Raw genomic sequence first — 57,671 nt, 5'->3', positions numbered from 1 at the left:
CGTCGACGCCTCCATGCCGGCCATGATCCGCACCTCCGGCCACATGTGGGGCCCGGACGGCCAGGAGGCCGACACCCTCGCGGTGCTGCCGGACAGCAGCTACTCCGGTGTCTACCAGGCCGTCATCGAGGACTGCCGCGCCCACGGCGCCTACGACCCGGCCACCATGGGCTCCGTCGCGAACGTCGGCCTCATGGCGCAGAAGGCCGAGGAGTACGGCAGCCACGACAAGACCTTCGAGATCCCGGTCACCGGCACCGTCCGCCTGGTCGACCAGGCCGGCAACGCCGTCCTGGAGCAGGTCGTCTCGGCCGGCGACATCTTCCGCGCCTGCCAGGCCAAGGACGCCCCGATCAAGGACTGGGTCAAGCTGGCCGTCACCCGCGCCCGCGCCACCGGCTCCCCGGCGGTGTTCTGGCTGGACGCCACCCGCGCCCACGACGCCAACCTGATCGCCAAGGTCGAGCAGTACCTGGCCGAGCACGACACCGAGGGCCTGGACATCCGTATCCTGTCCCCGGTCGAGGCCACCAAGCTCTCCATCGAGCGCATCCGCCGCGGCGAGGACACGATCTCCGTCACCGGCAACGTGCTCCGCGACTACCTGACCGACCTGTTCCCGATCCTGGAGCTGGGCACCAGCGCCAAGATGCTGTCGGTCGTCCCGCTGATGGCGGGCGGCGGCCTGTTCGAGACGGGCGCCGGCGGTTCCGCGCCGAAGCACGTCCAGCAGCTGCTCAAGGAGAACTACCTGCGCTGGGACTCGCTGGGCGAGTTCTTCGCGCTGGTGCCGTCCTTCGAGCAGCTCGCGAAGACCACGGGCAACCAGCGTGCCCAGGTCCTCGCCGACACCCTCGACCGCGCCACGGCGACCTTCCTCAACGAGGACAAGTCCCCGACCCGTCGCGTCGGCGGCATCGACAACCGCGGCAGCCACTTCTACCTGGCCATGTACTGGGCCCAGGAGCTGGCGAAGCAGACCGACGACGCGGAGCTGGCCAAGGCCTTCGCCCCGCTCGCCGAGACGCTCACCGCCAACGAGCAGAAGATCGTGGACGAGCTGAACGCCGTCCAGGGCAAGCCCGCCGAGATCGGCGGCTACTACCAGCCCGACCCGGCCAAGGCCGCGGCCGTGATGCGTCCGTCCGAGACGTTCAACCAGGCTGTCGCCTCGCTGGTCTGACGTTCCGTCAGTCCAGCCGCAGTACCCCGTACCGCCCCGACCGGCATTCCGCCGGTCGGGGCGGTTCCGTTTTTCCGGCCGTTTTCCGGCCGGTTCTTTTCGGCGCGGCCGAAAAGCGTCCCTGAGTATTCGATTCCGCTTCATTTCAAGATTTATTCACTCGGCAAAACCTTGAATGGTCTCGGACAAGTGCGATACACATGTGACTCGTGTGCCACTTGTGGCGCCTGAGACTTTGCTGGGGAAAGGGAAGTGATGCCGAGTACTCCATTGCCGGAGACGCTCCACGTCCTGCGCACGCGGAGCGTGCTGCGGAATTACGCCGACGAGCCCGTCGACGACGCGACCGTCGAGCAGCTGCTGGAATGCATGCTGGCTGCACCCACTGCCTCCAACAAGCAGGCGTGGTCGTTCGTCGTGGTGCGCGAGCCGGAAAACGTGCGGCGGCTCAGGGCGTTCTCGCCGGGAATGATCGGAACGCCCGCATTCATTGTCGTGGCCTGTGTCGACCGGCGTATGGCGGCAGGCTTTTCCGGCGACATTTCACGGAAGATCTACGACACGTCGAAGCTCTGCGTCGCCATGGCGGTGGAGAACCTGCTGCTCTCCGCGCACGCCATGGGACTGGGCGGCTGCCCGGTCAGCAGCTTCCGGGAAGAGGTGATCCGGCTGCTGCTGGACCTGCCGGAGTACCTGGAGCCGCTGCTGCTGGTGCCCGTCGGCCGTCCCGCGCAGGGGCCCACGCCGTCCGACCGTCGTGACAAGAACGAGGTGATCAGCTATGAATCCTGGGGAAACGGTGCTGTCGCAGAACCGACTGCATGAGGAAATAGCCCTCCTGGCCGCCTATCTCCTGAGCAGCGGCCGCGGGCTCCTCGAAGAGCCCGCGGACTACGGCGCGTTCCGCTGCGCGGACGCCGCCCGCCGCACGCTGGAGATCCTGGAGCGGGCCGGGGCGAGCACACCCGAGCTCACCGCGGTGCGGGAGCGCCTGGACGGGGTCATGTTCTCGCCCATGGGCGGCGACATCGATCTCGCCGGAATTCTCGACGAATTGTGCCTGCAGACCGCCACCGCACTGCAGGAGCCCACGTCATGACGGAGGGCGTCTTTACACAGTCCCCGGCCCTGGTGATGGACGCGGAGCCGCTCAGCGAACGGTGCCGCACCTTGTGGCAGCGCGGCGAGCACGCCCTCATCGGCATCAGCGCGGGCAACAGCTATTTCAACCAGGACCGGCTCACCGCCCTCCTGGACTGGGCGGGCAGCGCCTTCGAACAGGTCGACGTCGTGTACGTCGACACCCATATCGACTCGATGCTCGTCGCGGACGGCCGCACTCCGGAGAACGCCGCAAAATCGGTGCGGACCACGCTCAAGGACGTCCGGCGAAGAATCCGGCGGGCGTTGGAGCGGCTGGGGCCGGACGCCGCGCGCTTCCGGGTACGGGCCCTGTCCGAGCTCATGGACCTGCCCGTCTACCGGGCCGTGACGGAGCGGACCGACCGGGCCATCGACGAGGATGCGCAATTCGCCCCGATCTGCGAGGCGATGGTGCAGCAGATCGTCGAGCACCGCCCCGGCGCCGACGGCACCGTCACCGCCGCCCACATCCAGGCCGGGCTCGACTACCTCAAGGCCGAGGCCCCGCTCTTCGTGGACTCGCCCGCCATCTTCGGAGTCTCCTCCTCGGTGGTCCTGTACCACATGAGGACGCCCATCTCCGAGCATCTCGCCCGGCACACCGAGGGGTTCGCCGCCGCGCCGGGACAGGGGTTCGTCGTCGTGAGGCCGTCCGAGGCGGCGCTCGCCACGGCGACCGCGGCGTGAAACCCGGCATCGAGCCCGGTATCGAGCCCAGCATCGGACGCAGCGTGAAACAAAGCCGCCCGGCCGTGCGTTGACACACCGGCGTCACAGGTTCCACCGGGACACTCTTCCGCCGCCCGGACCGTAGGGTCGAACTTGTCGTTGTTCGAACCTTACGTAAAGAGTGCGCACGCTCCCTGCCGTGCGGCCACAGAAGGGCGGTCCTGCGGTGGAGCTTCCGCGCGTCGAGTTCAAGGTGCTGGGGCCCCTGGCGGCGCTTGCCGACGGCCGTGCCCTGCCGCTCGGCGGCCCCAAACAGCGGACCCTGCTCGCGATGCTGCTCGTCAACGCCGGGACCCCGGTCTCCGTGGACCGGCTGAGCGACGCGGTCTGGGGCGTGGCCCCGCCCGCGTCGGCCCAGGCCAACGTCCGCAGCTACGTAGCCGTCCTGCGCCGAGTGCTCAACCCGGCCTCCGGAGAGGACAGGTTGAGCCTCGGCCACGGCGGCTACCGGCTGCAGCTGCGCAACGGCGAACTGGACCTGCACCGGTTCGACGAGCTCGCCGCGCGGGGCCGCGCCGCCCTGGCCGGCGGGGAACACCGGGCCGCGGCCCAGGCCCTGCAGGAGGCGCTGGCGCTGTGGCGCGGCGCCCCGTACGAAGGCGTCGTGCACCACGACGCCCTGCACATCGAGGCCGCCCGCATCGAGGAGGCGCGGCTGGCCGCACTCGAGGACTACGCCGAGGCCCGGCTGGCGCTCGGCGAACCCCGCGAGCTGACCGGCCTGTTGCGCACGGAAGTGGCCCGCTACCCGCTGCGCGAGTCCCTGTGGGCCCGGCTGATGGTTGCTCAGTACCGCTGGCACGGCCCGGGCGACGCCCTGAAGTCCTACGCCCGCGCCCGCGCCGTCCTGCGCGACGAACTCGGCCTCGAACCCGGCTCCGAACTCCGCCGCCTGCACCGCGCCGTGCTCGCCCGCGACCCCGCACTGGGCGCCCCGCCCGACCCCGCCCCGCCCGTGCACGCCGGGGTCGTCTGGCAGTTCAGAAGCCAACTCCCCGCCGACGAGACCGACTTCGTCGGCCGGGACCGGGTGCTGGCGCGAGCCCGCGGGCTGCTCGACCCGTCGCCCGGTGCGCCCTTCCGGACGGGCTCGCCCTGCGCCGTGCCCGTCGTCGTCCTCACCGGCCTGCCCGGCGTCGGCAAGACGACCCTCGCGACCCGGCTCGCCCACCGGATGCGGGACGCCTTCCCCGACGGCCGGCTCTTCCTGCACCTGGACGGCGCCCGCGGCCCCCACCGCGACGCCGGCGCGATCCTCGCCGACCTGCTGCTCAGTCTGGGCGTCTCCGGCTCGTCCATCCCCGAGGCGACCGAGGACCGCGCGGCGATGTTCCGTTCGCTGCTGTCCGGCCGCAAGGTGCTGGTGCTGCTCGACGACGCCCGCGACGAGGCCCAGATCCGTCCGCTGCTGCCCGGCACCCCGGGCTCCGCGGCCCTGGTCACCAGCCGGGCCCGGCTGACCGGACTGACCGGCGCGGAACTCGTCGACATCGACCCGTTCGACGACGCGGAGGCGCAGGACCTGCTGCAGCGCATCGTCGGCCCCCGGCGGCTCGCCGCCGAACCGGCCGAGACCGAGCGGATCCTGGCCAGCTGCGCCGGACTGCCGCTGGCCCTGCGGGTCACCGCGGCACGACTCGCGAGCCGCCCGCACTGGCGGATCGGGCGCCTGGCCGACCGGCTCGCCGACGAACAGACCCTGCTGGCGGAGCTCACCGTCGGCGACCTCGCCGTCCGCACCAGCGTCGCCGCCAGCTACCACGGCCTGGCGCCCGACGCCGCCCGCGCGTTCCGCGCCGTCGGCATGCTCCCCTCGCCGGAGTTCCCCGGCTGGGCCCTCGCCGCCCTGCTCGGCGCCCCCGACCCGGACGACGCGACGGACGTCCTGCTCGACGCGAACCTGCTCCAGGTCGAGGGCATCGACGTCCAGGGCCAGCCGCGCTTCCGGATGCACGACCTGCTCCACGTCTACGCCGCCGAACGCGCCCTCGCCGAGGAACCGGAGGCCGGCCGGCAGGCCGCGGTGGCCCGGGTCCTGGACGGCTGGCTCTCCCGGGTCCGCGCGGCCGGCCACCAGCTCATCCGCGGCGGCACCGGCGACCAACTCCCGCAGGTCGAGGGAGACCTGGTCGGATGGCTGGAGGGGGAGCGCACCAACCTCGTCACCGCGGCCCAGTTCGCATCGGAGTCCGGATACTGCACGCACGCCGCCGCGCTCGCCTCCGCCATGGAGGACGTCTGCCACGTACGGAACTGGTGGGACGAGTGGGAACACGTGGCACGGGCCGCACTCGCCTGCGCCGAAGCGGTCGGCGACACCGTCGCCGCCGCGGTCGCCCAGGGCTCCCTCGCCCGCGTCTCGGGCGTCCGCGGCCGCGTGGACGACGCCATGACCCGGTACGCCACCGCCATCGCGCAGTTGGACGAACTGGGGGAGGCGCACCACGCCGCCCGGCTGCGCATCCACCGCAGCATCGCCGTCGCCGACCGGGGCATGGCGGACCTCGCCCACGACGACGCGGCCTCCGCCGTCGCCGTGATGAGCCGGCTCGGCGACGAGCACGGCCGCGTCATCGCCCTGCGCAGCCTCGCCTTCGCGCTCGTCTGCCAGGGGCGCGGGGCCGAGGCCGTCGACACCCTGGCACCCGCCCTGGAGACGGCCGAGCGCCTCGGACACCCGCTCGCCCTCGCCGACATCCTGCAACTGCTCGCCTGGGCCGAACTCTCCGCCGGCCGCACCGACCGGGCCGCCGGCCACCTCGACCGCGCCCTCGTCCTCTTCCGCAAGGTGCGGCACCGCCCCGGCGAGGCCTACGCGCTGATGACCCTCGGCCGTGCACACGCCGAGCACGGCCCCGGACCGGCCGCCGCCGCCCGGGCACTGGGCCCGCTCCGCGCGGCGGCCGCCGTCTTCACCGAGCTCGGCGAACGCCGCGGCACCGCCTTCACCGACTACTGGCTCGGCCGCGCCCACACCGCACTCGGCGACCTCGGCGCCGCGGCCGACCACCTCAACCGGGCCCTGACCGGGTTCCGCAGCCTGCGCATGCCGTACTGGGCGGGGCTCGCCCAGCGGGAGCTCGGGGGGCCGCCGGCGCGTGCCTGAGCGCTCTGCGGGAAGGCGGTGCGTCGTCGGCTGCGGGCCGTGCGTGGTTGCTCGCGCAGTTCCCCGCGCCCCTGACGGGGCGCGATCACGCACCGGACAACTGCGCAGGCCTTGTGCGTTTCTCATGCGCACGCCGAGCACGGTGGGAGCCAGTCCACGAAGGGAGGCGCGGTGTCCGATCTCGCCGCACCCGATATCGAGCTGGTTTCCATAGAAGTCATCCGGGAGGTCCTGGCGCACCAGCGCAGAATGCGCGACGGAGGCTGCACCGGAAGGGTCTGCCTGCGGTGCGCCAGGCACCACCTGGACACGGTCCGCAGCGCCATGGAGAGCGGGCGGCGCATCGACTTCGTGCTGCCCGCCTTCCCCACGAAGTCCCCCAACCCGGCCAAGGTCCTGGGCCCGCTGCCCGACCTCGCCGAGGAACTCGCCCTGCGCTTCCTGAACGAACTGTGCGAGCGCATCGGCGAGATCTACCCGCCCGGAGCGGCCATCACCATCTGCTCCGACGGACGCGTGTTCAACGACCTCCTCGGCGTGAGCGACGAGAACGTCACCGCCTACGCCCGCGAACTCGACCGCATGATCACCAGGATCGGCGCCGGTCACCTCGAACAGTTCACCCTCGACGACGTCTACAGCGGCGCCGGGCACGAGGAGATGCGCACCATGCTCTCCACCGCCTACGCCCCGACGCTCGACGAACTGCGCGCCGAAGTCCGCGCGGGCGGCGCCCCGCTCGCCATGTACCGCGGCATCACCCGGTTCATGCTGGAGGACCTGTCCGGTCCGGATTACACGGGGACGCGGTCCGCGCTGCAGCGGCGGTGCCGGGATCTGGCCTACCGGGTCATCCAGCGCAGCAGGGCCTGGGGAGACCTGCTGGGCCGACTCTTCCCGTCGGCCATCCGTTTGTCGATCCATCCGCAGCCCTGCAGCACGGAGAAGATCGGCATTCTGCTCGGCGATACGCCGGACGCGTGGCTTACGCCGTGGCACTCCGTTGCCGTCGAGCAGGACGGGCGGCACACGCTCATGAAGCGTGCGGAGGCCGAACGGGCCGGCGCACGGGCTGTGTTCGTCGGCGGGCGCGCCACCCACTACGTGCTCTAGTTCTGCGTCTGCGGGTCGGCTTGGGCTGGTCGCGCAGTTCCCCGCGCCCCTTACGGGGCGCAGCCCCATGTACACCACTGGAGAACACCCATGAACACCACCCCCATCACGCCCTTCGGGCGCGCCATCCACGCGCCCGAAGCCGGCACGCCCGTCACCTCCCTCGACGTGCCCGCGCTGCGTGCGCTCGTCCGGGAGCACCATCTCGTGCTCCTCCGCGGGTTCGACGTCTTCGCCACGCCCGGCGAACTGTCCGCGTACTGCGAGGGCTTCGGCGAGCTCAGCGTCTGGCCCTTCGGGACCGTGCTCGAGCTCGTCGAGCAGGAGAAGCCCGAGGACCACATCTTCGACCACAGCCACATGCCCATGCACTGGGACGGCATGTACCGCGAACAGATCCCCGAGTTCCAGGTGTTCCAGTGCGTCCACGCCCCCGGCCCCGGCAACGGCGGTGAGACGACGTTCTCCCAGACCGCCGCCGTGCTGGAGAACACCGACCCGGAGACGGCCGCCCGCTGGTCCCAGGTGACCGGCACCTATCAGCGCACGATGGAGTACTACGACAGCGTCACCGTCTCGCCCGTCGTGGACGCCCACCCCGTCACCGGCACCCCGGTCATCCGCTACAACGAGCCCACCGCGGCCGACGACGCCGGCTTCGTCAATCACCCGGACCTGGCCTTCACCGGCCTCCCGGAGGACCAACTCGCCGAGTTCCACACCGGCCTGCGCGCCGCGCTGTACGATCCCGCGCACCTGTACGCCCACACCTGGCAGACCGGCGACGTCGTCATCACCGACAACTACACGCTCCTGCACGGCCGTAACGCCTTCACCAGCGGCGCCCCCCGGCACCTGCGCCGCGTCCAGGTGCTCGGCACCCCCGCCCTCGACAACCCTGGACTGGTGCGATGACTGCCACCCATGCCACCCCTGGCACCAATGACCTCATGACCGGTGACGCCTACCTGGAGAGCCTGCGCGACGGCCGTCAGGTGTATCTCAACGGCGAGCGCGTCAAGGACGTCACCACCCACCCCGCCTTCCGCAACTCCGCGCTGTCCGTGGCCCGGCTGTACGACGCCCTGCACGACCCGGCCACCGCCGACGTGCTCACCGGCGTCGACGCGGACACCGGCATCCGCACCCACAAGTTCTTCAAGCCCAGCCGCTCGGCGGCCGAGCTCGTCGAGGCCCGCGAGGCGATCGCCACCTGGGCGCGGATGGGCTACGGGTTCCTCGGACGCACCCCCGAGTACAAGGCGTCGTTCATGGCGGGCCTCGGCGTCAATGCCGACTACTACGGCCCGTTCGCCGACAACGCCACCGCGTGGTACCGCGAGTTCGCGAGCAAGGCGCTCTATCTCAACCACGTCATCATCAACCCGCCGGTCGACCGCAAGCAGCCGATCCACGACATGGAGGACGTCTTCGTGCACGCCGTGCGCGAGACGGACGCCGGAGTCGTGGTCAGCGGGGCCAAGATGCTGGCCACCGGCTCCGCGATCACCAACGCGGGCTTCGTCGCCCCCGTCGGCTCGGCCGCCCTCGTACCCGGCAAGGCGGAGGCCTTCGCGCTCGTCTTCTTCGTCCGCATGGACAACCCCGGCGTGAAGCTGGTCTGCCGCACCCCCTACGGGCAGGGCGATCCGTTCGACTACCCGCTGAGCAGCCGGTTCGACGAGAACGACGCCGTGCTGCTGCTCGACGAGGCCCTGATCCCCTGGGAGGACGTCCTCGTCCACCGCGACATCCCGCGCGCCACCGGCTTCTACGCCACCTCCGGCTTCCCCAACCTCTACAACTTCCAGTCCGGCACCCGGCTGAGCGTCAAACTGGAGCTGATGGCCGGGCTGCTCTCCCGCGGCACCAAGGCCAACGGCACCGACGAGTTCCGCGGCGTGCAGGCCGCCGTCGGCGAGCTGATCACCATGCGGGACATGGTGTGGGCGCTCACCTCGGCCATGGCGTACGACCCCGAGCCCGGCAGCGGCGGCACCGTCGTGCCGCGCCTGGAGCACGCCTCCGCGATGCGGATGTACAACGCGCAGGTGTGGGAACGGGTCCACGAGCTGTTCGAGACCACCCTCGGCGGCGCGCCCCTCGCCGTGCCCTCCAGCGGCCGCGACCTGGCCAACCCCGAACTGCGGCCGCTCATCGACCGCTTCTACCGCGGATCCGACTCCAGTGCCGTCGACCGCATCAAGCTGCTCAAGCTGGTCTGGGACGCCATCGGCACCGAGTTCGGCGGCCGGCACGAACTGTACGAGCGCAACTACTCGGGCAACGGCGAGCAGATCCGCCTCGACGCCCTGCGCTGGGCGACCCGCCGCGGCAGCCTCGCCCGCTACGAGGCCATGGTGCAGGACTGCCTCGACGACTACGACATCGACGGCTGGCGCCGCGGCCCCTGGCTCGACCGGACCGGCCTGCCCGGAAACGAGGTCACCTGACATGTGCGGCATCACCGGATGGGTGGACTTCACCCGCGACCTCACCCGCCAGACCCTGGCCGTCGAGGCCATGACCCGGACCCTGATCGCGAGAGGGCCCGACGCGGGCGGCACCTGGCTCGACACCCACGCCGCCCTCGGCCACCGGCGCCTCGCCATCATCGACCTCGAACACGGCACGCAGCCGATGCGCACCCCCGAGCCCGGCCCCCGCGACGGCACGCCCCGGGCCGTGATCTCCTACGGCGGCGAGATCTACAACTTCCGGGAACTGCGCGAGGAACTCGCCCTGCTGGGCCACCGGTTCACCACCCGCAGCGACACCGAGGTCGCCCTGCGCGCCTACCTCCAGTGGGGCACGGACTTCGTCCACCGCCTCAACGGCATGTACGCCATCGCAATCTGGGACACCGCCCGCGAGGAACTCCTCCTCGTACGGGACCGGCTGGGCGTCAAGCCCCTCTTCTACTACCCCACATCCGACGGCGTGCTGTTCGGCTCCGAGCCCAAGGCGATCCTCGCCAACCCGCTGGCGCAGGCCACCGCGGGAGCGGAGGAGCTGTGCGACGCGCTGCTGTTCCTGCGCACCCCCGGACGCGTCCCCTTCCGCGGCATGCACGAGGTCAAGCCCGGCCACCTGCTGCGCGTCGGCCGCGACGGCATCCGCGAGGAGCGCTACTGGGCCCTGGAGTCCCGGCCGCACACCGACGACCTGCGCACCACCATCGCCACCGTCCGCGACCTGCTCGACGACATCGTGCCGCGCCAGATGGTCGCGGACGTGCCGCTGGTCTCGCTGCTGTCCGGCGGCCTGGACTCCAGCACCGTCACGGCGCTCGCGGCACGCGCCCGTGCCGCGGACGGCGGGCAACTGTCCACGTTCTCCGTCGACTTCACCGGCCACACCGAGAACTTCCAGGCCGACCCCATCCGGCCGACGCCGGACGGCCCGTACGCGCTGGAAGTCGCCCGGCACGTGGGCAGCGACCACCACGCCATCGTCCTCGACCGGGGCCGGCTGCTGGACCCCGCCGTCCGCCGCACCGTCCTCGGTGCCTGGGACCTGCCGTTCAACTTCGCCGACCTGGACGTCTCGCTGTACCTGCTGTTCGCCGCCGTGCGCGAGCACGCCACCGTGGCACTGTCCGGCGAGGGCGCCGACGAGGTCTTCGGAGGCTACCTGTGGTTCTCCGACCCGGGGGCGCGCAGCGCCGACACCTTCCCCTGGCTCAAGCTGGGCGCCCACCGCGGCCTCGACCCGCGCAACCTGTTCCACCCCTGGTTCGTCGACGGGATCGACCTGGAGGAGTACCAGGCCGACCTGTACCGCACGGCCCTCGCCGAAGTCCCGCAGTTGGAGGGGGAGAACGCGGAGGAGCGCCGCACGCGCGAACTCGGCTACGTCACCCTCACACGGTGGCTGCCCATCCTGCTGGACAAGAAGGACCGCATGGGAATGGCCAGCAGCCTGGAGGGGCGGGTCCCGTTCTGCGACCACCGCCTCGTCGAGTACGTCTTCAACGTCCCCTGGGAGATGAAGACCTTCAGCGGCGAGGAGAAGGCGCTGCTGCGCGCGGCGGCCGCCGACCTGCTGCCCGAGTCGGTGCTGCGCCGCAAGAAGGCCGCCTACCCCTCGATCCAGGACCCCGCCTACGACCGCGCCCTCATCACCGGCCTCGCCACGGCGACCGGCGAGGGCGAGGCGCCGCTGAGCCCGTTCCTCGACGGTGACGCCGTACGCCGTCTCACCGCCAAGACCGCCACCGGCAGCCTGTCCGAGTTCGAGCGGATCCTCGTGGAGTCCACCGTCCGTCTCGACGACTGGCTGCGCACGTACCAGGTCGAGTTGACCGATGTGAAGGGAAGCACCCACTGATGCACGCGATCGAGATCCGCGAGACGGGCGGGCCCGAGGTCCAGCTGTACGTCGAGAAGCCGGACCCGGAGGCCCCCGGCGAGGGCCAGATCCTCGTCGAACTCGCCGCGGCCGGCGTCAACTTCATCGACCTGTACCGACGGGAAGGCCGCTACCCGCTGCCCGTGCCGTGCATACCGGGCGAGGAGGGCTCGGGCACCGTCCTGGCCGTCGGCCTCGGGGTGACCCGCTTCGAGCCCGGCGACCGGGTCGCCTGGACGACCGTCCTCGGCAGCTACGCGGAGCGCCTCCTCGTCCCGGAGGACAAGGCGATCGTCGTGCCCGACGGCCTCGACCTGCGCACCGCGGGCGGCGTGCTCGTCCACGGCATGACCGCCCACTTCCTCGCTCATGACTCCTACCCGGCGCGCGAGGGCGAGACGGTGCTCGTGCACGCAGCGGCGGGTGGAGTGGGGCTGCTGCTCACGCAGTTGCTCAAGCGGCGCGGCGTGCGCGTCATCGGCACGGTGTCGACGGAGGAGAAGGAGAAGCTGGCCCGGGCCAACGGCGCGGACGAAGTCCTCCGCTACACGGAGACCGAGGACCTGGCCGCCGAGGTGCGCCGCCTCACCGACGGCAAGGGCGTGCACGCGGTGTACGACGGCGTCGGCGCCGCCACCTTCGACGCCAGCCTCGCCTCGCTGAGGATGCGCGGCACGCTCGTCCTCTTCGGCGGCGCGAGCGGGGCGGTGCCGCCCGTCGACGTGATGCGGCTGCTGTGGGGCGGCTCGCTGACCCTGACGCGCCCGTACCTGGAGCACTTCCGGGCCACGGTCGAGGAGTTCGAGCGGCGCGCGGGCGAGGTGTTCGCCGGCCTGCTGGACGGCACGCTGACGTTCACGGTCAGCGGGACGTACCCGCTGCCGGAGGCGCACCGGGCGCACACGGATTTGGCGGCGCGGCGCACGAGCGGCAAGCTCCTGCTGGTGCCGGAGGCGGACCATGGGTGAGGTCACCGGTGCGGGCCTGCTCTCGCACGCACCCGTCATCATGTTCCCGGAGGAGATGCGGCTGAAGGAGAACGGCGGCCGTGACTTCAGCTTGGCGACGGGCCTGGAGCGGCTCCGGAGCGAGGTGATCGAGGCGGCGGAGTACGACACGGTGGTCGTCTTCGACTCGCACTGGGCGACGACGACGGAGGCGGTGATCACCTCCCATGCGCGCCGCGAGGGCCTGTTCACCTCGGACGAGATGCCGGGCGCGATCAGCCGGCTGCCGTACGACGTGCCGGGGGACCCGGAACTGGCGGGTGCGGTTGCGGAGTTGGCGGAGAAGCGCTCGCTGTGGGTGAGTGCGAATGATGATCCTTACCTACCGATCCACTACGCGACGCTCAATCTCTGGACGTACCTGGGGAAGCCGGACAAGCCGTGGGTGTCGGTGTCGGTGTGCCAGACGGCCACGACCGAGGACTTCCTGCGGATCGGCGCGTGCGTGGGAGAGGCGATCGGGAGCGTGGAGCGGCGGGTGCTGCTCGTCGCCTCGGGCGGCCTGTCCCACCGTTTCTGGCCGCTGGCCGAACTGCGCAACCGGATGGCCGGGGACCCGGCGCACATCGTCACCGCGGAGGCGCGGGCGGCGGACGAACAGCGCATCGCGTGGCTGGAGGAGGGCCGGCACGATCGCGTGATCGGCACCATGCCGGAGTACCTGCGGTACGCACCCGAGGCCCGGTTCGGCCACTACCTGATGCTGGCCGGGGCGTTGGGCGGCGAGTCCTGGCGGGGGCGGGGGCGCCGCTTCGGGGAGTACGAGAACGGGATCGGGACGGGGCAGGTGCACGTCTGGTTCGACCGGTAGGGCCGGTTCGGGGGGGGGGGGGGGGGGGCAGTTGCTTCCGACAGCGGAAACCCTCGTTTTTGCGTGCGGAAATTCGGGGTTTTTGCTGTCGGAAGCACTTAGGAAGGGCCCCCGTCATGGTGGCGGGGGCCCGACTGCGCGAGGTGGTCCTGGAGGTGGGCGTGGCGGAACTGGTAGACGGGGCCGACCTGGCGGAGGATGCCGAGCCGGTGCGCGTCGGCGAGGAACGCCTGGAGCCGCCAGGGGAGTTGGCTGCGGGCGGCGAGGAGCAGGCGGGCGATGGTGTAGTGGGGCCAGGAGTGGGCGGCCAGGGCGTTGGCGGCACCGAGGATGCCCCCGTTGACGGCCGCGAAGACGGTGGTGCGCCACGGGTCGGACGATTCCCAGGGCATGACCCGCGCCGCGCCATCGGCGATGCAGTAGACCACCATGCAGGCCGCTCCGCTGATCAGCGAAATCAGGCGATCGGCTTGGACGGAGGACGTGGCCGTTGCCACGTCTTCAGCAGTGGACGGGTCACGGACCCATTTCAGAGCGGCCAGCCCTGTACCGGTCATGGTGCCGATCACCAGGCCCCATGGCACGGTTCCGGGCGGAAGGACAGTTCCGTACCCGGCAAGGGTGTATCCGGCGTAGAAGGTCTGACAGATGGTGGCGACGCCGACGACGAGTACAAGTGCGCGGAGCAGTTGACCGCGCCGGCGTCCCCGGGCAGGGCGACGCCGACTGGGCATATGAGGAGGCGTCGGCAGCCCGACGCCGAGCAGTACGAGCCACAGGCTGAAGCAGGGGAAACCGATGGCGGCGACGAGCAGCGTTCCGGGAAAGCCGTGGTAGTAGTACAGACCTGCTGGTGTCGCCGCAAGTCCACCGGACACGGCGATGGCGGCAGCCAGGGCGGCTGCACGGGTCATGCTGCGTTCCCGTCTGGTGATCAGGCCGCTGAGGCCCATCATGGGAACGTTGATCAGGACTTCGAGTGCCGACAGGGTGGACCACCGCTGGATCTCCGGCCATGAGTGCATGTCCAGGACGGTCACCAGGATCGACGTGGTCAGCAGCAGTCCGATGCAGGTGACCAGAGCCCATGTCCATGAACGCCGCCATGGCCTGGCGAGGGCCGGTGTCCATCGGTAGAGCTGCCACCACGCCAGGTCGTAGGTGCCCTGGGCGCACATCCCCGCGGCGAGTCGGGCGAGGTGGTCGCAGGCCTGCCGGGGGTCCCAGCTGCGGGCGGGGTGTTGCTGACGGGCACGGCGATAGAGGGTGGGTATCAGCGCGTCGAGGAGGTGACGCTCGATGTCGATGGGCGCGGAGAAGCGCTGGGTGTCGGCGAGTTCGGCGGGGTCGTTGTCGTTGTCGGCGTAGACGGACCGGGCCAGGGCCACCATCAGCGGGCTGGTCAGGGCCTGTGCGGCGGGGGCGTCCGGCTCGTGGTCGAGGTGCTTGGCCAGGGTGTCCCAGCCGTGCTGGCGCGGTCCCGGTGGCGTGGCCAGCCTCAGCAGGGCGAGGGCATCGCTGGTGCGTACGGGTGCGGGCTCCAGGACCGCTGCTCCGGTCAGGACGCTGCTCTCCGCCACCGCCCGTACGTAGTCGTCGGTGCGGCAGGTGAGGACGAGAGGAGTGTGGGACGGCAGGGTGCCGTTGAGGGAGGTCAGGGCCGCTGCCCGGCTTCGTTCGGGGAGTTCGTCCAGACCGTCGAGCACGGGGATCAGGCGGTGCTCGGTGAGGAGGTCCTCGATGGCGCTGGCACCGTAGGTCTCGGCGTCGGCTATCGCCGGGTAGTCCACGGTCAAGCGGCGGCGCAGCCAGCTCCTGGCGCACTCGCGTGCGGGATCGAAGGAGGAGAGTGAGAAGAGCACCGGCACCGGGTCGCCGGTGGTGCGTGTGCGCAGCAGGGCGAGCATCAGCAGGAGGGCGAAAGTCGTCTTCCCCGATCCTCCCGACCCCAGTACGACAAGGCGCTGACGCGCAAGTGACCCGAACATGGCGGTCAGTACTTGTGGGTTGCCGGCCCGGCAGACCACAGTGGTGCCCACCAGTCGGCGGTGGTCGGACACTCCCGGGTGGGAACTGTCCGACCAGACCACAGGCAGCGGCGCCGGGTCGTACAACTGCCGGAGCGCCGCCTCTTCCTCCCACTGCCGACAGACCGTGCGGGCCAACACTTCGGCGGCGTCCGTGACTTGTCCACTGTGGGAGTTCACACGTCCCCTGCGGGTGCGCCGGGCCCACGCCGACACCACTCCGAACAGAGCAAGGACGCTGCTCAGTGCCGCAGCGGCAGCGGTTATCCGTGCCGGATCCCGCGGTGGCCACCCCGATATCAACCCGTACGCGACCGCGGCACACAGGGCCCAGGTCGCCGTCCATCGCCAACGCACGCAGAGTAAAACGACGGCCATGGGCCGCGGTCACAGTGAGACGATCGGTTCCTCCAGGCTGGTCTTCCAGTGCCGACGTGCGATCTCCCGGTAGCCGGTGTGGGACGGGTTGGCACCGGAGTGCCCCATGGCCCAGTCGAGGGCGGTATCGACCTCCGCGCACGGCCCGGAGCTCGATTCGCAGGCGGCGCAGGACAGTTCGTGCGTCACCAGGGGGTTGCCGGGCACCTTGACGGATGTGATCTTCCAGCGGGCGAACCGCATGACGGAACGGGTCACTTGCGGGGCTCCCTGGTCTGCTGGAGCCGGCGGCGGATACGGTTGCGCATGTCGGCGCTCCTTCTCGGCGTTGGTCACGCCCCGGGGCCAGTTGCACGGCCGCCGGGGTTCGGCATCGTCATGACTACCGGATCGCAAGGCCGTCGCGGGAGTTGACTGGCGTTGACTATCCTCGGAGGCACTGGTCAACACCCTGGAGTTGTCATGAACGACTTCGCTTCCCGCGTGCGTGCCGCACTGGTGTCCAAGGGGCTGTCCATAAGAGCCGCTGCACGCGAACTTGGGTACGATCCGGCCTACTTGTCCAGGGTGCTGAACGGGAAGCAGCAGCCTTCCGAGCAGCTTGCAGTGGCTCTGGATGAACTTCTCGGCACCGATGGGTCGTTGACCGCGTTCATGAAGTCAGCCAGGGCTGGTGTCGCGACTGGCGCTAATGCAGATATCGAGCATATGCGGACCAGCGTTGAGTACCTTCTAGATCACGACAACAAGTACGGTGGCGACGCAGTGGCACAGGCTGCTGTGCAGGTCTGGCGGGCAGGTCAAAAGCGTTTGGACGCTGGCTTGGTTCCCGGCAAGGCTCAGTCAGAATATCTGGCCACTGTGGCCGAAGTGGCGGAGATTTCCGGATGGCTGTTGTTCGATGCAGGTCAGCAAGGGGAGTCACGCACAGCTTTCCTTGAATCACACATGCTGGCGCGGCATGCCGGAGATAAACCCATGGGTTGGTTCGCCCTGGACATGCTTGCCATGCACGGGATCGAGAACCAGCGGCCGGGGGAATCGCTTCGTATCGCGGAGGGGATCCTTGACGAACCCCGGGTGCCTCCCCGAGTGGCGCTGCTTGCACGCATCCGCAAGGCGCGTGCGCTTGCGGACGCAGGGCATCGGCAGGAGGCTTTGATCGAGTTCGCCATTGCGAGAAGCGCGTTGGCGGATTCGATCACCACTCGCGATCCTTCATGGACCTGGTGGGTTGATGACCGGGAACTTGCAGGGCATGAAGGTGAAGCCTTGCTGGCTCTCGGCGAGCCCAGTGCAGCCGTCCCAAAACTGCGCCGTGCCCTGGAGCTTGCCATCGAGAGCGACTCAAACAGGCGTGTGATCCTCTACTATAGTGTTGCTCTGCTGGCGGCTTATGCATCCGGGCAAGCGTGGCGTGAATGTGAGTCCACTCTGCTGTCGTTGCCTCCATTGCTCGAGAACGTTGCCTCCGGGCGGAGCCGACGCAGGCTGCGGGCAACAGTGTGCGAAATCATTCGTGCTCCTGACTCCCCTCACTGGCTGTCGGATCTGGCACGCGAGGTACCGGCTGCTTGAGCGGGGCTCCAGTTGGGGCCGGCCTGACTGAATCGTGGTTTCTGACACCGGAAGCTCAACGGGCCCTGCTGTTCATCCCTTTTCTGGCAATATGCCGCCTACCAGTCACCGGAACCAACCACCCCGGTGGCAGAAACCATGAATCCGGTGTGGCCCAACCACCCTGCCCCCAACGGCGTGACCTAGGCTGACGGCCCGTCGAAAGGAGCATCGTGTCGATCGTCCGACCCGCACGCCGCACCCTGATAGCCGCCGGCCTCGGTGTGCTCGCCGCAGGTGCCGCCGCGCCCGTCGCCGTTGCCGCCCCCGCATCCACCGCGCCCGCCCCGGCCCTCACCCCCCTCCGCCTGGACGGGCCCACCGGGCCCGAGCATGTCGGTGCCGTGCAGCTTCACCTCGTCGACCTGGCCCGCAAGGACCCGTGGACGGACTCCGGGCAGCCGCGTGAGCTGATGGCGACCCTGCACTACCCGGCGCACGGCACCCGCGGTCACGCGATGCTGCCGTGGCTGTCGGAGGGCGCTGCCCGTGCGGTGAAGGACACGTACCCCGGCAAGCTCGACGGCTACGCGATGCCGATGACCCACAGTGCCGACACCGCGCCGGTCGCCCGGCACGGGCGTCGGCCGGTGCTGCTGTACTCGCCGGGGTTCGGCTCCGACCGCTCCTTCAACACCCTCGTCGTCGAGGACCTGGTGTCCTGGGGCTACGTCGTCGTCACCGTCGACCACCCGCACGACTCCGGCGAGGTGGAGTTCCCCGGCGGGCGCGTCCAGACGCGTACCGTCGTCGGGCGCGACAAGGACGAGATGAGGAAGGCCGTCGCCGTCCGCGCCGACGACCTGCGGTTCGTCCTCGACTGCCTCGCCGTCCTGGACCGCGGCGGCAACCCCGACGCCGAGCGGCGCCGGCTGCCGCACGGTCTGCGCGGCACCCTGGACCTCGGCCGCGTGGGTGCGTTCGGCCACTCGCTCGGCGGTGCGTCCTCGGCGGCCCTCATGTACCAGGACCGCCGGGTGCGGGCCGGGATCGACCTCGACGGCACGCTGTGGGGCCCCGTCGTCACGGGCGGGCTGGACCGGCCGTTCCTGCTCATGGACACCGCCGACCACGACGGTCTGCAGAAGGACCCGGCGTGGACCGAGTTCTGGAAGCACCTCGGCGGCTGGCACCGCTGCCTGCGGCTCGCCGACGCGCAGCACCTGTCCTTCACCGACGTCGTGGCGCTCTCGCCGCAACTGAAGGGCGGCTTCCCGCAGGTCGGCACCATTCCGGCGGCCCGCGCCGTGGCGGCGGTGCGGGCCACCGTGCGGGCCTTCTTCGACCTGCACCTGCTCGGTCGTGCCGATGCCGGGCATCTGTTGGAGGGCGCTTCGCGGCGGTACCCGGAAGTCGGGTTCGTGGCCTGAGGCGTGTGGCGGTCCGTCGGGCCGGCCCCCGGTGTCAGGGGCAGGAGTCGACGCGGACCGAGCCGATGCTGACGGGCGGGTTGAAGTACATGGGGCTTGCGCCCTGCCTGACGATGTTGCCTGTGCAGTTACGGGATTGGAAGACGGTCACGCGCCCGCTACCGGCCCTGCTGCCAACGGCGACGCTGTGGATATGCGTGGTCAGGGAGGGATTGACGCACTGCCCGACGGCGACTTCCCGGGAGCTGACGGCCGTGCCGTCGTCGATCTGCAGTGAGCAGGTGCCAAGAGTGGCTGCTGAAGCGGAGGTTGCGAGGACAAGTGCGGCCCCGAGCGATCCGATGGCGCTGCTGGTGCGGGCGAGCCAGGGCAGGCGTGGCATGGGTGGCCTCCAGGTGCGGTCGCCGCCGAGTGCGGGCGATCCGCGATAGATCCTCTGGTCGTGGGATCGATACCGCAATCACTCACAGGAGTTGGGGACGATCGCGAACCCGGCGGCCCAGCCGCCAGTCGGCCGGTCATGCGACATTGCCGAGCCGGCCGACGCACCCAAGCCCCGACGCATTGACCGAATGCCCGCCCCTGCGGCCCAACTCTGCAGGGGCGGGCGCCTCACTGGCTGGCGTGAGTCCCTACCCGATCATCCCGTCCGGCCGCCGCGCCCCCGACATGAGGTCCAGCGACCGGCGCTGCACCGCCTCCGGGTAGTTGTCGGCGAACGCCGTGCTGTGCAGCTTGCGCAGGTCGCGGATGCAGTCGTAGACGACCGTCGGGCCCAGGCCCGTGGCCCGCTCCTCGTCCGTGTAGCACGCCATGATGTGCATGATCGCCGTGTCGTGCAGGACGAGCGAGCCGTCCGACGGGTGGGAGCGGGTGGCCCAGCCCCACAGGACGTCGCGCAGGTCGGTCGGGTCGATGTCGTTGTCGAGCACCATGATGCGGGTGACCCACCACCCGCCGTGCGGGAAGCCGTTGACGGCCTCGCCCACCGCCCGGGACAGTTCCTCCGACGAGTCGAACCCCGTCTTCTCCCGCCAGTCGCGGTCCACCGTGACCGCCAGGACGTGGACGGCGGACTCCGGGATCATCCAGGCCGCGGTGACCGGGATGCCCTTCTCGCGCAGGTGGTGGGTCCAGCGGGCGGAGTGGGTCAGGCCGATGAGGGTGTGGTCCTCGTCGACGGGCTTGCCCGCGCACACCACCGGCAGGATCGGGTCGTTGCGGTGCGTGATGGCGGTGACGCGGTAGGCGGGCAGGTTCCACTGGTGCGGCTCGGGCACGTAGCCCGCGTACTCGCCCATCGGGCCCTCGGGGATGAGGTCGTCGTGGTCGATGTAGCCCTCGATGACGATCTCGGCGGTCGCCGGGACCTCCAGGTCGACCGTCTTGCAGCGCACGACCTCCAGCGGGTGCCCGAAGTACGCGCCCAGATAGGCGGCTTCGTCCACGTGCTCGGGCAGCGACATGGCGGAGACGAACGGGACCGCCGGCTCGGCGCCGAGCACCAGCGCGAACGGCGTGTGCTCGCCGCGCTCCCGCCACATGTCGTCGATGACGCCGATGTGCTGCGGCGAACCGGTGAAGGTGGCCATGCGGTGCGCGTCGTGGAGCATGGTCCGGGCGATGCCCCAGTTCGTCCACTTCCCGTCGGGGCTGCGCAGCACGAACGTGCCGACGGTGTTGACGTAGCGGCCGCCGTCGCCCTGGTGCAGCAGCGGGAACGGGAAGCGGGTCAGGTCGGCGTCGTCGCCCAGGAGGACGTTCTCCTGGCACGGGCCCGTCGGCACCACGACCGGGGGCACGGGTTCCGCCGCCTGGGCCGCGACCAGGCCGTCCATCAGGCGCAGCGGCGGGGTCTCCGGGTCCAGGCCCAGTGACAGCGCGGCCCGCGCGTAAGGGTACTTAGGGTCGCTGCTCAGCGCGGCGGGGGCGGTCAGCACCCGGAAGCCGGGCTCGTGGCCACGGATGCGGGAGAGCAGGTGCGCGGGCGCCCGGTTCTCGGTCGCGTAGCGGGCGATGGCGCCGATCTCCAGCTCGACGTCCACCTCCTCGTCGATCACGCGCAGGTCGTCAAGTTTGGCCAGTGCGTCGAGATAGTCGCGCAGGCTGGTCAGATGATTCATGGTCGGTTCCTCAATCAGTGGGGACGGAGTTTCGGTCAACCGACGTGCTCGGTCAGCCACTGGTGGACGGCTGCGGCGGTGGTGGCGGCGTCCTCTTCGAGCATCGAGAAGTGATTGCCGGTGACCTCCCGGCGTGAGTGCGGCAGGTGCCAGTCGGGCCGCCAGTCCGGCAGGCCGTCGCCGAGCACCTCCTGCAGGCACTCCTGCTGCGCCCCGACGAACAGGGTCGGGGCGGTCACCGGGGCGGGCCGCCACCCGTCGAACAGCTCCGCGTACCAGGCCATGGCTGTCAACTGGTCGTCCTCGACGGGAAGTTGCGGGAACTGGTCGACGAGCCGACGCGTGATCGTGGCCATGCCGCGGCACATCGCCGTGCCGGTCGACCCGGGGGAGTCCAGCAGCACCAGCGCGGCTGGCGGAGTGCCCAGGGCCTCCAGCCTCCGGACGGTCTCGTGGGCCATCCAGCCGCCCGACGAGTAGGCCGCGAGCGTGAACCTCCGCCCGGTGAACCGCTGTTGCAGGGTGCGTGCCAGCCGGTCGGCCGCCGCCTCCAGGGTTTCGGGGAGCGGCTCGCCGGTGCCGTAGCCGGGCAGGGCGGCCGTCCACACCTCGCGTCGGTCCCGCAGTGCGGCGGCGAACTTCAGGAACTGGTACGCACCGGTGGGTGCGATCAGCGAGGGCACGCAGACCAGCGGGAGGTCACGGGCGCCGTCCGCGAGCCGCATGGTCTCCGGCTCGGGGCCGCCGGCCGCGTACGTCGGCCGGAGTTCCGCGGCCGCGGCCAACAGCGTGCTGATCCGCTCCAGTTTGCCCGTCCGGGCCGCCGTGCGGAACAGCGTGCCGAGTCCTGCCGCCGCGGGCGCCGGTTCGGGGGCCGGGGCGGCGGGGGCGTCGGGCCGCAGATGGGACATCAGCGCGTCGACGCGCTCACCGCCCTCGGCGAGGAAGTGCGCCGCCAGCGCCCCGACCGACTCCGCGTCGAAGAGCAGCGTGGACGACACCTCGCCCAGGTCCTCGCGGAGCGCGTTGGTGAGCTGCAGGACGAGGATCGAGTCCATGCCGTACTGCGAGAGCGACACCGTCGGGTCGATCTTCTCCGCGGGGATCCTGAGGGTTTCTGCGGCCTTCTCGCGCAGGTACGCGGTCAGCGTCTCGCCGCGGTCCGCGACGGGCTGCTGCGGAACGGGCGCAGGCTCGGAAGCCTGCGGAGCCGGAGCCGGAGCCGGAGCCGGAGCCGGAGCCGGTACGGGCGCGGGCGCCTGTGCGGGCACCGTCGTCGGTGCCGGCGCCGTCGTCGTCCCAGCCGCCCGCAGGGCGACCCGCTGGCGCGCCACCCCGTCGCTCTCCGCCGCAATGATCCGCTGCCCCAGCGCATCCGCCTCCGGCAGCAGGAACACCACCGACGGGAAGCCCTCGCCGTGCAGCACCTCGCGCCAGCTCTCCGGCGACAGCGCGGGCGAGCCCGGGATGCGCAGGGGCGCGTCCTCGAACAGCCACCAGCCTTCGAGCAGGCCGAACGTGAGGTGACTGAAGACGTCGAACTGAGCGAGCTCGTTCAGCAGCAGCCAACCCCCGTCGCGCAGCGCCGCCTTCGCGTTGCGCAGTGTGTTGCGCGTGTCGCTGGTGGCGTGCAGGACGTTGGCGGCGATGACGAGGTCGAAGCTGCCCGCGGGGATGCCCTGGCCGGCGAGCGGCTGCTCCGCGTCGAAGCGCGTGCACGTCAGGTACGGCACGTCGGGACCGAACTCCGCCCGTGCGCGGTTGAGGAACGCCTTCGACAGGTCCGTGTACGTGTAGGTCTCGATGTGCTCCTGGTACGGGCGCAGCGCGGCGAACATCCCCACGCTCGTGCCGCCCGTGCCCGCGCCGATCTCCAGAATGCGCAGCCGTGCGCCCGGTTCGCGGCGCAGCCGCTCCGTCACGACGGAGACGGCGGCGTCGGCCATGGCCCGGTTGTAGGTGTCGGCCACCCGGTTGTTGCGGTAGCAGCCCTCGACGAGCTCGACGGATCCGCGCGGGAACATGACGTCCGTCGGGCGCGTGCGGCCGGTCAGGATGTCGGGCAGGGCGCGCAGTGTGGCGTCGACGAGCGCGAGTTCGGCCTTCTTGTCCGGGTCGGCGGACCAGGCCGCGCGGCGCTCGTCCCACTCGCGGGCGACGACGTCGAGCGGCGGGGCGCAGTCGGGGGCCATGCGCAGTGCGTGGTCGAGCCAGGTGGTGTACCGGTCGAGGATTCCGGCTCGTTGGCGCGCCGCCACAGTGTCGGCGCCGAGCGCCTGCAGATGGGCGCGGGTCATCCGGGCGAGGATCGGGTCGCGTTCGGCCGAGCGCCACTCGGCCATCGCCCGCAGCGTCTCGCGCACGTCCGGCGCCGCGGCCCGTGCGGTGACCGCGTGGGCCGGAAGGCGCTCGGCAGCCCGCCCGTACACCGTCGCGCGCGTCGCGGGGTCGATCGCTTCGAGGGCGTCGAGCCCGGTCACCCTGACGAACCCGGCCCGCGCCTGCGGGCCGCCGAGGAGCGTGCCGAGGGCCGCCATGCCCTCCGGCGGCTCGATCGACAGCAGACCCCAGCGGGCCATGTGCTGCTTGTGGAAGTCGGATGCCGCGCTGCCGATGCTGCCCCACCAGCCCCAGTTCATCACCTTCACCGGGCAGGCCCACTGCCGGGACAGCAGGTGCGCGTAGGAGTCGGCGAAGGTGCACCCGGCGGCGTAGTTGCTCTGCCCGGCCGCCGTGCTGAACGACTGGAGCGAGGAGAAGAACAGGACGAAGTCGAGCGGTTCGTCCGCAAACACCTGTGCCATGGCGGCACTTGCGTCGACCTTGACGGCCAGGGCCGCGCGGAAGGCGGCCTCGTCCATCGCGGCCAGGGTCTGGTCGCGCAGCACGAGCGCGGCCTGGATCACGCCGTCGATCCGCCCGTAGCGGCTCTTGACCTCGGCGTGGGCGCGGCGCAGCGCCGCGGGGTCGGTGGCGTCGGCCGATATGTAGTGGACCTCGCCGCGGCCGTGGACGGTACGCAACTGGGCCTCGACGGAGGCATCGTGCTCCCGGCGCCCGATCCACACGACGCGGGCGCCGTGGCGCTCGACGACGTGCTGCGTCCAGGCCGTGCCCAGGCCGCCCGCGCCGCCGATCACCACGTAGACGCCGCCCTCGCGGTACGGGGCCGCGGGCGCGGGGCCCGTGGCGCACGGGGCGAGCCGGCGGCCGAGCCACTGGCCCGAGCGGAGCGCCCAGGTGTCGCCGTGGGAGTGCGCGGGCAGGGCCGTGAGGCCGGCGGGCCAGACGGTGTCGTCGAGGTCGGTGCGGCGTACGGTCCAGTGGGTGTATTCGCGGCCCAGGGAGCCGAAGAGGCCGTGCAGCCCGGCGTGGGCGGGCAGGACGTCCTCACCCTCGTGCGTGGCGAGGGCGCGGCGCGTGACCAGGGTGATGCCGAGCGGGCGGGCGTCGTGGCCCGTCCGCACCAGGGCCTTGATCATGCGGAAGGCCGCGATGACGCCCTCCTCCTGCGCGGCGACGAAGCCCGCCGCGTCGCCCGGCTCCGGCGCCGTGCCGGGGGCGATCCACACGAGGTGGTCGAGCGGGCCCGCGGCCTGCAGGGCGCGGGCGATCTCGTCGACCGGCGCCTCCGGCCCGAGGGGCCACGCCCGGGAGTCCGGGTGGTCGAGCGCAACGGCCGCGCGCTGGGCGTCCGTTCCGCCGACGACCAGGACGCGGTCCTGCCGGGACGGGACGCGCACAGTGCCCTCGGCCGCCGGGACCGCGTCCCACACGGGCGCGAAGTACGCGGGCACCGGCGCGGGGGAGCGGCGCGAGGCGTAGCCGGTCATGCGGACGCACACCGCGCCGTCCGCGTCGAGGAGATCGATGTCGAGCCGCTCGACCGTGCTGCCCGCCTGCCCGGTGTCCGCGGTGCGGACGACGGCCCACATCGAGGACGTGCAGGGGGCGAAGAGGTCGAGCCGGTCGAGGGCGAAGGGCACCGTGGTGTCCTCCGAAGTGCCGTCCAGGTGCAGGGCCATGGAGGCCTGGATGGCCGAGTCCATCAGCGCCGGGTGCAGCACGTACTCCGCACCGCCCCCGGCCGCGGCCGGGAGGGCGAGCCGGGCGAGCACGGTGCCGGGCCCGGCGTGGGCCTCGCCGATCGCGCGGAGCGCCGGGCCGTGGCTGATGCCCATCGACACGAGCGCCTCGCCGATACGGGCCGCGGACACGGGAGCCGGGCATGCCGCGCGCAGGGCCGCGAGGTCGGCCGGTGCCGGGCGCGGAGCGGTGGACCGGGCGACCCGACCCTCGCTGAACACCGTGGCGTCCGCGGTCACTTCGAAGGCGACCCCGCCGTCGGGCGCGGGCTTCACCCGCACGTCCACCTCGACGGGCGTGCCGTCGCACACGAGCGGCCGCACCCAGGTGACGTTGCGCATCGTGAGCGGTTCCGCGGCACCCGCACCGAGTGCGCGGGCCGCGGCCTCGCGGGCCATCTCCAGGTGGGCGACACCGGGCAGGACCCGGCGGCCGTGCACCAGGTGGTCTCGGAGGACGGACTCGTCATCGGTCAGCGTCGTGGGTGCATGCAGTGCGGCACGGGTCGGCCATGCCGTGGGGACGGTCGGGGCAGACGCGGACGTTGCCGTCTGGTGCGGCAGGGCCGGCGTGCTCGCGTGGCTCTCGCGCAGGGCGGGTTCGCCGGAGGCGTGCGTCACGGGAGCCTGCAGGGCGCCTCGGGGCGACGGGGCGGCGGCAGCTGCCGGGGCAGACTGGGACGTTGCTGCCCGGTGCGGCAGGGCCGGTTCGTCGGCGGCCGGCGTCACGGGGGTCTGCAGCGTGCCACCGGCCGGCGGTGCGGCCCCGACTTCCGGGGCGGACACGGGGCGTGCCGCACGACGCGGCGGCGCCGGCGCGGCCCAGTGGCTCTCGCGGGCGAACGGGTACGCCGGCAGCGGGACGCGGTTGCGGTCGCGCGGTGCGAACAGCGCGTTGTGGTCGAGCGCGGCGCCCTGCACGTAAAGCCCGGCGAGCGTCTCCAGGTCGCCGCGGTACGCGGGCGACGCGGGGGAGCAGCGGCGCACGGCCTCGGCAGCGGACGGGGCACTGCCGGCGGGCATCGCCTGGCCGGTGAACGCCCGTGCTCCGCCCAGGCCTTCGGCCAGGACCGACAGGAGCTCGTCGCGGTCGCGGACGACGCACGCGAAGCGGTGGGCGAAGTGCTCCCGGCCGGCCAGGAGCGTGTAGGCGATGTCGCCGCAGTCCAGGGCCGGTTCGCGGCGGCAGTGCGCCGCCAGGCGCGTCACCTGCTGCGCGAGCTGTTCGCGCGAGTGCGCCGACAGCACGATCAGGTGGGCGCTGCGCGGGGTCCGGGCGCGCAGGGCGGCCGGGGCCTCCTCGATGACGAAGTGCGCGTTCGTGCCGCTCGCGCCGAAGGAGCTCACCACGCCGCGGCGCGGACCGCCGCCGGGCGCCTCCCACTTGCGGGTGCGCGTGGGCAGGTAGAACGGGCTCGCCGCCAGGTCGACGGCCTCGTTGGCCGCCTCGAAGTGCAGGGACGCGGGGATCTGCTCGTTCTTCAGCGCCAGCAGCACCTTGATCATGCCGACGACGCCCGCCGCGTGCTGGGTGTGGCCCAGGTTCGTCTTGACCGACCCCAGCGCGCAGTACCCGGTCCGGTCCGTGCCCTTGCGGAACGCGCGCGTCAGCGCCTCGAACTCGATCGGGTCGCCGAGCTTCGTGCCCGTGCCGTGCGCCTCGACGAGCTGGATCTGCTCGACGTCGATGCCGTAGGACGCGTACACCTCGCTCAGCAGGCTCTCCTGCGACACGGAACTCGGCGCCGTGATCCCGTTCGTCGCGCCGTCGTGGTTGACGCCGGAGCCGTGGATCACGCCGTGGACGTGGTCCCCGTCGGCGAGGGCGTCCTCCAGCCGCTTGAGGACGAGGACGCCGACGGCCTCGCCGGGGACGAACCCGTCGGCGCGGTGGTCGAAGGCGTGGCAGCGCCCGGTCGGCGAGAGCATCCCGGCGCGCCCGGCCAGCTCGTACAGCCGCGGGGTGCTCTGCACGTAGACGCCGCCCGCCAGGGCCATGCTCGTCTCGCCCGCCCACAGGTCCTTGCACGCCAGGTCGATCGCGACGAGCGAGCTCGAACACGAGGTGTCGACCGCGATCGCGGGGCCCTTGAGGTTGAGGAAGTACGAGATGCGGCTGGGGACGAAGGAGGCCGTGTTGCCCCAGAAGGCCTGCGCGGGCGGGTTCTCGCCGACGAGGGTCTGGTAGTCGCCGTCCCAGCAGCCGACGTAGACGCCGCAGCGGCGCTCGTTCATCTGCCGGCCCGCGTACCCGGCGTCCTCCAGCGCCTTCCAGGACTCCTCCAGCAGCAGCCGCTGCTGCGGGTCCATCACGGCGGCCTCGACACCGGAGATGTTGAAGAACAGCGGGTCGAACTCGTCGATCCCGTCGAGGAACGCACCGCGCGTGCAGCGTGAGCCCCGGATGTCCCAGCGGGTGGCCTCGGTGACGAGGTCGTCACCGGCCGCCAGATGGTCCCAGAGCTCGTCGAGCGAGTCGGAACCGGCGAACCGGCCGCTCATCCCGACGACGGCGATGGGCGTACGGCCGGTGCCGGTGCTCCGCGGAGCGGCTTGCAGGGTGACGTGCGGTACGGGGACGGGTACGGCCTTGCGGTGCTCCGCGAGGACGTGCGCGGTGAGGCGGTCGGCGGTGCTGTGGTCGTAGATGACGCTCGTCGACAGGTCGAGCGACAGCGCCTCGTTGAGCTCGTGCACGACGCGGACGGCGAGGATGGAGTCCAGGCCGTAGTCCGCGAAGGCGAGCGCGCCGTCGATCTCGTGCTCCTGCATCGCGAGCGCCCTGGCGATCTTCTCCCGCACGAGGCGGGGGAGTTGCCCGTCGGGCGTGACGTTCATGGTCTCCTCCGGCTCCGCGGCGGGCGGAGCGGACGTGGTGGTGCCGGCCGCGACCGGGGCGAGGTCGCCGATCCAGTAGCGGTCGCGTGCGAACGGGTACGTGGGCAGGGCGATCCGGCGGCGCGGCGCCCCGGCGTCCAGGGCGTGCCAGTCGAGGTCCGCCCCGTCGGCCCAGAGGGCGCCGAGCCGGCCGAGCTTGCCCGCCCGACCCCAGCGCGCGACGAGGAACTCCTGGAGGTCCTCGTCGGCGGCGATCTCCGCGAGGATGCCGCGGGCGCGCCCCGCGGTGCCGCGGTGGACGCCCGCCGCTCCGTCGCCCTCGGCGAGGAACGCGCTCAGTGTGCGCCGCAGTCCGTCGGTGGACGACGCGACGGTGGCGAGGCGCTCCTTCATGGCCTCGCGCCCGGTCTGGAGCGTGAAGGCGAGGTCGGCCACGGCGACGTCGGTGTTCCGCTCCAGGAAGTCGGCCAGCCGTGCGGCCGCGTCGTGGAGCTGCTCCGGTGTCCGGGCCGACAGGACGACGAGGTGCTCGCCGCCGTCGGCCGGGGCGGCGGGGGCCGTGTCGTACTCCTCCAGGATCACGTGGGCGTTGGAGCCGCCCGCGCCGAACGACGAGACCGACGCGATGCGCGGCCCGCGTTCCGGCTGCCATGGTGCGAGCTCGCGCTGTACGAAGAACGGGGTGCGCGCGAAGTCGATGTTCGGGTTGGGGGTGTCGGCGTGCAGGCTCGGCGCGAGCTGCCGGTGCTGCATCTGCAGGACGACCTTGGTGAGGCCCGCGATGCCCGCGGCGGCCTCCAGGTGCCCGATGGCCGACTTCACGGACCCGAGCGCGCAGAACTGCCGGTCGGCCGTGTCCTGTTCGAAGGCCTGGGTCAGGCCCGTCACCTCGATCGGGTCGCCGAGCTCGGTGCCGGTGCCGTGCGCCTCGACGTAGCCGACGTCGCGCGCCGAGACGCCTGCGCGGGTCAGCGCGTCGCGGATCAGCTCCGCCTGGGCGCCCGGACTGGGCACCGTGTAGCCGTGGGACCGGCCGCCGTGGTTGATGCTCGTCCCGCGGATCACCGCCAGCACGCGGTCACCGTCGGCGAGGGCGCGGGACAGCGGCTTGAGCAGGACGGCACCGACGCCCTCGCCGGGGACGAAGCCGTCGCCGCCGTCGCCGAAGCTGCGGCATTCGGGGCCGGCTGCCAGCATGTTCGAGCTGCACAGCTCGACGTAGTCCAGCTGGTGCAGGTAGAGGTTGACGCCACCGGCGATGGCGAGCTCGCACGCGCCCTGCCGCAGGTGCTCGCACGCCTCGTGGATCGCGGTGAGCGACGCCGAGCACATCGTGTCGAGCGTCAGGCTCGGGCCGCGCAGGTCCAGCACGTACGAGGTACGGGCGCTGAGCGAGGCGAAGGAGAGGGCCGGCACGACCGTCTCCCCGGAGGGCAGACGGGCCGCGCCGTGCCGCGCGTGGCCGGACTTGGTCACCCCGGCGAAGACGCCGACGCGCCGGCCGTGCCGGCGCGCGAGCTCCGCGCGGGCGTACCCCGCATCCTCCAGCACCTCCCAGGACGCCTGCAGGAAGAGCCGCTCCTGTGGGTCCATGGCGTAGGCCTCGCGCGGCGAGATCCGGAAGAACAGCGGATCGAAGTCGGCGAACCCGTCGAGGAATCCGCCCCACTTGCTGTAGCTGCGACCGGTGGCGACGGCGGCGGAACGGTCGGGTTCGAAGAACCCGTCGAGCGGCCAGCGGTCGGCGGGGACTTCGCGGATGCCGTCGCGGCCGGTCTTGAGGTTCTCCCAGAACGCGGCGAGGTCCGGGGCGCCGGGGTAGCGGCCGCTCATGCCGATGACGGCGATGGGCTCGCCGGAGCGCTCCGCTGGGGGTGCGGTCGTTCGGCTGCGGGTCGTCTCGGGCTGGTCGCGCAGTTCCCCGCGCCCCTGACGGGGCGCGATCGGATCCGGCTCCACTCCTGTCCAGGCTCGTGCCTCCGTTGCGTACCGGTCCGCCAGGTGGTTGGCGATCGCGCGCAGCGTTGGGAACTCGTAGAAGAGCGTCTTCGACACGCCCCCGAACACCGTCGCCAGCTCCTTGTTCAGCTGCAGCACCGTGATCGAGTCGAGGCCCGCCGAGCCGAGTTGTTCGTCCGCGTCGACCGTGCCCGGTGCGAGCTTGGTGACCCGCGTGTACAGCGCCGTGAGGAGGCGGAGGGTCTCCCGGGTCAGCCGTCCGGATGGGGCGGCGGGCTCCGACACCTTTGACGTCTCCCCGTGCTGGACCCACACCCGGTCCGTGCCCAGCGACCACGCGTCCGCCAGGGCCTTGAGGCCGTCGGCCGACTCCATCGGCGTCAGACCACGGCTCTGCCGCAGATAGGCCAGGCCGGCCTCGTCGACCGTCATCCCGCCGTCCTTCCACAGCGGCCACGCGACCGACAGCGTGCGTCCCGAACACTCCCCGGCCGCGACGCGCGTAGCGCGCTCCGCCGCGAAGACGTCGACGAACGCGTTGGCCGTGGCGTAGTCCGCCTGGCCGGGATTCCCGGTGACGGCCGCGCCGGAGGAGAAGGCGATGAGGAAGCCGAGCGGTGCGCTGCCGATCGCGCGGTCCAGGTTCACCAGGCCGGCGACCTTCGGTGCCAGCACCTCCTCCCACTCCTCGGCCGTCTTCCGCATCAGCACCGCGTCGCGGATCACCCCGGCGGAGTGGATGACGCCGTGGATGTCGCCCGCTTCCTCCCGGACTCGCGCCACCAAGAAGCGCACCTCTTCCCAGCGCGAGACGTCCGCCTGCTCGTAACGGGCGTCCGCCCCCGCGGCCCGGAGTTCGCCGAGGAGCGCGTCGATGCGCGCGTCCCGTGCCGACCGGCCGGTGAGGACGAGCACCGGACGGGCCACGTCCTGCGCGATCCGGCGCGCGACGACGGCACCGATGCCGCCCGCCCCGCCCGTGATCAGGTAGACGCCGCGGTCCCGCCACGGCACGCCCGCACCGCCCGGCTGCGGCGCCGCCGTATCCCAGGTGCACACGGTGCGCACGCCGTCCCGGTAGCGGACGAGGCCGTCCTCCGCCGCGTTCTCCGCAGCGATCGCCGCGACATCCTCGCCCGAACGGGCTCCGTCCTCAAGGAAGATGACCTGACCCGTGAGCCACGGGTGCTCCAGCGCCGCCGTCCGCAGCAGACCGCCGAGCGCGAGGTCGACCGGCTCGTCCGTCAGCACCTGCACGAGCGTCCTGCCCTCGTGCGTCTCCGCGACGAGGTCCCGGACGATGTCGAAGACCTGGCGCGAGACGTCCGCGAAGCGGCTGTCGGTCCGCAGCCCGGGCGACTCGACCGACACACAGCGAACGCCTTCCATGGCACCCTGCGCCGACACAAGGCCCCCGCACAGGATCACCACACGGCGCGCGACCCCGGTCCGCACCGGCCGCTGCTCCGCCCAGCGGGGCGTGAGGAGTGTCGTGCGCACTGCAGCATCCGCAGAATCCGCAGCACCGGCAGCATCGGCTTCCCGCCCGGGAATCCAGTACCGCTCCCGTGCGAACGGGTACGCCGGCAGATGCGCACGGCGCGGCGTCCTCGCCCCGTACTGCGCACGCCAGTCGGGCACGTCCCCCGCGAGCCAGCGGGCGAGCACCGTCCCCGGCTCCGCGGCGCAGCCGCCATCACCCGCGAGGAACGCCCGCAGCCCGTCGGCCAGTTCGGCGTGCGAGGCCACGGTCCAGCCGGCCCGCTCGGCCATCGGCGCGCGCCCCGCCTGCAGGGTCCAGGCGATCGAGGCGAGCGCAGCCGGCCGTTCCGTCGTCTCCAGATACTGCAGCAGGCCAGCCGCCCGGTCGCGCAGCTGCTCGCCCGTGCGGGCCGAGAGCGGGATGACGACGGCGGTCTGCGCGGGGGCGTCGTCACGGACGTCGCCGTCCGGTGCGTACTCCTCGACGACGACGTGGCAGTTCGCGCCGCCGAAGCCGAAGCTGCTCACGCCCGCACGCCGTGGTGCGAGGGCGCCGTCGCGGCCGCGGAGGCGCTGCCAGGGTTCGTTCTCGCGCACGATGTGGAAAGGCCCTCCGTCGAGCCGGATATGGGGGTTGATCTCGCGGCAGTGCTGCGTCGCGGGGAGGACGCCGTGCTGCATCGCGAGGAGCACCTTGAGGAAGCCGGCGATGCCCGCCGCGGCCTCCAGGTGGCCGATGTTCGTCTTCACCGAACCCAGTCCGCAGGCACCGCGGTTGCTGCTCCCCAGCCGCCGGAACGCGGTCTGCAGCGCGCGCACCTCGACCGGGTCGCCGAGCGCGGTCCCGGTGCCGTGGGCCTCGATGTAGCCGATGGTGTCGGGGTCCGTGCCGCCCATCGCGGCCGTGACGAGCTCGGCCTGGGCGTCCGCGTTCGGCGCCGTCAGGGAGTTGGCCCGGCCGCCGTGGTTCTCGGCGCTGCCGACGATGACGCCCAGGATCGCGTCGCCGTCCCGCTCGGCCGCGTCCAGCGGCTTGAGGACGACGGCGCCGACGCCCTCGCCGCGCACATAGCCGTTCGCGTCGGCGGAGAAGGTCTTGCAGCGGCCGTCCGGGCTGAGCATCCCGGCGCGGTGCGCGCTGACGAACGTGTCGACGCTCAGCAGCAGGTTCACCCCGCCCGCCACCGCCACGTCGCACGCCCCCGAGCGGATGGCCTCCACGGCCCGGTGCACGGCGACGAGCGAGCTCGAACAGGCCGTGTCCACCGGCTCGCTGGGGCCGCGCACGTCGAGCACGTACGAGATGCGGTTGACGAGCATCGAGTGCGCGTTGCCCGTCGACGTGAACGCGTCCGGCGGAGTGCCGTACGCCGTGAGGAGGCCGGCGTAGTCGGTGCCCGAGACGCCGAGGAACAGGCCGGTGTTCTTCGGGAGGTCCGCGGGCTGGTACGCGCTGTCCTCCAGCGCGTTCCAGACCGTTTCGAGGGCGAGGCGGTGCTGCGGGTCCATCAGCTCCGCCTCGCGCGGGAAGATCTGGAAGAAGCCCGCGTCGAAGGCGTCGACGTCGTCCAGGACGCCCGCGTGGCGCGGGAAGTCGGACGCCTCGACGGCGGCACGGTAGGCGGCGTCGTAGCGGTGCAGGGGGAACTCCGAGACGGAGTCCTTGCCGTCGGCGAGGTTCGCCCAGTACGCGGCCAGGTCGGGCGCGCCGGGGAAGCGGCCCGCGGCACCGATGACGGCGATGCGCACCGGTGAGCCGTCGGGGGCGGGAACCACCGGGGCGGCGGCCTCCTCGGCCGCGGGCGCCGACATCTGCGCACCCAGGTCCGCAACCAGGTGCCGGCCCAGCGCATCGAGCGTGTTCACGTCGAAGAACGCCGCCGGGCTCAGGTCGGCGCCGAGCCGCTCCTGCACCTGCTTGGCGAACGACACCAGCGAGATCGAGTCGAAACCGAAGGCGTCGAACGTCGTGTGCACGTCCAGTTCGGCGGCCTCGAACTTCAGGATGCCCGCCGCGATGTCCCGCAGCTCGTCGACGACGGAGGCGAGCACGCTGTCGGCCGGGGCCTGCACGGGCTCGGCCACCGCAGGCACAGCCGCACCTTCGTCGCAGTACACCCCGGTGAACTCGCCCAGGACCGCCCCGCTCCGGCTCAGCAGCCGGATGCGCCCCGCGGCGAACTCGCAGAGTACGTAAGCGGTTTCGGCGGCGTCCCCGTACAGCCGCACCTCGTCGATCCGGCGCGGCGCGGCCTGCGCCGCGAGGTGGACCGCCTGTGCGACGGCGGCCAGGACGAACGGCGGGAGGGCGACGTTGCGCCGGGCGTGGTCGCGCTGGAGTTCCGGCGCGGCGACGCCGAGGACGGTCCGGCCGTCCCGCAGCCGGTACGCCTCCGTGAGGCCGGAGGACAACGGCTCGTACTCCGTGCCGCTGTCGGCCAGTTCCGCCAGAACCTCTGCCTTGTCGAGGGTGCGCACCGCGGTGTCCAGGGAGAGCGGCTCGTGAGCCGGCGCCGGCCGGCCGTCCCCCGGACGCACGGTGAACTGCGCGACCGGCACGCGTGCGCCCGAGGCGTCCTCCGCCGACACGACGCCGGAGGCCGACTGCCGGCCTGCCGGGGTGAACGTCGTGACCAGGCGCGCCGTGCCCGTCCAGTCGGTCGGGCCGGCCAGGCGCAGGCCGCTCACCACGGCGTCGGCGGCGAAGCCCGAGACCCGGGCCGCGGCGAACGCCATGTCGACGGCGAACGTCGGGACGATCCCGGGCGTCCGGCCGTGCCGCAGCCCGTAGTCGGCGAGGTCGCCGAGGTGGACGTCGAGGCCGTAGCGCAGGCCGTCGACGTCGGACTCGTTGCGGCCGAGCAGCGGGTGGACCTTGTCGCGCAGGGCGAGCGGCGCGAGCACGGACGGCGCGCCGTCCTCCTGCTCGACCCAGCAGCGCACCCGCTCGAAGGGGTAGGCCGGGAGGGACACGCGCCGCTGCGGGCGGGAGTCGTCCAGCAGATCCCAGTCGGTGCGCTTGCCGCCCACCCATGCGGTGGCGAGCTCGCGCGCCGTCGCCGTCCCCGGGCCGTCGCCCGCGAGGGCGGCGGCGAGGTCGCGGTCTCCCGCGAGGTAGCGGCCGATCGCCGCGGCGGCCTCGTGAGCGTCCCGGGCGAAGAAGGCCCAGCGGCGCGGGAGTTCGTTCTTGCCCACGCGCAGGGTGAAGGCGATCGCGGGCAGGTCGGCCTCGTCGGCTCCGGCCAGGTACTCCCGGAAGCGGGTGAGGTACGCGGCGAGGGCCTCGTCGGTCATCGCGGAGAAGACGAAGAGCTCGGCGCGCCCGTCGTGCTCCCGGCGCGGGGCGCCGCTCGCGGGCACGTACTCCTCCAGGACGATGTGCGAGTTCATCCCGCCCGCACCGATCGAGGTGATGCCGGCGCGCCGGGGGTGGACGACCGTGCGTCCGCCCTCGGTCGTGGTCACCGGCTCCCACGGGGCGAGTTCGCGCTGCACCCGGAAGGGCGTGGCGGCGAAGTCGATGTCGGGGTTGAGCTCGGAGCTGTGCAGCGACGGCACGAGGGTGCCCTCGCGGAGCTGCAGGAGCACCTTCGCGAGGCCGACCATGCCGGCCGCGTGCAGCAGGTGGCCCATGTTGGACTTCACCGAGCCGAGGGCGCAGAACTGCGTGGCGTCCGTGTGCTTCCGGAAGGCGGTGGTGAGCGCCTTGACCTCGATCGGGTCGCCGAGCGAGGTGCCCGACCCGTGGCCCTCCACGTAGGTGATGGTCCGCGGGTCGACGCCCGCGTCCTCGATGGCCTTTTCGATGGCGCGCGCCTGCATGTGCGGGTTCGGGACGGTGAACCCGTTGCGCACACCGGCGTTGGACAGGGCGGTGCCCTTGATGACGGCGTACACGTGGTCGCCGTCGCGCTCGGCCTCGACGAGCGGCTTGAGGACGACGGCGCCGACGCCCTCGCCGAGGATCGTGCCGTCCGCGCCGAGGCCGAAGCTGCGGATCACGTCCGAGGTCGCGGTCGTGAAGTGCTCCTGCGACGACGAGACGAGGTTGTACGGGTGCAGCAGGAGGTTCGCGCCTCCGGCGACCGCCATCCGGCACTCGCGGTTGCGCAGCATCTGCACGGCCTGGTGCACGCACGTCGACGATCCCGAGCACATGGTGTCGAGGAAGACCGACGGGCCGGTGAGCCCGTAGAAGTACGACAGCATGTTGGGGAGCGTCCCCGTGTAGCTGCCGCTCGCCGGGGCCCCGCGCGTGAGGTTGTTCTGGAAGCCGTACAGGTTGTAGTGGTTGCTCATCGTGCCGACGAGCACGCCCACGTCGCCCTGGTACTGCCGCTGGATCGTCTCCCGCGAGTACCCCGCGTCCTCCAGCGCCTCGACGCCGGCCTGCAGGAAGAGCCGCACCTCCGGCGACATCCGCTCGGCCTCGCGCTTCGAGATGTGGAAGTAGCGGGGGTCGAACTCGTCGATGCCGCGCAGGAAGGTGCCCGTGCGGATGACGCTCTTGCCGAGGACGTCGCGGTCGCGGCTGTAGAGGGCGTCGTGGTCCCAGCGGTCGCGGGGGACCTCCTCGAAGCTGTGGCGGCCCTCTTCGAGGACGGACCAGAGCTCGTCGAGCGTCTCGGCGCCCGGGTAGCGGCCGGAGATGCCGATGACGGCGATGTCGTGGTAGTCGTCGCGGGCGGCTGCCACTTCGGCCTGCGGGGCCTTGGAGCCTGTCCGGCGGATCCTGCGGCGCCCCGTCAGGGGCGCGGGGAACTGCGCGCCCGGCCGCGACACACCCGCGGACGGCGTTCCCGCGGCTTCGCCCCGGGCCTCTGGGCGGTGCACCGACTGCGGGCCGTCCGTGGTTGCTCGCGCAGCGAGGACGGCTTCGAGCTTCTCGCGGTGCGCCTCGGCGAAGTACCCCGCCACGCCCTCGATGTTCACGTACTCGAAGAAGATCGTCTTCGAGAGCGGTCCGAAGACGTCCTCCAGGCGTCCGGTGGTCTCCAGGATGCTGAGCGAGTCGATCCCGTACTCGACGAGGTTGACCTCCGGGTCGATCGTCCCGGGGTCGCGGTGCAGCACCTCGCCCAGAAGCCGCTTGAGGAAGACGGCCGTTCGCTCCGCCAGATCGCCCTCGGCGACCGGCTCCACCGCGGTCGCGGCGGACGGTGCCGGTGCGGCGACGGCGCGCCCCTCGGGCGCCATCGTCGCGTCCGCCCCGTACGCCACGACGACGTGCCCGGGTCCGTCGCCCAGGGCGTGGCCGAACACGCGCAGGCCGGGCTCCGTCGGCAGGGGCTCCCAGCCGCGCTGCCGGCGCATCGCCTCCTGCGTCACGGCGTCCGCCGTCATCCCGCCGTCCGCCCACAGCGGCCAGCTGACGGCGACGGTGCGGCCCGACCGCTCGCCGACGTCCGTCAGCGTCTGCCGGTGCGCGGCGAAGGCGTCCAGGAAAGCGTTGGCCGCTGCGTAGTCGGACTGCCCGGAGTTGCCGTAGACGCCCGCGACGGACGAGAAGACGGCGAAGAAGTCCAGCGCCAGATCGCGGGTCGCCGCATCGAGGTTGAGCACGCCGCGCACCTTCGGCGCCATCACGGCGGGCAGGTCTTCCGCGTCCTTGTGCAGGACGTACGCGTCGCGCAGCACGCCTGCCGCGTGGACGATCCCGTCGAGCGAGCCGTGCTCCTGCACGATCGTGCGGACGGCGCGCTCGACGTCCTGCTTGTCGGTGACGTCGGCGGGGACGAAGTGGGCGTCGACCCCGGCCTCGCGCAGTGCGGTCAGGGCCTCCTCGTCGGCGGTCCTGCCGCTCAGGACGACCGTGGTGCCGGCGCAGCGTGCGAGGTAACGGGCGAAGTGCCGTCCCAGGCCGCCGAGTCCGCCGGTCAGCCAGTAGACGCCGCCCTCCTTCAGCGGCGGGACCTCCGGGCCGTCGCCGAGCGTGATGTCGGCGGGGCGCCACGCCTGGCGCGTGCCGTCCGCCGCGTAGCGGATCTCGGCGTCGGGCGCCGTGTCGGCCGCCTCCGCGCGGAGAACGTCCGCGAGCTGCCGGGGCGTTGCGGTGCCGAGCTGCGGGACGCGCACCACGCGGCCGGAGACGAGCGGGTTCTCCAGGGCGACGGTGCGGAACAGACCGGTGAGCGGCGCGTGGACGTGCCGGGGCACCCGGTCGTCGACGAGGACGACACAGCGCTGCGCGATGCCCGGCCGGGACGCCAGCAGTTCCTTCACCCGCGCGAAGACGGCGCCCAGCACGGCGTCCACGCCGTCGGCGAGCCGGTCGGGCGTGACGTCGGGCAGGCGCGTGAGTGTGATGCCACCGGCGGGTTCGGCCGCCTTGCCTGCGACGAAGCCGTGCAGTGTGGCCGCGGCGCCCTGCTCCACGGGCGCATCGGTCCACCCGCTCGTCGCGGTGACGACGCGGCCGGTCTTCTCGGCGACTACCCGCTGGACGAGGCCGCGCAGCCGGACGGCGACGACGCCGTCGGCGTCGCACAGGTCGATGTCGAACGTGTCGAGCACGCCGCTGCCTTCGCGCCGCCGCACCCAGGCCCACGTCTCGGACGGGCACGGGCCGTGGACGTCGGCCTGCTCCAGCGCGAACGGCAGGACGGGACCGCGGGCCGGTGCGTCCGCGGTCTCCGCCATCAGGACCAGCGAGGCCTGGAAGGCCGCGTCCAGCACGCTCGGCGGCAGCACGACACCCTCGTCCGCGCCGGCCTCCGCGGGGCGGACGATCCGGGAGAGCAACTCACCGGAACCCAGGTGGACTTCGCTCATGCCGCGCATGGCGGGCCCGTACTCCAGGCCCTGCGCGCGGAAGGCCGCGTAGACGTCCTCGGCGGCACGCGACGCGGGGCACGCGGCGCGCAGGGCGTCGAGGTCGAGCGTCACCGGCTCCTCGGGCGCGCACAGTTCGGCGGCGCCCTGGCTGTGGACCACGGCCGCGGGATCGTGGGCCGACGGGCCGGAGTACACCTCGAACGCGATCCTGCCGTCGTCGCCGGGGACGAGCCCCACGTGGACGTCGACCGGCGTGCCGCCCGCGACGAGCGGCCGCAGCCATGCGATGTCGCGGAGCCGCAGCGGTGCTCCGCCGCCGGTGGCGTACTCGACTGCCGCGCGGGTCATCTCCACGTAGGCCACGGCGGGCAGCACGCGGGCCCCGCGCACCTGGTGCGCGGCCAGGAACGGCTCGTCCCCGGTGAAGACCGAGCTGTAGCGCTGCTCGGAGAGGTCGGAGGTGTTGCGGTGCACGAGCGGGTGCAGCACGGCCTGCTGTCCGGATGTCGTCTCCGGCACCCTGAACCAGTGACGCTCCCGCGCGAACGGGTAGGTGGGGAGCCTCAACCGGCGGCCGGTGCCGCCGAGTTCGGACCAGTCGACGGTGCCGCCCTCGGCCCAGCGGGTGGCCGTGTCGTCGGCTGTGCCGTGGGCCTTGCCGTCGTCGAGGGTGCCGTTCGCGAACGAGGCGAGCGCCGTGCGCAGTTCGGCTGTGTCCGCGACGACGAACGCCACGCGGGCGGGCATCGGTTCGCGGCCGGACTGGAGGGTGTACGCGATGTCGGCGAGGGCCTGCGGCGGGCGCAGCGCGGCGGCGACCTCGTCGCCGGGCTCCGGCGCGCGGAGGTGGTCGAGGAGGGCGCGGGCGACGGCGCGCAGCCGCTCGGGGGTCTTGGCGGAGAGGGGGACGATGTGCGGGCCCGCGGCGGATGCGGCTTCACCGGCTTCGTCGGTGCGGTGTTCTTCGAGCACGACGTGGGCGTTCGTGCCGCCGAAGCCGAACGAGCTCACGCCCGCGCGGCGCGGGGCGCCGCCGGCCGCGGCGGGCCAGGGCCGGGTGTCGCCGACGATGCGGAAGGGGCTGCCGTCGAGCTTGATGAGCTTGTTCTGCACCTCGAAGCCGACGGTCGCGGGGAGCGTCCCGGTCGCCAGGGCGCCGATCACCTTGGCCATCCCGGCGACGCCCGCGGCCCCTTCGAGGTGCCCGATGTTGGTCTTGACCGAGCCGATGCCGCAGGTGCCGGGCTCCGCCTCGGTGCCCTGCGCCGCGTGGAGGTTCGCGAACGCCCGCTTGAGCGCGACGATCTCGATGGGGTCGCCGACGGGCGTCCCCGGGCCGTGCGCCTCGATGTACGAGACCGTCTCCGGGCGGATGCCCGCCCGGTCGTAGAGGCCCTGGATCAGGTCGGACTGTGCCGCCGGGTTGGTGACCGTGAGCGAACTGGTCTTCCCGCCGTGGTTGGTGGCGATGCCCTTGATGACGGCGTGGATCGGGTCGCCGTCCTCGACCGCCCGCGCGAGCGGCTTCAGGAGCAGTACGGCGCCGCCCTCGCCGCGCACGTAGCCGTCGGCGCTCTGGTCGAAGGCGCGGCTGCGGCCGGTGCGCGAGAGCATGCTCGCCTGGCTGAAGGCGACGAAGTGCTTAGGCGACCAGGCCAGGTTGACGCCGCCGGCGAGTGCGAGGCCGCATTCGCCGTTCTGCAGCGCGGAGACGGCCTCGTAGACCGACACGAGCGAGGACGAGCACGCCGTGTCGTTGGTGATGCTCGGCCCCTGGAGGTCGAGGACGTACGAAATGCGGTTGGCGATGATGGAGTACGCGGTGCCGGTGGGGAAGTAGACGTCGGTCTTGACGCCCTCGCGCTCCATGAGCTCCGCGTAGTCGGCGTGGCACACGCCCATGAAGACGCCGGTCTTCGTGCCCGCGAATGCGCTCGCGCGGTATCCGGCGTCTTCGATGGCCTTCCAGGCGAGTTCGAGGGCGAACCGCTGCTGCGGGTCCATGCTCTCCGCCTCGCGCGGGGAGATGCCGAAGAACGAGGCGTCGAAGCAGTCGGCCTGCTCGACGAATCCGCCCCAGATGCTGCTGGTCTTCTCGGCACCGCCCTTCGGGCTGCCGTACCAGCGTTCCTTCGACCAGCGCTCGGCCGGCACCTCGGAAATGAGCGACCGTCCGGCGACGAGGTGCCGCAGGAGCTCCTCAAGGGTGTCCGAGCCGGGGAATTTCAGGGCCAGGCCGATGATGGCGACGTCGTTCGTGCTCATGCGCCCCGCCTGTCCGCGATCGTGTGCAGTTTCAGCTCGGCGTCCGACGGGGTGACCGTCACGTCTTCTCTCTTCATCACGAATTGCCGGTGGAGGACGGCCGTCGACAGCAGGTAGACGAACGCCTGGTCCTCCTTGGTGCTGATCTCCGCGTCGGGGGTGGACATCACCTTGTCCACGAGCTTGCGGGCGAAGACCGGGTCGATGCAGTCGAGCTGCTTCAGCTCCGCGTCGGAGAGCAGCAGTTCCAGGTAGCCGGGCCGCTGCGCCTTGAACACGGCGCTGCCCGGCGCCTTGTACGGCTGCTTGCGCCGGGTGATGCTCACCTCGGGCAGCTCGCCGCGGAACGCCTTCTTGAGGATTTCCTTCTCGGTGAATCCGTCGTCGAACCGCAGATTCACCGATGCGGCCGCCCGCACCACCGCCGGGTCGAGGAACGGGCACCGGTTCTCGACGCCGTGCGCGAGGCCCATGCGTTCGCCCTGCGTCGAGAGGAGATAGCCGGGGAGCAGGGTCTTGTACTCCAGCCACTGCGCCTTCTGGACGGGGGAGAGCGCCGCGTAGCCCGGTGTGGTGCGGACGAGGTCGAGCAGGTCCGCAAAGGGCTCGGCACGGTCCTTCACCAGGCGGGCGGCGAACCGGCCGTTCTGGTAGCGCAGCTCGTGCGAGAAGAGGCCGGGCAACTGCTCGGCGGAGAACTGCTGGAAGAGCCCGGCCATGTGCTTCTGATGGGCCGGGCCGAAATGCGCCAGCTCGGGGTGGAGGGCGGCAAGCTTCGCCTTCCGCTCCTCGTCCGGCAGTTCGTTCCAGGACGCGCGCAGCAGCGTCTCGCGGAAGAGCGAATAGCCGAGGAACGCCTCGTCGGCGCCCTCGCCGCTGAGGATCGTCTTGACACCGGCCGTGCGCACGTGGCGCGACAGCAGATACATGGGGACGAATGCGGTGCGGAACGCCGGGACTTCGGCGTGGTAGACGGCGGACGGGAAGGCCTCGGCGATGTCGGCGGCCGTCACGGCGATGGACGAGTGGCGGGTCCCCAGGTGCGAGGCCACGGTCTGCTGGCTGCTCGACTCGTCGAAGGTGCGGTCCTCGAACTCCACCGAGAACGTGCGCACCTCGTACGGCGAGAGGTCCGTCGCGAGCCGGGTCACGATGGACGAGTCGAGGCCGCCGCTCAGATAGACGCCGACCTCGACGTCGCTGCGCAGCCGCAGCTCGACGCTCGTGCGGAGCGTCTCGCGGACGTACGCCGCCGCCTCGTCCTCCGTTCCCGTGAACGGGTCGGCGGTGACGCCGAGTTCCTCGTAGGCGTGCAGGGCGCGGTGCTCCCCGCGCACGGTGAGGACGCTGCCCGTCGGGAGCTGCCGGATTCCCCGGAAGGGGGTGCGGTCGGGCAGCGGTGTCCACACGGAGTAGATCGTTTCGAGCTCACGGGGGTCGAGCTCGAAACGAAAACCGGGGAAGGCGTGGAAGGCCTTCATCTCCGAGGCGAACAGGAAGGCGCCGGGGCGGTCGGAATAGAAGAGGGGGCGTTTGCCGTAGCGGTCGCGGGCCAGGAAGAGCTCGCCCGACTCCGCGTCCCGGATCGCGAACGCGAAGGCGCCGTTGAAACGGGGCAGACATGCCGGACCCCATTCGATCCAGGACTGCAGGACCACTTCGGTGTCCGAGTGGGTGCGGAAGGTCCGGCCGAGCCGCTCCAGTTCGGCGCGGAGTTCGAGGTGGTTGTAGAGCTCACCGTTGAAGCAGATCCAGTACCGCTCCGAGGGGTCCGGCATCGGCTGCTGCCCCGAGGCGAGGTCGACGATCGCCAGCCGGACCATGCCCATCGCGATGCCGTCGTCGAGGTAGTAGCCCGCCTCGTCCGGCCCGCGGTGGCGGATGCGCTCCAGCATCGCGGTGACGGTCGCGGGCGCCGCGCCGCCGCCCTGGAGCGACGGCGCGACGAATCCGGCTATCCCGCACATGCGGTGTCCCCTTGGCGTTCGGAGAGCTTTCCGGCGAGCTTTCCGGCCACGAAGCCGTCGATCGCGTCGAGCGAGACGAGGACGCTCGTGAGCATGTCCTCGTCCGAAATGCCGATCCCGAACTCGTCCTCGAGGAAGCCCATGAGCTGGATGTAGCCGAAGGAGTCCATGACCCCGGCCTTGAAGAGGTCGCTGTCGGCCGTGACGTCGCCGCCGAACTCGACCAGGAAACGGTCCTCGACGAACTGCCGGATCTTCTCTGTTCTGTTCACGTGTCGTTCACGTCCTGTTTCGAGCGGGGGGAGGGGAGGCGGGGGTGGGGGAGGGAGCGGGGGAGGAGCCGCGGATGCCGTCGACCATGCGCAGCAGGGACTTGCCGCCCACTTCCTCGCATTCCAGCGGGGTGTCGTGGGCGAGCAGACCGCGAATGCTGTCCGTCCAGCGCACCGGCGCGACGAGCTGCTCGCTCAGCGTCCGGACGATCGCGCCCTTCTCGTAAGGGCGCCCGGTCACGTTGGCGATCACCGGAACCACCGGCTCCGCGAAGGTGAACTGCCGGAGAAATTCCTCGAATGCGACGCGGGCCGGCTCCATGTAGCGCGAGTGGAACGGGGCGCTGACGCGCAGCGGGACGCACCGCACGTCCCGGCGCTGCAGCGCCGCGTGCGCGTCCCGCAGCACGCCGGACGGGCCGGCGACGACGATCTGGGCGTCGGTGTTGTAACCCGCCACGTCGACCCCCTCGACGCCGTCCTGCGCGAGGATCTCCCGCAGGCGCTCCTCGGGGGTGTCCATGACCGCGGTCATGCCGCCGCCGGACGCGGCGGCCATGAGCGCGCCGCGCCGCTGCACGAGCCGCAGGCCCGTCTCGAAGTCGAATACCCCCGCGGCCAGCAGGGCGTTGTACTCGCCCAGGCTGTGCCCGAGACAGCAGTCGGCCTGCCGGTCCTCGCGGTGCGTACGCTCGAAGGTGTGCAGGGCGTTGACGGTGTAGAGGGCGGGCTGGGTGTATTCCGTGCGGGAGAGCAGGCCGTCGGGGTCGTCGCGGCACAGCGCGACGAGGTCGTAGCCCAGGAGGTCGCAGGCGAAGCGGGTGAGTCCGGGGTAGCGGTGGAAGACGTCGGCTCCCATTCCCCGGAATTGTGCGCCCTGTCCTGGAAAGAGAATCGCGAATGGCATGGGGGCTTGGTGGTCCCTGTCTGCTGTGCGGTCTGCGCCGGGGTCCGGTCCGGCGCAGCGTCCGGCCGGCGGTGGGGGGTCGCCGGCCGGACGTTGGCCTCATCGTGCGTCACCGTCCTTGCCGTGGCCTGGTCGGGACGCTGGCGGTGCCTTGCCGGTCGGGCAGCTGCGCTTGCCGACTCCTTGCCGCCCGCTTGCCGTTGGGATGTCGTTGGCTGATAGGAGGTCTTGGAATGATTCGTTCCCTATGCCAAGATCACTTTCCGGAGGGGGGCGGTCACACCGAGCCCCGTCCACCGGCACAGCCCGCGCGTAGAACGACAGGAACCCGTATGCCCGCACCGCAGTCGCCGAGCACGTCGCCGCACATCGGACGGGCCGTGCCGCCCGGACCGCTGCTGCGCGTCCTCGGCCCCATGACGGCGCAGTACGAGGGGGACGACCTGCCGCTCGGCCCCCCGCGCCGCCGGACGCTGCTCGCGCTGCTGCTCATACGCCTGGGCCGGGTCGTGCCCACCGAACTGCTCGTCGAGGAGCTGTGGCCGGACGGCCCCCCGCGGCAGGCCGTCGCCACGCTGCAGAGCCACGTCTCCCACCTGCGCGGCGTCCTGGACCCCGCCGCCGGCGGCACGCCCTCGCTGCTGCGCTACCGGGCGCCCGGATACGTCCTCGAGCTCACCCCGGAGCGGACCGACGTCGGCCGCTTCGAGCAGTTGGTCACCGCCGGGCGGCAACTCCTGGACCGCGACGACCCGCGCACCGCGCGCGACCGGCTCACCGAGGCGCTGGGCCTGTGGCACGGCTCCCCGTACACGGAGTTCGCCGCGCACCCGCCGCTGGCCGACGAAACGATCCGGCTGGAGCAACTGCGGCTCACCGCCCTGGAGTCGTGCGCCGAGGCCGGGCTCGCCCTCGGGGCCGCCGACGAGGTGGCCGCCGAGCTCGACCGCGAGGTGCGCCGGCACCCGACCCGCGAGCGGCTCGTCGGCCACCAGATGACAGCGTTGTCCCGGCTCGGCCGGCAGGCCGAGGCGCTGGAGGTCTACGAGCGCACCCGCAGCCATCTCGTCGAGGAGTTCGGGGTGGACACCGCCCTCGAACTCCAGCGGGTGCACACCGCGATCCTCCGCCAGGAGCCGGCCGTCGCGGAACCGGACGGCACCCCCATGCCCGTCGAGCCGACAGCCGCCGAAGCACCCCCGCCCGCAGCCGCCCCCGAGCCGGCCCGCCCTCTCGCCCCCTCGCCCCTGGTCGGCCGGGACCAGGAGCTGCACCGCCTGGTGACCGCCGCGGCGGGCGCCCTCACCGGCCACGGCCACGTGGCGGCCGTCCTCGGCCCGGCCGGCGTCGGCAAGACCCGGCTGCTGACCGAGCTCGCCCCCGGCCTGGAGACCGCCTACGAGAACCTCGACGTCGTGTGGAGCCACTGCCACCCCGGCGAGGGGGTCCCGCCCTACTGGCTGTGGACCCAGGTCCTGCGCCGCCTCTCGGCCGCCCGGCCGGACGCCTTCCGCGCCGCCACCGCCCCCTTCGGCGCGCTCCTGGCCCCGCTGATGCCCGAACGGCTCGCCGGGCCCGAGACGTTGCCGGCCTCCGAGGCCGACTGGGCCCAGGCCCGCTTCCTCACCCACGACGCGGTCTGCGAGGTCCTGGTCGCCCTGGCCGCCAAGCGCCCGATCGCACTGCTCCTGGAGGACCTGCACTGGGCCGACACCCCCTCCCTGGAGCTGCTCGCCCTGCTCGGCACCCGCCGCCAGGGCCGCTCGCTGAGCATCGTGCTCACCGCACGGGACTTCGCCGTCGACTCCGACGCCACGATGAGCCGGCTGCTCTCCGACGTCCTCAGGGGCCCCCGCACCGAGACGCTGCGGCTCGACGGGCTCTCCCGGCCCGCCGTCGCCGCCCTGGTCGAAGCGCAGGCCGGGCCCGGCGTGGACGCCGGCGTCGTCGAGGCCCTGCACCAACGCAGCGAGGGCAACCCGTACTTCGTCATGCAGCTCCTCTCCCTCCTCGGCGACGCCCGGCGCCTGCACGACAGCGGCGCCACCGACGTCTTCCTCACCCGGATCCCCACCGGCGTGCGCGAGGCGCTGCGCCAGCGCTTCGCCGCACTGCCCGAACAGGTCCTGAGCCTCCTGCGGCTGTGCGCCGTCATCGGCGACGTGATCGACACGGACCTGCTGCTGCACATCGCCGACACCGAGGCCGAACCGGTGGTCACGGCACTGGAGTCGGCGATCCGCGCCGACCTGCTGGGCGAGGACCCGCACCACCCCGGGCGGCTGCACTTCGCCCACGCCCTGGTGCGGGAGACGCTCGTCGACGAGACCGCCCGCGACGAGCGCCACCGGCTGCACGCCCGCATCGCCGAGGCCCTGTGCGCCCGGCGGCACGGGGAGGTGGGGGACGAGGAGATCGAGCGGGTCGCCCACCACACCTGGAACGCCAAGGACGCCATCCACGCCGAGGAGGCGCTGCCCCGGCTGCTGCGCGCCGCCGAGCACGCCGAGCAGCACCTCGCGTACGAACAGGTCGAGACCTGGCTGCGCCGCGCGGTGCACCTCGTCGGCTACCTGTCGCCCGACGACACCTCGGCCCGCGGCCTGGAGCAGCGGCTGCACATCCAGCTCGGCCAGGTGCTGGCCACCACCCGCGGCTACGGCGACGCCGAGGCCGAGGCGGCCCTCGGCCGGGGCCGCGCCCTGAGCACCGTCACGCACGCCCCCGAGGACCCGTCGGTGCTCTGGGCCCTGTGCGCAGCACTTCTGGTCACCGGCCGCTACGACGAATCGCGCCAGTTCTCCGGCCTGTCACGGGAGATCGCCGCCCGGACGCAGCACCCGGTGGCCCTGCTCGGCGCGGCCTACGGCGAGGGCATCGTGCTGCACCTCCGCGGCCAACTGCCCGAAGCGCTCGGGGAACTGGAGCACGCCGTCACGATGGCCGACCGCTTCGCCCGCGAAGGGCACGAGCTGGCCCGCACCTTCCAGCACGACCCGCGCGTCTCCTGCCGCTCCTACGACGCCTTCACCCACTGGCTCCTCGGCGACAGGGAGGCGGCCGACCGGCGCCGCGCGGAACTGCTGCGCCTGACCGGCTACGAGAGCCGGCCCTCCGACCGCTCCTTCGCCCTCTACGTGGACGCGGTGCTGGCCGCCTGGGAGGGGGACGCCGAGGCGGTGCTCGCCACGACCGACGAGGGCGTCGGGGTGGCGGCCGACCACGGACTGCTCTACTGGAAGGCGATGCTGAGCGTGCCCCGGGGCTGGGCCCTGACGCACGCCGGCCGGGAGGCCGAGGGTCTGGCGCTCATGCACGCCTCCCTGGACGAACTGCGCCTGTCCAGGAGCCACTTGCGCCTCCCGCTGCACCTGGGCCTGCTGGGCCAGGCCCAGCACCGCGCCGGGCAGCGGGAGGAGGCGAAGGACACCTTCGGCAAGCTGCTCGCGGTTGTCGGTCACCGGCGGGAGTACGTCTACCTCGACCCGGCGCTGCCTGCCACGCGGCTCTTGCACGAACTCCTGGGCCGGGGCGCGGCGGAGTCGGTGCTGGCGGCGGGGTGACGCCGGCTGTCCCGAAGGGACGCGGGGCGGGCGGTTTGGCCTCGCGCTTTCGCGGCTCGGTCATCTGTGTGTTGACGGTGAACGAGAGCTCGACTAACCGGTGTCGGGACAGGAGGGTCACGCCGCCCACCGCGGCAGGCCGGTGGACGCCGGCCTGGTGGGCTCCCTGGAGTCCATCAGCCGCAACCTGACCACCGCGCCGACCGCGCAGCGCCAGTACACTGCGCCACTGCTCGACGACCAGTTGCAGATAGTCACCGGCCTTGTCGACAAGGGCCGCTACAACGAGCAGGTTGGAGAGCGCCTGCACCTGCTCGCCGCCTCGCTCGCCCAAACTGTGGGCTGGCACCGCTTCGACCACGGCCAGCACGCTGCCGCGGCCCGTTTCTGGCACGCCGCCGTGCACTCCGCCCATGCCGCCGACGACCGTGACCTCGGCGCCGGCGTCCTGTCGGACCTCGCTTACCAGGCGTTGTGGCTGCAGGATCCGAAGCTGTCGGCCACCATCCTCGAACGGGCTCTGCGTCGCCCCCTGCATCCGGCCGCACGGTCGGTGCTGTACCTGCGCAAGGCACGCGCCCACGCTGCCCTAGGCGAAGAGCGCACCTGCACCCAGGCTTTGGCTGCGGCCGAGCGTCACTTCGAGGCTGCGGCCGGTACGGGCACAGCACCCGCTTGGTGTGCCTGGATGTCCCACGCCGTTATGTGGTCTGTCAACCCGTACCAGCCGGGGAGTGTCTCAAGGTTTCGTTACTGCCGGGCCGCTTGACGAGACGTCGTGGGCCAGGCAGCAGCGGGCGGTTGTCAGGAGCCAGTGGCGATGATGGCTTCGGTGCGTGCGGCCTCGTCGAAGGTGCCGGGGCACAGCGATGGCCGCCTGGGGCTGCGCGGAGGGGAGAAGACCGCTGCTCCGGAGCTGATCAGTCCCGGTCTTCCTGCAACTTCACCATTTCGAAGAAGCCCCCGGCCTGGTCGATCAGCTCCTCGTACGTACCGCTCTCGGAAATGCGGCCCTGGTCGAGGACGATGATGCGGTCGGCGAGGCGGGTGTTGGCCAGCCGGTGAGTGATGAACACGGTCGCCCGCCCAGCGGCGAGCGCCCTGAGCCGGGTGTAAATCCGGTGCTCGGCGCGGGCGTCGAGCGCGGCGGTCGGCTCGTCCATCACAAGCACGGGGGCATCGCGGTGGAAGGCGCGGGCGACCGCGATGCGCTGCCACTGCCCGCCGGACAGGTCGTGTCCTCCCCACCAGGAGCGGGCCAGGGAGGTGTCCAGCCCGTGGGGCAGGTTGGCGATGACGGTGTCGGCGCCGGCTGCTTCGGCGGCGGCGTGCACGGCGGTGTCGCCGTCGGGGCGGGGCTGGCCGAGGGTGATGTTCTCGCGGGTGGCCAGCGGCCATTTGGTGTAGTCCTGCGGGACGAGCGCCACCTTGGACAGCACCCCGGCCGGGTCGGCATCCGCCAGGTCCACCCCGTCCCACTGCACTGAGCCCACGGTGGGGAGGAATAGCCCGGTCAGCATCCGGGCGAGGGTGCTTTTCCCGGCGCCGTTCTCGCCCACCAGCGCGATGACCTCACCCCGTTTGAGATCCAGGCTCACCCCGTCCAGCGCGGGCTGGTCGGCACCGGGGTAGGTGAACGAGACGCCCCGGGCTGTGATCACCTGCGGCCCGTCCTCGGAGACCTGGGCTGAACCGCGGCGGGCCGTCCACGGCTTGGCCACCGCGAGGAACCGGGCCCAATCGTCCAGGGACAGCGAGGTCCGGAACAGCCGCGCCCCGGCCCTCACCGTCGTGGCGAGCGCCGCCCCGGAGGTCCGCACCGCCAGCGCGGCGGTTCCCGCCGCGGCGAGCTCCATCCGGCCGGTGGCCACCAGGAGCACGAGCATGCCCCACGTCGCGGCCGTGCCCACAGCGGTGAGCGCGTCACCGACGCCCTGCACTACCAGGGCCTGCCTTGTTGCCCGGAGCTGTTCGGCCTCCAGGCGGCCGGAGACGATGCGGTACTGGCGGATCAGGAAGCCGGCCATGGTGCCCGCGCGGACCTCGTCGGCGGTGTTCCGCTCGGTGGTGTAGGAGCGGAAGACGTTGCGCAGGCGGGAGTCGGCGAGGTTGCGGTGGTGGGCGGCGTGCTCGATTCGCGCCCCGCGTACGGCGCCCCACGCGCACGGGAGCACGGAGAGGACCAGCAGCGGGAGCATCAGCCAGTGCAGGACGGTGACGACGGTCGCCGCAGCGGCCATCTGCGCGGCGGCGGAGGTCAGGAGCTGGGCGTCGAGGATGAGGTCGCCGGTCTTCTCGGCGCCGTCGGATGCGGCGGCGTGGGCGTCCTCGAAGTCCGGGTCCTCGTACGCGACCAGCTCGGCGGCCGTCGCCGCGGTGATGACCTCCAAGTCGGCTTCTCGTACGGCCTTCGGCGCGAGCCGGGCCGCGGCGGCGCGGGCGGCGGCGTCGAGCAGGTAGCGGCCGGAGGCGGCGATGGCGAGGACCACCACGGCGGTCAGGTTCTCGCGCAGCCCGGCGACGATGTCGCCGCCGGTGAACAGGGCGGAAAGCACGCGGGTGGTGGCCGCGAGCGCGGTCGCGGTGAGGGCTGCGGCGCCGATCTGACAGGTCAGCAGAGCCAGGACAGCACGTCGGTCGGTGCGCCAGCCGAGCCGGGCCGCATCAGCGAGGGTATGGGGCAGCCGGCGCGCTATCGCGGTGGTGGACAGGGTGACGCTCGCCTCGAAGTGCCGGTCGGAGGCCAGGCGCATCACGGGCGGCTGGCCCGCGCCGGAGACGGGCGGCGAGGATACGGAAGAACTCACGCCCCCATCAGGGAGCCGGACCAGGTGGCCGGGCAACGGGATTGTTCCGCATCCCCCTCATCGGCCCAGGTCGCCCGGGCCGAACGTCAGCCGCGACACCCGGTTTTCACCCGTTCGAGTTAGGTCGTGGCCCGAGGCGGGGAGGCATGGCGCCGGCCCCGGACCACGGCAGCCAGGGCCGCAACGGCACGGACAGGACCTGCATCCAGGGCCGGTCGACGGCGTCGCCGATGTCCCGGCCGACCGCCCCTTCGGGGACCTCGGCCCAGGCGTGTGCGGCGTCCGGCAGGAAGCGGGCGCCGAGCACCCAGCGGGCCTGGCGGCCGGTCAGCGCGGTCGCGATGACGGTGGCCAGGCTGATCTCCATGCACGCGATCCGGCCCGGCCACCACGAGGGGATCACCGCCCGCACCGCCGCATACAGGGCCTCGACGCGGGCCAGGCGAGCGAACGGAAGGCCGCGCAGCAGCCGCACGGCGGCGATCTGCCAGCGCAACGGCCACCAGCTCATCGTCAGGGACAGCGCGAGCGCGACGGCCGCGACCAGGCGGTCCCGTCGCGGTGCGGTGGGCCGGGCGGAGGGGACCATGACCGTCACCGCCACCACCTCCTTCGCGGGGCCGGACGGCCGGTGTCGACGAGCACGCCGGTGGCCACCAGGGCGTCGACGAACGCGACGATCTGCCCGTGGACGGCCTGCGGGTTCTGGCCGGTGGGGACGGCGATCTCGTCGGCGAGCCCGGCCGTGCCGCCGCGGACGGTGATGGCGTGCCAGATCTTCGAGGCGTCCGGATCGAACATCAGCCACGCGCCTCGCCGAACGTCGAGAACCGCCGTGCCATGCGGGCCGGTGGCGTGGTGAACGTGAGCGGCGGGAGTCAGCATGCCGCCTCCAGCGCGGTCGTCTGGCCGCTGAGCCACCAGCAGGTCACGAGCATCTGGTGCAGGTCGGCGATCACCGTGGCGCTCTGGCCCCGAGCTGCCTGCGCGAGCGCGGAGCGGACGGCCGCGGGGTCAATGAGCCCGCCGCCGACGAGCGGACTCGACACGATCAGCCCGTCGAGCCGGTCTCGATGCCGGGCGAGCCCGGCGATGCGCTGAGCGGTGAACGAGCCCTTCGAACGCCGTGAGGTCAGCCAGTCCGGGAGCTCGGGCACCGACTCGCGCAGCATCGGCTTGTAGGCCACCAGACCGCGGCGGGCGAGGGCCGGGACAGCGAAGGCGGCGCGGACGACGGTGTTGTCCAGGTACGGATACACCGGCCGGATACCGAGCGCGTGGCCGTACGGGATCCAGCCGCGGGCCGAGGCGCCCACCGACCGCAGGGCGGCCCACTGGTCGAACTCGTCCGCCAGCTCCGGCTGCTGGTCACCGGCGGCCTGCCTCAGCAGGGCTGCGACCTGGTGGCGGCCGTAGCCGGTCAGCCAGGACGCCCCGGCCCCCAGGCGGCACCACGACCAGCCGGCCACAGCGGCCTGAGGCGTGATGGGCCCGCGCTCCAGGGCCTGTGCCGCGCGTTCCAGGGAGCCAGCCCGGCCGAGGATGGCGGCCTCTTTGAGGGCCTTCCAGTACGGGCCCGGTGCGGTGTTGCGGAGCCGGGCGAACGCCACGACCTGGCGATGGGCCTCGCGCCGTCGGCCGTCTTGGAGGAGGCGGACCCAGCACGAGCTGGAGGCGTCGAGGACGATGTCCCCGCCGTGCCCGGTCAGGTGCAGCGGCAGCCCCCGTACCGGGCGCAGGTAGCTGGTGTCCATGGCGAACATCGCGGCCTCCAGCACCGGCTCCTTCCCGGTCGGCTGCCCGGGCGGAAAGGAGAACGGCAGCTGCTCGTCGGCGCCGATGTCGACCGTGTGCGCGATCCCGGTGTGCTCAGCGACGCGGGAGGCGAAGGCCATGTCCTCCCCGCTGGTGTAGCCGTCGGTGTACGTCACCGCGTGCACGGTCCCGGCGTCGGCCGCGAGCACGACGGCCGCCGAGGAATCCAGCCCACCCGACAGGTCCGCCCCCACCACCCCGCCGGCGGCACGGACCCGATGCTGGACCGCCTCAGTGATCACCTGCCCGAACCGGTCGGCACCCTCGCGCAGCTCGTCTACCGGCTCGACGCCGGAGACGTCGAGAAGCTGTGGCGGCGCCCCCGGCGCAAGCAGCAGCCCGAACCCGCCGGGCACCAGTCGGATTTGCTCGTACGGGCTGCGGTGCGGCCAGTGGTGCTCACCCGCCGTCAGCCGGGCCGCCAGCCACGGCAGATCCGGCACCAGCGGACGCCCCAGGAGGCGGGCCTCGGTCGCCCACGCAGCCCCGTCGTCGCCGCGCAGCGTGTAGTACACGGCCCGGATACCGGCCAGGTCGCCACACACGAACCGCTGCCGCCCGTCACTCGCGACCACCCAGTACGAACCCGGCCACCGGGTCAGCTCCACCCATCGGCCGGCCCTCACGGTCACCAGCGCGGCGTGCAGCTCCTGCCCGGTGACCGGGCAGTCGCCTACGACCGCGAGGGCGACCGGCCCTTCGGAGACTGCCTGCACCCACGTGCCCGGTGCTCGGCGGACGTCGCCGAGCCCATCGATCGCCACTCCGTCCGCGGCGGCACTGCCGCCGGTCATCCACTGCCGTTCCATCCGTTCGCCTCCCCTTCGATCAGCCCTGTGACGCGCCCGGGGGCCGGCCGTCGTACGGCCGGCCCCCGGGGTCCTCGGTCAGGTCCTGCGGGCTTTGTCAGCCCTCGAAGTAGTTCGACTTGTCCGAGTCGTTGAACACCTGGCGGCCCAGGGCGAGGGTCGCCACCGGGTGGGTGCTGATCTGCGGCGCGAAGCCGCCCGTGCTCGGCGCCGCGGCGGGCTTGTCCTCGACGGCGGGCTTGGTGGCGACGATGGTCTGCTCGGCCATGACTGGCCTCCCTTGTCATCGGTGGATGTGAGGTGGTGCTGCCTCTATGTCACCGCGACCGAAGATCTGTTCCCAGAGACGAAGATGGGGACTTGCTGGGAGTGGATCTGGGAGGAAACTGGGACGGGCCTGGGACGTCAGCCCCCAAGGAGGTCGAGCACGGCTCGCTGGTAGACGGCGTACACCGTGGGGAGTTCGGCGAGGTGGGCGCGCTCGTCGATGCCGTGCAGCCCCTCGTACGGCACCCCGAATCCGGCAGTGGCCCGGATTCCCTCGCCTGCCAGGAGGTTGCCGATGTTCGACGGCCCCGCGGTCTTCGCCCGCACCATAAGCCCGGCCGCGGCGGCGGCGTTCAGCAGGGCGGCGGCGGGCTGCTCGCCCTCGGTCAGGCGGAAGGGCGGCCACGTGGCGACGGGGGTGACCTCGGTCGGCTTCGGGGCGGGCAACTCTGCATCGAGTTCGGCGACGGCCTTGCGGACGAGCGTCTCGGCGTCGTGGGCGTCGAAGGTCGGGGTGGTGCGGATGTCGATGTTGAGGTCGCACCGGTCGGGGGTGACGGAGAAGCCCTGGCCGCCGTGGAAGGACGTGACCGACAGCTTCGGCGGCAGGGGGAAGGGCAAGGCTCCGTCGACGCCGGGCAGGTCGGCGGCCTCCAGGAGGCATACGAGGTGGGCGGCGCGGGAGATGGCGCCGACCACGGTCTTGCTGGACCCGGAGTGCCCCGAGGGGGCGTGGACCGCGAGGGTGGCCCGCCACAGGCCCCGGCCGCCGACCACGACCTCGTCCAGCCCGGGGTAGCCGATCATCACCCCGGCCGGGCGGGCCGCAGCGGCGTCGGCCAGGTAGGCGCGGGCGCCGCCGAAGCCGCCGGTGTGCTCATCCACGTCCAGGAGCACGGCGAGCCCGCCATGCAGGTCAGCGGCGCGGGGCAGCAGGTCGGCGGCGATGTGGCAGAACATCGCCGCGGCGAGCTTGGAGTCGGACGAGCCACGGCCGAGCAGCCATCCGTCCACGATGTCGCCGGAAGCCGGCGGAAAGGACCAGGCGGTCTCGTCGCCGTACGGGGCGGTGTCCACGCACGCGTCCAGCGTCCACCAGGCCCCCGGCCGGCCTCCGGGGATCTCCACCAGCAGCCCGACCAGCTCACCCGCCGCGTCGTGCAGGCGCCGGTGCGGCAGGATGCGGGCGGTCAGCCAGTCCTCCAGCACGCCCAAGACCGGCCCGTAGTCGTCGATCCCGGCCCGGCTCGGGCGCCGGACCAGCTCCTGGGCCAGCTCGACCACGGACGCCGTACGGGCCTCGGCCGCCTGCTGAAGGTTCTCGCTCACGGTTCTCCCCACCACGTCAGTTGTGCCGTACCGGCAGCGCGCGGACGGCCTCGATCGTCTCCACCGGCCGTGCGGACGCGCACGCCTCCCGCCCATGGTGGACCAGCCCGACGGCCGCCTCCCGGCTGAGTAACACGCCGCCGTCGAAGCCCTCGGCCCCGTGAAAACTGGGCAGCGGCACGACAGCGGCGGTCTCGGAGGCGACGAAGAACCTCTCCAGCGCCTCGGTGGGCTCCACCATCCCGATGTGCAGCGTCTTGACGCCGTTGCGGCGCGCGGACGGGTCGCGCAGCTCTAGCAGCCGCAGCAGGTGGTCGGCCAGCACGCGGTGCCGCGGAGGCCCGTACAGCACCCGGTAGTGGACCAGGTCCGGGTGCTGGGCCACGGCGGTCTCGATCGCCGCCAGGTACGCCTTTTCCCGGCTTCGGGAGCCGGTGACGACCAGGTGCTCGCGTGCCCCGGCGGCGACGTCCACCATCGCCTCGACCAGGTCCGTCCAGCGGGTGAGCACCTTGACCACCACCGCGGTGCCGGAGGACTCCAGCACACTGGTGGCCTCCGCACCGTCCTGATGGGCGAACAGCACCTCGGGCCGTTCCCGGTAGAGCTGGCACAGACCGGCCCGGTTCCGCTTGCCCGTACGGCGCCGGCCGGACTCCCACGCGCTCATCAAGCTCGCGTCCGTCGCACCGCCGGTGATCGCGTTCAAGGCGTCGGCGGCCTCCTCCAGCGTCATGTTCAGCGCGAGCCGGGCCCGCTTGAGCGCCGAGTCCGTATTGCTGTCCGCGGCCACGGACACCGCCCCCTCCCCATCGACCGGCGTGTACCCGTATTCATCCCCGCCCACCGGTAGTTCGGCAGGCCCTCACCTGCCCTTCGTAGAAGGTGCGAGCCGGCAGTAAGGCGTTTGGTCAGGGCGAGGGACGGCCCTGGACCGGAAGTGCCGTGACGTACTCGCCGGAATGTCGCAGCTGTTCGAGGAGACGGGCGTTTTCCGCTTCCAGCTCCACGTTGCGCAAGGTCAGGACCTGGATCAGTTCGTCGAGTTCGGTGGCGTAGTCGGTCAGGGCAATCACCTGCAGCCGGGGCAGGGCCTCCCGCTCCTTCTTCTTCATGTCCAGCTCGGTCAACGCCTGGTTCCGAGCGGTGCGCAGCCGGGGAACATGGACCGTAGACCGACGGGCATTCGGGCAGGTCAGGCACATATTGTGCAGGGGCATGGGCCGTCCTGTCGCCCTGGCCCGTTTGCGGCAGACCGCCGTCGATGCCCGGTAGAAGCAGTCGTTGAGGACGCCGGGGTGCAGAGTCTTGGCCAAGTGCTCCAGCATGGTGCGGAGCCGGGCCGGGGAAGCTACGACGCCGGGCAGATCGCCCAGTTCACGACGGATCCGTTCGAACTCCGCTGAGATACGATCGGCTGCCCTGCCGCTCGACGCGCCACCGTCGTTCCAGTCCCGGTAGATGTCCTCAAGGTAGTCCATGCGGGCCACCGCTTCGTTCGCCGCGACCTCCTCGGCGAAGCCGGACTCCGAGGTCCCCGCGTACCCCTCGAACATGACCGTTCGGGCGTGTGTGTACTGCCGTGCCCCGGCGACCACGCCGAAGGGTTGACGGGCGATATGCCAGGCCAGCGTGCGCCGGAACTGCCGGGTGTCGAACGCCCAGGGCACGCCGGCGGGATCGCCCGCATCAGCGCCGGCGTCAGGGTCGGCTCCAGTCGGTTCGGTGGTCTCATCGCCCGGGTCGTCAGGATCATCGGTGGGGTCGTAAGCGCTTGTGTCGTTGGGGATGTACAGGTCCTCGTCCGTGCTGAAGAGATCGTTGACGTGGTCGCGGAAGCGCCTCAACCGGTAGGGGACGGAGCCGAAGAGCTGGTAGCCGGTGTTCTCCGTACGCCAGTATCCGAAGAGGTGATCCGGGTCGTCGTGGAGCTGCAGGAGTACGTCGACGGCCTGGTGAACGATGTCGAGGACGACCCACTCGGCTTCCTCCCCGCTCAGCTTGCGGCCCTTGTAGACGCGTCCTCGGATCTTGTACCGGACCCGGCCGTCCTCGCCGGGCTCGGTGAAGGCGCACTCGCGGCTCAACAGGCGCACTTCGTCATCGCGAAGTCCTGAAAGGTAGGCAATCACCAGCCAGCAAGCCGTCCGAAGATAGTCGGTCTCCCGATTGATGCCCGTGGGGTCGAACCGCGGCCGCCACGGCTGGCCCGACTCGGGCCAGGTCGAGATCGGGGTATCAAGGCCACCGGCCTCGAAGCCCAGTTCAGCCCCGGCTTGCGCGACGAGACGGTCGATCCGGGCGTGGCCGCCGATCATCAGCTCGATCAGGGTGATATTCGGCGCCTGAAGCACTCCGTCCACCAGGGGCGCTTCCGGCTTGGTGTACGCGGATTCCAGAGGCAGAGCCGGTATGCCGCGTCCAGCGGCCCGACGCCGCGCGATGAACGCGGAGAACGCTGTCTCCTTCGCCCCGGGCATCGTATAGGGCCTGCGGCTCGCGGCTTCTTGCAAGGCCCTCAGTTCGGCCCGGGCCGCGCGTATGTCGCGGCTGGCGATGGTGACGTAGAAGAGGGCGGTCCGCAGCAGCGGCGCCATGATGTGCTCGGGGATCCGGTCCGTGCTGTTCTCACCCGAGCGGGGTGGCTGGCCTGCGACGGCCGTGGCTGTCCGGCCCGGCCATGGATGGAGCTCCAGTCCGTCGAAGTGAAGGAACGGGCTGCGGCGGAGTCGGTGCCGGCGGGGTGAGCCCTGTCAGGGGCGCGGGGTTGCTCACATATGCGGCTCCGCCGCGTGGGCGCGACCAGCCCCCACCGGCCCGCAGCCGACGCACTACCCCAGGGGTCCGGGGCGAAGCCCCTGGGGATACCCCCTGGGGGCACCCCCAGCGGTAGCTGGGGGAGGTAGCCGGGGGAGTACCTCGACTGCGGGCGCATCGTGGCTGATCGCGCAGCTCCCCGTGCCCCTTACGGGGCTCACCCTGACGGGGGCGCTAAAGCGCCCCCTCCATCGCATCGCGCCAGATCGGCCCCGCCAGCGTGCCGCCGAAGGCCTGGCCGATGACGGTGCCGCCGATGCTCTGCCCGTCGAGGTCCTGCGGGCTCGCGGGGTCGCTGACGACGGTGGCTCCGGACAGTTCGGAGGTGTAGCCGACGAACCAGACCTGCTTGCCCGCATCCGTGGTACCGGTCTTCCCGGCGCTGGCCCGGCCGTTCAGCCCCGCCGGTTTGCCGGTGCCGTCCTCGACGACGCCCTTGAGCATGGCCGACACGGCGTCGGCCGTACCCGAGGACATGGCCTGCCGGCAGCTTGCCCGCGGCACCGCGAGCTCCTTGCCGTCCGGCCCGGTGACGGAGGTGACGGCGACCGGGGTGCAGTAGGTGCCGTGGGCGGCGAACACGGCGTAGGCGTTCGCCATGTCCAGCGGGGTCAGGTCGTTGGTGCCCAGCGTCAGGGACGGCACGACCTGGAGCGCGTTCCCGTCGGCCTGGCGCGCGATGCCCAGCCGGCCGGCCATCGCGGCGACCTTGCACAGGCCCGTGTCGGCCTCCAGCTGGGCGAAGTAGGTGTTGACGG

General features: G+C 72.0%; 32 protein-coding genes (2 of these 32 only partly in view). 15 read left to right on the top strand and 17 right to left on the bottom strand.

The window, feature by feature from the left end; translation table 11 throughout:
- The 11 genes from ACMATS_RS07520 to ACMATS_RS07470 form a co-directional block, all read left to right on the top strand.
- Positions 1-1,183 carry the 3' portion of an NADP-dependent isocitrate dehydrogenase gene (locus tag ACMATS_RS07520; RefSeq protein ID WP_414167393.1) on the top strand. 1,037 nt of this gene lie to the left of the window's left edge, so only the last 1,183 of its 2,220 coding nucleotides appear in the window; its start codon lies beyond the left edge, outside the window; the stop codon is at positions 1,181-1,183.
- 270 nt (positions 1,184-1,453) lie between these two features.
- Positions 1,454-2,008 carry a nitroreductase family protein gene (locus ACMATS_RS07515; protein WP_414167392.1) on the top strand — a complete coding sequence of 185 codons (555 nt, stop codon included), beginning with the start codon at positions 1,454-1,456 and terminating at the stop codon, positions 2,006-2,008.
- Positions 1,965-2,282, top strand: coding sequence for a DUF6092 family protein (locus ACMATS_RS07510; protein ID WP_414167391.1), 318 nt, complete (start codon positions 1,965-1,967; stop codon positions 2,280-2,282). The genes ACMATS_RS07515 and ACMATS_RS07510 overlap by 44 nt, the downstream gene beginning before the upstream one ends.
- Entirely contained in the window at positions 2,279-3,013 is a 735-nt protein-coding gene (locus tag ACMATS_RS07505) for a tRNA-dependent cyclodipeptide synthase (RefSeq protein WP_414167390.1), read from the top strand. The genes ACMATS_RS07510 and ACMATS_RS07505 overlap by 4 nt, the downstream gene beginning before the upstream one ends.
- A gap of 181 nt (positions 3,014-3,194) precedes the next feature.
- Positions 3,195-6,161, top strand: a complete 2,967-nt coding sequence (locus ACMATS_RS07500) for an AfsR/SARP family transcriptional regulator (protein WP_414167389.1) — start codon at positions 3,195-3,197, stop codon at positions 6,159-6,161.
- Positions 6,162-6,332: 171 nt separating this feature from the next.
- Positions 6,333-7,274: an L-tyrosine/L-tryptophan isonitrile synthase family protein gene (locus tag ACMATS_RS07495; RefSeq protein WP_391154835.1), complete on the top strand. Its 942-nt coding sequence runs from the start codon at positions 6,333-6,335 to the stop codon at positions 7,272-7,274.
- 90 nt (positions 7,275-7,364) lie between these two features.
- Complete coding sequence (locus ACMATS_RS07490) at positions 7,365-8,189, top strand: TauD/TfdA dioxygenase family protein (protein ID WP_414167388.1); 825 nt, start codon at positions 7,365-7,367, stop codon at positions 8,187-8,189.
- The gene (locus tag ACMATS_RS07485) at positions 8,186-9,727 is read left to right on the top strand and encodes a 4-hydroxyphenylacetate 3-hydroxylase family protein (protein ID WP_414167387.1); all 1,542 of its coding nucleotides are present in this window, start codon (positions 8,186-8,188) and stop codon (positions 9,725-9,727) included. The genes ACMATS_RS07490 and ACMATS_RS07485 overlap by 4 nt, the downstream gene beginning before the upstream one ends.
- A 1-nt stretch (position 9,728) precedes the next feature.
- Complete coding sequence (gene asnB, locus ACMATS_RS07480) at positions 9,729-11,603, top strand: asparagine synthase (glutamine-hydrolyzing) (protein ID WP_414167386.1); 1,875 nt, start codon at positions 9,729-9,731, stop codon at positions 11,601-11,603.
- Entirely contained in the window at positions 11,603-12,592 is a 990-nt protein-coding gene (locus ACMATS_RS07475) for a quinone oxidoreductase family protein (RefSeq protein ID WP_414167385.1), read from the top strand. The genes asnB (ACMATS_RS07480) and ACMATS_RS07475 overlap by 1 nt, the downstream gene beginning before the upstream one ends.
- Positions 12,585-13,442, top strand: a complete 858-nt coding sequence (locus tag ACMATS_RS07470) for a catechol 1,2-dioxygenase (RefSeq protein WP_414167384.1) — start codon at positions 12,585-12,587, stop codon at positions 13,440-13,442. Before ACMATS_RS07475 ends, ACMATS_RS07470 begins: the two co-directional genes overlap by 8 nt.
- Before the next feature lie 98 nt (positions 13,443-13,540).
- Here ACMATS_RS07470 and ACMATS_RS07465 read toward each other — a convergent pair whose 3' ends face one another.
- Together ACMATS_RS07465 and ACMATS_RS07460 are read right to left on the bottom strand one after the other, a co-directional pair.
- A complete protein-coding gene (locus tag ACMATS_RS07465; protein WP_414167383.1) occupies positions 13,541-15,649 on the bottom strand; it encodes an NACHT domain-containing protein in 2,109 nt (702 codons plus the stop codon).
- Positions 15,650-15,856: 207 nt separating this feature from the next.
- On the bottom strand, positions 15,857-16,105 hold the full coding sequence (locus ACMATS_RS07460) for a hypothetical protein (protein ID WP_391154847.1): 249 nt from the start codon (positions 16,103-16,105) through the stop codon (positions 15,857-15,859).
- A gap of 204 nt (positions 16,106-16,309) precedes the next feature.
- Between ACMATS_RS07460 and ACMATS_RS07455 the strand changes: the two genes are divergently transcribed.
- Positions 16,310-17,425 (top strand): helix-turn-helix domain-containing protein, encoded by a 1,116-nt coding sequence (locus ACMATS_RS07455; RefSeq protein WP_414167382.1) that lies wholly within the window; start codon positions 16,310-16,312, stop codon positions 17,423-17,425.
- Between the two features lie 212 nt (positions 17,426-17,637).
- Positions 17,638-18,834, top strand: coding sequence for an alpha/beta hydrolase family protein (locus ACMATS_RS07450; protein WP_414167381.1), 1,197 nt, complete (start codon positions 17,638-17,640; stop codon positions 18,832-18,834).
- A 34-nt stretch (positions 18,835-18,868) separates the two neighbouring features.
- Here ACMATS_RS07450 and ACMATS_RS07445 read toward each other — a convergent pair whose 3' ends face one another.
- From ACMATS_RS07445 to ACMATS_RS07420, 6 genes are all read right to left on the bottom strand, one after another.
- Positions 18,869-19,216 (bottom strand): hypothetical protein, encoded by a 348-nt coding sequence (locus ACMATS_RS07445; RefSeq protein WP_414167380.1) that lies wholly within the window; start codon positions 19,214-19,216, stop codon positions 18,869-18,871.
- A 250-nt stretch (positions 19,217-19,466) separates the two neighbouring features.
- Positions 19,467-20,957, bottom strand: a complete 1,491-nt coding sequence (locus ACMATS_RS07440) for a UbiD family decarboxylase (RefSeq protein ID WP_414167379.1) — start codon at positions 20,955-20,957, stop codon at positions 19,467-19,469.
- A 35-nt stretch (positions 20,958-20,992) separates the two neighbouring features.
- Positions 20,993-40,360, bottom strand: a complete 19,368-nt coding sequence (locus ACMATS_RS07435; protein WP_414167378.1) for an SDR family NAD(P)-dependent oxidoreductase — start codon at positions 40,358-40,360, stop codon at positions 20,993-20,995.
- The gene (gene asnB / locus ACMATS_RS07430; protein WP_414167377.1) at positions 40,357-42,327 is read right to left on the bottom strand and encodes an asparagine synthase (glutamine-hydrolyzing); all 1,971 of its coding nucleotides are present in this window, start codon (positions 42,325-42,327) and stop codon (positions 40,357-40,359) included. The genes ACMATS_RS07435 and asnB (ACMATS_RS07430) overlap by 4 nt, the downstream gene beginning before the upstream one ends.
- Positions 42,315-42,599 (bottom strand): phosphopantetheine-binding protein, encoded by a 285-nt coding sequence (locus ACMATS_RS07425; protein ID WP_414167376.1) that lies wholly within the window; start codon positions 42,597-42,599, stop codon positions 42,315-42,317. Before ACMATS_RS07425 ends, asnB (ACMATS_RS07430) begins: the two co-directional genes overlap by 13 nt.
- A 7-nt stretch (positions 42,600-42,606) precedes the next feature.
- Positions 42,607-43,506 (bottom strand): ACP S-malonyltransferase, encoded by a 900-nt coding sequence (locus tag ACMATS_RS07420; RefSeq protein WP_414167375.1) that lies wholly within the window; start codon positions 43,504-43,506, stop codon positions 42,607-42,609.
- Between the two features lie 332 nt (positions 43,507-43,838).
- Here ACMATS_RS07420 and ACMATS_RS07415 point away from each other — a divergent pair, with 332 nt between their 5' ends.
- Both ACMATS_RS07415 and ACMATS_RS07410 read left to right on the top strand, forming a co-directional pair.
- Positions 43,839-47,069: an ATP-binding protein gene (locus ACMATS_RS07415; RefSeq protein ID WP_414167374.1), complete on the top strand. Its 3,231-nt coding sequence runs from the start codon at positions 43,839-43,841 to the stop codon at positions 47,067-47,069.
- A gap of 142 nt (positions 47,070-47,211) precedes the next feature.
- The gene (locus ACMATS_RS07410) at positions 47,212-47,838 is read left to right on the top strand and encodes a hypothetical protein (protein WP_414167373.1); all 627 of its coding nucleotides are present in this window, start codon (positions 47,212-47,214) and stop codon (positions 47,836-47,838) included.
- Positions 47,839-47,989: 151 nt separating this feature from the next.
- Here ACMATS_RS07410 and ACMATS_RS07405 read toward each other — a convergent pair whose 3' ends face one another.
- The 9 genes from ACMATS_RS07405 to ACMATS_RS07365 form a co-directional block, all read right to left on the bottom strand.
- Positions 47,990-49,876, bottom strand: a complete 1,887-nt coding sequence (locus ACMATS_RS07405) for an ATP-binding cassette domain-containing protein (protein WP_414167372.1) — start codon at positions 49,874-49,876, stop codon at positions 47,990-47,992.
- A gap of 106 nt (positions 49,877-49,982) precedes the next feature.
- Entirely contained in the window at positions 49,983-50,465 is a 483-nt protein-coding gene (locus tag ACMATS_RS07400) for a lasso peptide biosynthesis protein (protein ID WP_414170670.1), read from the bottom strand.
- A 5-nt stretch (positions 50,466-50,470) separates the two neighbouring features.
- Positions 50,471-50,677: a hypothetical protein gene (locus ACMATS_RS07395; RefSeq protein WP_390779732.1), complete on the bottom strand. Its 207-nt coding sequence runs from the start codon at positions 50,675-50,677 to the stop codon at positions 50,471-50,473.
- A 77-nt stretch (positions 50,678-50,754) separates the two neighbouring features.
- Entirely contained in the window at positions 50,755-52,500 is a 1,746-nt protein-coding gene (locus ACMATS_RS07390; RefSeq protein ID WP_414167371.1) for an asparagine synthase-related protein, read from the bottom strand.
- Positions 52,501-52,597: 97 nt separating this feature from the next.
- Complete coding sequence (locus ACMATS_RS07385; RefSeq protein WP_414167370.1) at positions 52,598-52,768, bottom strand: hypothetical protein; 171 nt, start codon at positions 52,766-52,768, stop codon at positions 52,598-52,600.
- Positions 52,769-52,905: 137 nt separating this feature from the next.
- Positions 52,906-54,096 (bottom strand): M20 family metallopeptidase, encoded by a 1,191-nt coding sequence (locus ACMATS_RS07380; RefSeq protein WP_414167369.1) that lies wholly within the window; start codon positions 54,094-54,096, stop codon positions 52,906-52,908.
- A 16-nt stretch (positions 54,097-54,112) separates the two neighbouring features.
- Complete coding sequence (locus ACMATS_RS07375) at positions 54,113-54,895, bottom strand: XRE family transcriptional regulator (RefSeq protein WP_414167368.1); 783 nt, start codon at positions 54,893-54,895, stop codon at positions 54,113-54,115.
- Positions 54,896-55,007: 112 nt separating this feature from the next.
- Entirely contained in the window at positions 55,008-56,693 is a 1,686-nt protein-coding gene (locus tag ACMATS_RS07370) for a hypothetical protein (protein WP_414167367.1), read from the bottom strand.
- Between the two features lie 394 nt (positions 56,694-57,087).
- Positions 57,088-57,671: the end of a transglycosylase domain-containing protein gene (locus tag ACMATS_RS07365; protein WP_414167366.1), read on the bottom strand. 1,426 nt of this gene lie beyond the right edge of the window; only the last 584 of its 2,010 coding nucleotides appear in the window; the start codon falls outside the window, past its right edge; the stop codon is at positions 57,088-57,090.

It is taken from the genome of Streptoverticillium reticulum, from assembly GCF_047456005.1.
GTDB lineage: Bacteria > Actinomycetota > Actinomycetes > Streptomycetales > Streptomycetaceae > Streptomyces > Streptomyces reticulum.
The sequence above is the reverse complement of the archived record's forward strand: the minus strand, read 5'-3'. Positions and strand labels throughout refer to the sequence as shown.

What these genes read in the sequence shown, in the direction of transcription:
- ACMATS_RS07510 (WP_414167391.1), top strand. Translation starts at nt 1,965, where the DNA reads ATGAATCCTGGGGAAACGGTGCTGTCGCAGAACCGACTGCATGAGGAA.
- ACMATS_RS07505 (WP_414167390.1), top strand. Translation starts at nt 2,279, where the DNA reads ATGACGGAGGGCGTCTTTACACAGTCCCCGGCCCTGGTGATGGACGCG.
- ACMATS_RS07490 (WP_414167388.1), top strand. Translation starts at nt 7,365, where the DNA reads ATGAACACCACCCCCATCACGCCCTTCGGGCGCGCCATCCACGCGCCC.
- ACMATS_RS07485 (WP_414167387.1), top strand. Translation starts at nt 8,186, where the DNA reads ATGACTGCCACCCATGCCACCCCTGGCACCAATGACCTCATGACCGGT.
- asnB (WP_414167386.1), top strand. Translation starts at nt 9,729, where the DNA reads ATGTGCGGCATCACCGGATGGGTGGACTTCACCCGCGACCTCACCCGC.
- ACMATS_RS07475 (WP_414167385.1), top strand. Translation starts at nt 11,603, where the DNA reads ATGCACGCGATCGAGATCCGCGAGACGGGCGGGCCCGAGGTCCAGCTG.
- ACMATS_RS07470 (WP_414167384.1), top strand. Translation starts at nt 12,585, where the DNA reads ATGGGTGAGGTCACCGGTGCGGGCCTGCTCTCGCACGCACCCGTCATC.
- ACMATS_RS07455 (WP_414167382.1), top strand. Translation starts at nt 16,310, where the DNA reads ATGAACGACTTCGCTTCCCGCGTGCGTGCCGCACTGGTGTCCAAGGGG.
- ACMATS_RS07445 (WP_414167380.1), bottom strand. Translation starts at nt 19,216, where the DNA reads ATGCCACGCCTGCCCTGGCTCGCCCGCACCAGCAGCGCCATCGGATCG.
- ACMATS_RS07440 (WP_414167379.1), bottom strand. Translation starts at nt 20,957, where the DNA reads ATGAATCATCTGACCAGCCTGCGCGACTATCTCGACGCACTGGCCAAA.
- ACMATS_RS07435 (WP_414167378.1), bottom strand. Translation starts at nt 40,360, where the DNA reads ATGAGCACGAACGACGTCGCCATCATCGGCCTGGCCCTGAAATTCCCC.
- asnB (WP_414167377.1), bottom strand. Translation starts at nt 42,327, where the DNA reads ATGTGCGGGATAGCCGGATTCGTCGCGCCGTCGCTCCAGGGCGGCGGC.
- ACMATS_RS07420 (WP_414167375.1), bottom strand. Translation starts at nt 43,506, where the DNA reads ATGCCATTCGCGATTCTCTTTCCAGGACAGGGCGCACAATTCCGGGGA.
- ACMATS_RS07415 (WP_414167374.1), top strand. Translation starts at nt 43,839, where the DNA reads ATGCCCGCACCGCAGTCGCCGAGCACGTCGCCGCACATCGGACGGGCC.
- ACMATS_RS07400 (WP_414170670.1), bottom strand. Translation starts at nt 50,465, where the DNA reads ATGGTCCCCTCCGCCCGGCCCACCGCACCGCGACGGGACCGCCTGGTC.
- ACMATS_RS07395 (WP_390779732.1), bottom strand. Translation starts at nt 50,677, where the DNA reads ATGTTCGATCCGGACGCCTCGAAGATCTGGCACGCCATCACCGTCCGC.
- ACMATS_RS07390 (WP_414167371.1), bottom strand. Translation starts at nt 52,500, where the DNA reads ATGGAACGGCAGTGGATGACCGGCGGCAGTGCCGCCGCGGACGGAGTG.
- ACMATS_RS07385 (WP_414167370.1), bottom strand. Translation starts at nt 52,768, where the DNA reads ATGGCCGAGCAGACCATCGTCGCCACCAAGCCCGCCGTCGAGGACAAG.
- ACMATS_RS07370 (WP_414167367.1), bottom strand. Translation starts at nt 56,693, where the DNA reads ATGGCGCCGCTGCTGCGGACCGCCCTCTTCTACGTCACCATCGCCAGC.